At 73.1% G+C, this 56,607-nt stretch carries 50 protein-coding genes and 1 pseudogene (1 of these 51 only partly in view); 27 read left to right on the top strand and 24 right to left on the bottom strand.

Annotation, left to right across the window (positions count from 1 at the left end; all coding sequences use genetic code 11):
• A protein-coding gene (locus tag ACH4LD_RS30760; RefSeq protein WP_398057572.1) for an MFS transporter crosses the window boundary here: on the bottom strand, positions 1-748 show its 5' portion. The gene continues 386 nt to the left of window position 1, outside the view; only the first 748 of its 1,134 coding nucleotides appear in the window; its start codon is at positions 746-748; its stop codon lies off the left edge, out of view.
• 291 nt (positions 749-1,039) lie between these two features.
• Here ACH4LD_RS30760 and ACH4LD_RS30755 point away from each other — a divergent pair, with 291 nt between their 5' ends.
• Positions 1,040-1,702, top strand: a complete 663-nt coding sequence (locus ACH4LD_RS30755) for a ScbR family autoregulator-binding transcription factor (protein WP_398057516.1) — start codon at positions 1,040-1,042, stop codon at positions 1,700-1,702.
• 136 nt (positions 1,703-1,838) lie between these two features.
• Here ACH4LD_RS30755 and ACH4LD_RS30750 read toward each other — a convergent pair whose 3' ends face one another.
• Entirely contained in the window at positions 1,839-2,291 is a 453-nt protein-coding gene (locus ACH4LD_RS30750) for an SgcJ/EcaC family oxidoreductase (RefSeq protein ID WP_398057517.1), read from the bottom strand.
• A 90-nt stretch (positions 2,292-2,381) separates the two neighbouring features.
• Between ACH4LD_RS30750 and ACH4LD_RS30745 the strand changes: the two genes are divergently transcribed.
• From ACH4LD_RS30745 to ACH4LD_RS30735, 3 genes are all read left to right on the top strand, one after another.
• On the top strand, positions 2,382-2,870 hold the full coding sequence (locus ACH4LD_RS30745) for a MarR family winged helix-turn-helix transcriptional regulator (RefSeq protein ID WP_398057518.1): 489 nt from the start codon (positions 2,382-2,384) through the stop codon (positions 2,868-2,870).
• A 166-nt stretch (positions 2,871-3,036) separates the two neighbouring features.
• Positions 3,037-3,903 (top strand): class I SAM-dependent methyltransferase, encoded by an 867-nt coding sequence (locus ACH4LD_RS30740; RefSeq protein WP_398057519.1) that lies wholly within the window; start codon positions 3,037-3,039, stop codon positions 3,901-3,903.
• 247 nt (positions 3,904-4,150) lie between these two features.
• On the top strand, positions 4,151-6,331 hold the full coding sequence (locus ACH4LD_RS30735) for an MMPL family transporter (RefSeq protein ID WP_398057520.1): 2,181 nt from the start codon (positions 4,151-4,153) through the stop codon (positions 6,329-6,331).
• A 178-nt stretch (positions 6,332-6,509) separates the two neighbouring features.
• Here the strand turns inward: ACH4LD_RS30735 and ACH4LD_RS30730 are convergent, their stop codons facing one another.
• Positions 6,510-7,433 (bottom strand): SDR family oxidoreductase, encoded by a 924-nt coding sequence (locus tag ACH4LD_RS30730; RefSeq protein WP_398057521.1) that lies wholly within the window; start codon positions 7,431-7,433, stop codon positions 6,510-6,512.
• Between the two features lie 85 nt (positions 7,434-7,518).
• On the opposite strand from ACH4LD_RS30730, the gene ACH4LD_RS30725 reads away from it, so the two are divergent.
• Entirely contained in the window at positions 7,519-8,082 is a 564-nt protein-coding gene (locus ACH4LD_RS30725) for a TetR/AcrR family transcriptional regulator (RefSeq protein WP_398057522.1), read from the top strand.
• Between the two features lie 79 nt (positions 8,083-8,161).
• Here ACH4LD_RS30725 and ACH4LD_RS30720 read toward each other — a convergent pair whose 3' ends face one another.
• Positions 8,162-8,560: an ACT domain-containing protein gene (locus ACH4LD_RS30720; RefSeq protein ID WP_398057523.1), complete on the bottom strand. Its 399-nt coding sequence runs from the start codon at positions 8,558-8,560 to the stop codon at positions 8,162-8,164.
• 197 nt (positions 8,561-8,757) lie between these two features.
• Between ACH4LD_RS30720 and ACH4LD_RS30715 the strand changes: the two genes are divergently transcribed.
• From ACH4LD_RS30715 to ACH4LD_RS30690, 6 genes are all read left to right on the top strand, one after another.
• Positions 8,758-9,480 (top strand): FAD binding domain-containing protein, encoded by a 723-nt coding sequence (locus tag ACH4LD_RS30715; RefSeq protein WP_398057524.1) that lies wholly within the window; start codon positions 8,758-8,760, stop codon positions 9,478-9,480.
• A gap of 100 nt (positions 9,481-9,580) precedes the next feature.
• Complete coding sequence (locus ACH4LD_RS30710) at positions 9,581-10,042, top strand: AAA family ATPase (RefSeq protein WP_398057525.1); 462 nt, start codon at positions 9,581-9,583, stop codon at positions 10,040-10,042.
• A 34-nt stretch (positions 10,043-10,076) separates the two neighbouring features.
• Positions 10,077-10,946, top strand: coding sequence for a 4Fe-4S domain-containing protein (locus tag ACH4LD_RS30705; protein ID WP_398057526.1), 870 nt, complete (start codon positions 10,077-10,079; stop codon positions 10,944-10,946).
• A 113-nt stretch (positions 10,947-11,059) separates the two neighbouring features.
• On the top strand, positions 11,060-11,986 hold the full coding sequence (locus ACH4LD_RS30700; RefSeq protein WP_398057527.1) for a glyoxalase: 927 nt from the start codon (positions 11,060-11,062) through the stop codon (positions 11,984-11,986).
• 11 nt (positions 11,987-11,997) lie between these two features.
• Positions 11,998-12,447: a DUF5709 domain-containing protein gene (locus ACH4LD_RS30695; RefSeq protein ID WP_165951643.1), complete on the top strand. Its 450-nt coding sequence runs from the start codon at positions 11,998-12,000 to the stop codon at positions 12,445-12,447.
• Between the two features lie 33 nt (positions 12,448-12,480).
• Positions 12,481-12,711: a hypothetical protein gene (locus ACH4LD_RS30690; RefSeq protein WP_398057528.1), complete on the top strand. Its 231-nt coding sequence runs from the start codon at positions 12,481-12,483 to the stop codon at positions 12,709-12,711.
• A gap of 61 nt (positions 12,712-12,772) precedes the next feature.
• On the opposite strand, the gene ACH4LD_RS30685 is transcribed toward ACH4LD_RS30690, so the two are convergent.
• The 9 genes from ACH4LD_RS30685 to ACH4LD_RS30645 form a co-directional block, all read right to left on the bottom strand.
• Entirely contained in the window at positions 12,773-13,525 is a 753-nt protein-coding gene (locus ACH4LD_RS30685) for a carbohydrate ABC transporter permease (protein ID WP_398057574.1), read from the bottom strand.
• Positions 13,526-13,595: 70 nt separating this feature from the next.
• A complete protein-coding gene (locus tag ACH4LD_RS30680) occupies positions 13,596-14,540 on the bottom strand; it encodes a carbohydrate ABC transporter permease (protein ID WP_398057529.1) in 945 nt (314 codons plus the stop codon).
• On the bottom strand, positions 14,512-15,759 hold the full coding sequence (locus ACH4LD_RS30675; protein WP_398057530.1) for an extracellular solute-binding protein: 1,248 nt from the start codon (positions 15,757-15,759) through the stop codon (positions 14,512-14,514). The genes ACH4LD_RS30680 and ACH4LD_RS30675 overlap by 29 nt, the downstream gene beginning before the upstream one ends.
• Positions 15,760-15,892: 133 nt before the next feature.
• Positions 15,893-16,597, bottom strand: a complete 705-nt coding sequence (locus tag ACH4LD_RS30670) for an alpha/beta hydrolase (RefSeq protein ID WP_398057531.1) — start codon at positions 16,595-16,597, stop codon at positions 15,893-15,895.
• A gap of 121 nt (positions 16,598-16,718) precedes the next feature.
• Positions 16,719-19,466, bottom strand: a complete 2,748-nt coding sequence (locus ACH4LD_RS30665; RefSeq protein ID WP_398057533.1) for an ATP-binding protein — start codon at positions 19,464-19,466, stop codon at positions 16,719-16,721.
• Positions 19,467-19,572: 106 nt separating this feature from the next.
• On the bottom strand, positions 19,573-20,637 hold the full coding sequence (locus tag ACH4LD_RS30660; protein ID WP_398057534.1) for a helix-turn-helix domain-containing protein: 1,065 nt from the start codon (positions 20,635-20,637) through the stop codon (positions 19,573-19,575).
• 298 nt (positions 20,638-20,935) lie between these two features.
• Positions 20,936-21,787: an NmrA/HSCARG family protein gene (locus ACH4LD_RS30655; protein WP_398057535.1), complete on the bottom strand. Its 852-nt coding sequence runs from the start codon at positions 21,785-21,787 to the stop codon at positions 20,936-20,938.
• A gap of 408 nt (positions 21,788-22,195) precedes the next feature.
• Positions 22,196-22,771, bottom strand: coding sequence for a Dps family protein (locus ACH4LD_RS30650; protein WP_030640487.1), 576 nt, complete (start codon positions 22,769-22,771; stop codon positions 22,196-22,198).
• A 125-nt stretch (positions 22,772-22,896) separates the two neighbouring features.
• Positions 22,897-23,340 (bottom strand): SsgA family sporulation/cell division regulator, encoded by a 444-nt coding sequence (locus ACH4LD_RS30645; protein ID WP_132785875.1) that lies wholly within the window; start codon positions 23,338-23,340, stop codon positions 22,897-22,899.
• Between the two features lie 272 nt (positions 23,341-23,612).
• Between ACH4LD_RS30645 and ACH4LD_RS30640 the strand changes: the two genes are divergently transcribed.
• The 8 genes from ACH4LD_RS30640 to ACH4LD_RS30605 all read left to right on the top strand — a co-directional run bounded on the left by ACH4LD_RS30640 (position 23,613) and on the right by ACH4LD_RS30605 (position 33,074).
• Positions 23,613-24,602, top strand: a complete 990-nt coding sequence (locus tag ACH4LD_RS30640) for a pirin family protein (protein ID WP_398057537.1) — start codon at positions 23,613-23,615, stop codon at positions 24,600-24,602.
• Positions 24,603-24,622: 20 nt separating this feature from the next.
• Positions 24,623-24,961, top strand: a complete 339-nt coding sequence (locus ACH4LD_RS30635; RefSeq protein ID WP_365788296.1) for a GNAT family N-acetyltransferase — start codon at positions 24,623-24,625, stop codon at positions 24,959-24,961.
• Positions 24,962-25,326: 365 nt separating this feature from the next.
• Entirely contained in the window at positions 25,327-27,504 is a 2,178-nt protein-coding gene (locus ACH4LD_RS30630) for a xanthine dehydrogenase family protein molybdopterin-binding subunit (protein WP_398057539.1), read from the top strand.
• On the top strand, positions 27,501-28,433 hold the full coding sequence (locus tag ACH4LD_RS30625; RefSeq protein ID WP_398057540.1) for an FAD binding domain-containing protein: 933 nt from the start codon (positions 27,501-27,503) through the stop codon (positions 28,431-28,433). The genes ACH4LD_RS30630 and ACH4LD_RS30625 overlap by 4 nt, the downstream gene beginning before the upstream one ends.
• Complete coding sequence (locus tag ACH4LD_RS30620; protein ID WP_398057541.1) at positions 28,430-28,912, top strand: (2Fe-2S)-binding protein; 483 nt, start codon at positions 28,430-28,432, stop codon at positions 28,910-28,912. The genes ACH4LD_RS30625 and ACH4LD_RS30620 overlap by 4 nt, the downstream gene beginning before the upstream one ends.
• A 62-nt stretch (positions 28,913-28,974) precedes the next feature.
• Positions 28,975-29,964: an amidohydrolase family protein gene (locus tag ACH4LD_RS30615; RefSeq protein WP_398057543.1), complete on the top strand. Its 990-nt coding sequence runs from the start codon at positions 28,975-28,977 to the stop codon at positions 29,962-29,964.
• A 20-nt stretch (positions 29,965-29,984) separates the two neighbouring features.
• Positions 29,985-31,253: an XdhC family protein gene (locus tag ACH4LD_RS30610; protein ID WP_398057544.1), complete on the top strand. Its 1,269-nt coding sequence runs from the start codon at positions 29,985-29,987 to the stop codon at positions 31,251-31,253.
• A gap of 78 nt (positions 31,254-31,331) precedes the next feature.
• Entirely contained in the window at positions 31,332-33,074 is a 1,743-nt protein-coding gene (locus ACH4LD_RS30605) for a pyruvate dehydrogenase (RefSeq protein ID WP_398057546.1), read from the top strand.
• 12 nt (positions 33,075-33,086) lie between these two features.
• Here ACH4LD_RS30605 and ACH4LD_RS30600 read toward each other — a convergent pair whose 3' ends face one another.
• A complete protein-coding gene (locus ACH4LD_RS30600) occupies positions 33,087-34,739 on the bottom strand; it encodes an MFS transporter (RefSeq protein WP_398057547.1) in 1,653 nt (550 codons plus the stop codon).
• 202 nt (positions 34,740-34,941) lie between these two features.
• Here ACH4LD_RS30600 and ACH4LD_RS30595 point away from each other — a divergent pair, with 202 nt between their 5' ends.
• On the top strand, positions 34,942-35,907 hold the full coding sequence (locus ACH4LD_RS30595) for an AraC family transcriptional regulator (protein ID WP_398057549.1): 966 nt from the start codon (positions 34,942-34,944) through the stop codon (positions 35,905-35,907).
• A 138-nt stretch (positions 35,908-36,045) separates the two neighbouring features.
• Here ACH4LD_RS30595 and ACH4LD_RS30590 read toward each other — a convergent pair whose 3' ends face one another.
• The 4 genes from ACH4LD_RS30590 to ACH4LD_RS30575 form a co-directional block, all read right to left on the bottom strand.
• Positions 36,046-36,783 carry a YoaK family protein gene (locus ACH4LD_RS30590; RefSeq protein WP_132785886.1) on the bottom strand — a complete coding sequence of 246 codons (738 nt, stop codon included), beginning with the start codon at positions 36,781-36,783 and terminating at the stop codon, positions 36,046-36,048.
• Positions 36,764-37,285, bottom strand: coding sequence for a DoxX family protein (locus ACH4LD_RS30585; protein ID WP_398057550.1), 522 nt, complete (start codon positions 37,283-37,285; stop codon positions 36,764-36,766). Before ACH4LD_RS30585 ends, ACH4LD_RS30590 begins: the two co-directional genes overlap by 20 nt.
• 51 nt (positions 37,286-37,336) lie before the next feature.
• The gene (locus ACH4LD_RS30580) at positions 37,337-37,999 is read right to left on the bottom strand and encodes a hydrolase (protein ID WP_132785888.1); all 663 of its coding nucleotides are present in this window, start codon (positions 37,997-37,999) and stop codon (positions 37,337-37,339) included.
• A gap of 103 nt (positions 38,000-38,102) precedes the next feature.
• Complete coding sequence (locus ACH4LD_RS30575) at positions 38,103-39,971, bottom strand: amidohydrolase (RefSeq protein ID WP_398057575.1); 1,869 nt, start codon at positions 39,969-39,971, stop codon at positions 38,103-38,105.
• Between the two features lie 432 nt (positions 39,972-40,403).
• On the opposite strand from ACH4LD_RS30575, the gene ACH4LD_RS30570 reads away from it, so the two are divergent.
• Together ACH4LD_RS30570 and ACH4LD_RS30565 are read left to right on the top strand one after the other, a co-directional pair.
• Entirely contained in the window at positions 40,404-41,375 is a 972-nt protein-coding gene (locus tag ACH4LD_RS30570) for an alpha/beta hydrolase (RefSeq protein ID WP_398057551.1), read from the top strand.
• A gap of 18 nt (positions 41,376-41,393) precedes the next feature.
• Positions 41,394-42,110: an alpha/beta fold hydrolase gene (locus tag ACH4LD_RS30565; RefSeq protein WP_398057552.1), complete on the top strand. Its 717-nt coding sequence runs from the start codon at positions 41,394-41,396 to the stop codon at positions 42,108-42,110.
• Between the two features lie 90 nt (positions 42,111-42,200).
• Here ACH4LD_RS30565 and ACH4LD_RS30560 read toward each other — a convergent pair whose 3' ends face one another.
• The gene (locus ACH4LD_RS30560) at positions 42,201-42,425 is read right to left on the bottom strand and encodes a hypothetical protein (protein ID WP_398057554.1); all 225 of its coding nucleotides are present in this window, start codon (positions 42,423-42,425) and stop codon (positions 42,201-42,203) included.
• Between the two features lie 30 nt (positions 42,426-42,455).
• Here ACH4LD_RS30560 and ACH4LD_RS30555 point away from each other — a divergent pair.
• From ACH4LD_RS30555 to ACH4LD_RS30535, 5 genes and pseudogenes are all read left to right on the top strand, one after another.
• A pseudogene (locus ACH4LD_RS30555) lies at positions 42,456-43,586 on the top strand (MFS transporter); the annotation flags it as partial.
• A gap of 54 nt (positions 43,587-43,640) precedes the next feature.
• Positions 43,641-44,807: a MalY/PatB family protein gene (locus tag ACH4LD_RS30550; RefSeq protein ID WP_398057555.1), complete on the top strand. Its 1,167-nt coding sequence runs from the start codon at positions 43,641-43,643 to the stop codon at positions 44,805-44,807.
• A 396-nt stretch (positions 44,808-45,203) separates the two neighbouring features.
• Positions 45,204-46,319, top strand: a complete 1,116-nt coding sequence (locus ACH4LD_RS30545) for a Gfo/Idh/MocA family protein (RefSeq protein ID WP_398057556.1) — start codon at positions 45,204-45,206, stop codon at positions 46,317-46,319.
• On the top strand, positions 46,316-47,245 hold the full coding sequence (locus tag ACH4LD_RS30540) for a PmoA family protein (RefSeq protein WP_398057557.1): 930 nt from the start codon (positions 46,316-46,318) through the stop codon (positions 47,243-47,245). The genes ACH4LD_RS30545 and ACH4LD_RS30540 overlap by 4 nt, the downstream gene beginning before the upstream one ends.
• Positions 47,239-48,009, top strand: coding sequence for a cupin domain-containing protein (locus ACH4LD_RS30535; RefSeq protein WP_398057558.1), 771 nt, complete (start codon positions 47,239-47,241; stop codon positions 48,007-48,009). Before ACH4LD_RS30540 ends, ACH4LD_RS30535 begins: the two co-directional genes overlap by 7 nt.
• Positions 48,010-48,098: 89 nt before the next feature.
• Here the strand turns inward: ACH4LD_RS30535 and ACH4LD_RS30530 are convergent, their stop codons facing one another.
• The 5 genes from ACH4LD_RS30530 to ACH4LD_RS30510 form a co-directional block, all read right to left on the bottom strand.
• Entirely contained in the window at positions 48,099-50,024 is a 1,926-nt protein-coding gene (locus ACH4LD_RS30530) for a cellulase family glycosylhydrolase (RefSeq protein ID WP_398057559.1), read from the bottom strand.
• Between the two features lie 136 nt (positions 50,025-50,160).
• Complete coding sequence (locus ACH4LD_RS30525; protein ID WP_398057560.1) at positions 50,161-52,086, bottom strand: glycoside hydrolase family 97 catalytic domain-containing protein; 1,926 nt, start codon at positions 52,084-52,086, stop codon at positions 50,161-50,163.
• 250 nt (positions 52,087-52,336) lie between these two features.
• Positions 52,337-54,658 (bottom strand): glycosyl hydrolase family 95 catalytic domain-containing protein, encoded by a 2,322-nt coding sequence (locus tag ACH4LD_RS30520; protein WP_398057561.1) that lies wholly within the window; start codon positions 54,656-54,658, stop codon positions 52,337-52,339.
• A 271-nt stretch (positions 54,659-54,929) separates the two neighbouring features.
• Positions 54,930-56,018 (bottom strand): lectin, encoded by a 1,089-nt coding sequence (locus ACH4LD_RS30515; RefSeq protein ID WP_398057576.1) that lies wholly within the window; start codon positions 56,016-56,018, stop codon positions 54,930-54,932.
• 154 nt (positions 56,019-56,172) lie between these two features.
• A partial coding sequence (locus ACH4LD_RS30510) for an RlpA-like double-psi beta-barrel domain-containing protein (RefSeq protein ID WP_398057562.1) occupies positions 56,173-56,607 on the bottom strand: 435 nt, incomplete at its 5' end.

The following is a 56,607-nucleotide window of genomic DNA, read 5'->3' as shown; positions in this document are numbered from 1 at the left end:
CCAGCACCGCCGCGGTGACGCTCACCCCGGCCAGACACGCGGTACCGAAGGCAGCGAGCAGCACGCTGACCGTGCCGGGGGCGAAGGCGCCCACGCCGCTCAGGAACGCCACCAGGTAGGTGTATCCCGCGAACGCCCCGGTGGCGGAGAGGAATCCCGCCGCCAGTACGGTCCCGAACCGGCGGACGTCGGGGCTGCTGCCGTAGGCGGCGGGCTCGTCGTCCGGACGTGAGGTCGGCAGCAGCACGGCCACCGTCACCAGGCAGAGCAGTCCCGGAACGGCCAGGGAGGCGACCGGCACCGGCCAGCCGTGCTGCCGGCCCAGCCAGGTCCCCGCGGGGACGCCGAGCACCAGGGCGAGCGAACCGGCGACGGACAGCGCCCCCACCACACGCCCGCGCACCCCGGGGGCGAACAGGCCCACCGCGACCGGTCCCATCACCGCCCAGAACAGCGCCTGGGCGAGTGCGGTCAGCAGCCGTGCCCCGAGGAGCAGCCCGTACGAGCCGGCCCCGGCCCCGACCAGACTGGACACGACCAGTGCGGCCAGGAGCCCCGCGAGCACATGGCGCCGGGGCACCGCCCGCAGGGCGTGGGCGAGCGGCAGAGAGGCGACGGCCACCGTCACGCCGTAGCCGGTGACCAGCAGCCCGACCGCCGACAGCGACACCCCGAGGCTGTCGGACATGAGGTCCAGGAGGCCGATGGGCAGGCTCTCCGCGGTGTTGAAGGTGAACGCGGCCAGCATGAGGGCCGCGAGCACCGCCGGGCCGTGCCATGCGGCCGGTCGTGCCGAGAGCCCGCGGTCGCGTCCCGGCCCGGCCCGTCGATCTGGTTCCGTGACACCGCCCATGCGATCAGCTCACCGGCCGCGCCGGTGCCACCGCAACCGAATTCCCGGCTCGCTGCCACGGCCGGAGCGTCCTGTGTCAGCCGCATGTGCCAGGTCCGCGCGAACGCCCCTCGGCCACCCGTGCGTTCAGATGGCGTGCGGTAGGGTACGAGCTGTTCGGTTTGGTTTCGGCTCGGGGGAGGGTCCATGGCTCAGCAGGAGCGAGCTGTACGGACCCGACGTGCTGTTCTGGAAGCGGCCGCCGCCGTCTTCGCGGAACGCGGATACGCGGCCGCCACCATCGCCGAGATCCTGAACCGGGCCGGTGTCACCAAGGGCGCCCTCTACTTCCACTTCGACTCCAAGGCGGCCCTCGCCCGGGGCGTGCTCCAGGAGCAGCTGCGGACCGAGTACCACCTGCCCCGGGAACTGAAGTTGCAGGAGTGGGTGGACGCGGGCATGACCCTCGCCAAGCGGCTGCCGCAGGAGCCCGTGCTGCTCGCCGGCGTCCGGCTCTCGGCCGACCTCCAGGGCCGCGACGTCCTCGGCAGCGCCTGGCCCGCCTGGGCCCGGATGACCTCGTGCGTCCTGACGGAGGCGAAGGAACGCGGCGAGGTGCTGCCGCACGTGGACCCCGAGGAGACCGCCCAGGTCTTCCTCGGCGCCTGGATCGGCGTGCAGTTCGTCTCCCAGGCCGTGGCCGGCTGGGCCGACCTGGACGACCGTATGTCGGCGCTGTACGGGCACATCCTGCCCGCCATCGCGGCCCCGGCCGTCCTCGTCCGGCTGGACACCGCCCCGGACCGGGGTGCGCGCGTGATCGCCGAGGTCCAGCAGACGTCGCAGGCACTCGCCGGCGTCTCCGCCTGACACCGGCCGCCGCGGACTCCCGCTCGCGGCCGTCTCCCGGGCGGCGCGGGAGAGGCACACAGCGGTGCGTATCAAACCGTCGGGACGGTTTACGACAGACCTCGCCCGAGCCCCGCGGTCAGGACCCGGCGCCCGGTCACGCCCGGTCGGCCGCGGGCACGAGGCCGGGGGCGAACCGGAACGACACCGCCTCCATCAGCGGCTTGCGCTTGGTGTTGTGGAAGGCGGCGATCCGCCACGTGCCGTCCGCCTCCCGCACCAGCGTGTACGTCTGCACCTTGCCGAGCCGGCGGGGCCGCCTGCCCTTGTAGGTGTCGCCGCGCCCGCTGACGACCGCCGTGTCCGGGCCGAGGAAGCGGATGCCGACGACCTCGTCCGCGAGCCGGGTGTCCCTGAGGAACGTCGTGAACAGCACGCGGTGGCTCTCGGTGATGTCCCGGCGCCCCTGGTAGAGCGTGCCGACGTAGGTGGCGTAGGTGGCGTCCTCGGTGAACAGGTGGCCGTAGGCGTCGGCGTCGTGCTCGTTCCAGGCGTCGACCAGCGCGTCCAGGACGGCGGTGACGGCGGCGGTGTCGTGCGATGCGGGCATGACGGAGGTCTCCCCTCGTGGTTAGACTGGTGCAGCATCTTACTGGGAACAGTATCTGCATACGTGCAGAGATTTGGGAAGGGGGCCGCCGTGCCGAATCCCGGAAGCGGCAAGGACGAGGAACACGTGATCTTCCGTCAGTACCTGGACGCCGTGGGTCTCCAGGGCCTGGCCAGCGCCGAGGCCGCGGGTCTGCACACCTCCGAGTGGTACGCGCTCAGCCTGCTCACCCGGGAGGGCGGCCTGACCTCGGGCGAACTCGCCACCCGCACCGGGCTCACCACCGGGGCCACCACCCGGCTGATCGACCGCCTGGAGCGCGCCGGATACGCGCGCCGGACGCCCGACCCCACCGACCGCCGGCGCGTGCACGTCGAACCCGTCCCGGACGCGCTCGACCGCGTGGCGGAGGTCGTGGGCCCGGCCCGCCGCCGTCTCGCCGAGGTCCTGGCCCACTACACACCCGACCAACGCGCCCTGATCTTCGACTACTTCGCCCGCGCGACCCCCGCGTTCCGCGCCGCGACCGAGGAGATCCGGGCGGCGGCCCCGCCCAGGCGGCCCAGGAAGTCCGGCTGACCCGAGCGGACCGGCACCCGGGGCGGCCGGACGCACGCCGGGCGCTCGCGGGCGCTCCCGCTCTCCCGCACGCTCCCCGCCCTCCCAGGCGCTCGCCGGCGCTCCGGGCGTGACATCATCACCGTCGTCCGTACGACCGCTCCCGACCGGAAGGGTACGGGCCACGATGACCGACTGGGAGTGGGACGAGACCCTCTTCGCCGGCGCCGCCCCCCACTACCAGCGGGGCCGGCTGCCCTACGCTCCCGGGCTGGTCCCGCGGCTCGCCGAGGCGCTCGCGGCCGACGGCACCGGTCGCCTCCTCGACGTGGGCTGCGGGTCGGGCACCGTCACCCTCCCCCTGGCCCCCCTGTTCCGCGAGGCCGTCGGCGTGGACCCGGACACCGGGATGATCACCGAGGCCACGCGCCGCGCCGCCGCCGCGGGACTGGCCGCCAGAACCCGCTGGCTACGGCTGCGCGCCGAGCATCTCCCGGCCGGTATCGGCACGTTCGACGTGGCGGTCTTCGCCCAGTCCTTCCACTGGACCGACCGCGAGCGGGTGGCGCGGACCGTCCACGGCATGCTCCGGCCCGGCGGGGCACTGGTGCACCTGGCCGACCTGAAGACCGAGCGCCGTACGACCGCGGGCCTGCCGCACCCGGCCGTGCCCTACGCCGACGTCGCCGGCCTGGTCCAGCGCTACCTCGGCCCCGTCCGTCGCGCCGGCCGCGGCCTGTTGCCGCAGGGCACCCCGGGCGGTGAGGCGGCGGTGCTCTCCGCGGCCGGATTCTCGGGTCCCGAGCGGCACGTCGTACCGGGCGGACAGGCGCTGGTGCGCACCACGGACGACGTCGTCGCCTGGACGTTCTCGATGCCCTTCGCCGCTCCGCACCTGTTCGGCCCGGACCGCGCGGCCTTCGAGGCGGACCTGCGCCGTCTGCTCGGCGGCGCCTCCCCGGCGGGCCGGTTCGCCGAACGGGTCCCGAGCACCGAGGTGTTCGTCTGGCGCCGGCCGTGGCAGGCACCGTCACGAACCGGGGGAGCCGGGTGACGGCGGCTCAGGTCAGGCGCGCCCGGCGGGACGCGCTCGCCCGCCTCGAACGTCGCCTTCGCCGCCGGGCGGGTCCCGCCGTCCTGTCGACGCGTATGTCGATGAGAGGATGTATGTCCACGGTCACTAGGATGTGAGGCCAAGACAACCATGCGACCGGCCGTTCGTTGTGGGCCGGTCGGGGTCGCCGATGCCAGGGACCGCTCCCCGGGCTGCGGTGATCTTCCTTCCCAGGAGGACCCTCCGCATGTTCCGAAGAATAGGCAACGCCGTCGTCCGTCATCCCATTTGGACGATCGTGGCGTGGCTGATCGCCGCGGTGGCCATCGTCGCCACCGCTCCGAGCCTGCCCTCGAACAGTGACGAGAGCAGCTTTCTGCCCAAGAGTTACGAGTCCATCCAAGCGGCGCAGCTCCAGGAGAAGGCGTTCCCCAGCGCCTTCACGCCGTCAGCGATCGTGCTCTACCAGCGCACCGACGGCGGCAAGCTCACCGCCGCCGACCTGCGCGACGTCACCCGGATCAGCTCCGAGCTGGGTGAGAAGCACATCGACCAGGTACAGAAGGTCGTCCCCGGCCGGCCGTCCAAGGACGGCAGGTATGACCTGACCCTCGTCCAGATGGACAGCAAGACCGCCGGTCAGCCCGAACAGGCCGACGCGGCCAAGGAGTTGCGTGACGAGGCCAAGAAGCTGGCCAAGAGCACGGACCTCGAAGCCAAGCTCGGCGGTTCCGCCGCGCAGGCGCTCGACCAGCAGGACTCGTCCAAGCGGGGCGAGGCGCTGATCGGTCTCGGCACCTTCGGGATCATCCTGATCACCCTGCTGATCATCTTCCGGGCGCCGATCCTCGCCGTACTGCCCCTGGTGCTGATCGGTCTGGTGTCCGCCGTCGCCAACGGGCTGATCGCCTATGCCACCAAGCTGTTCGGGCTGGAGGCCAACAGCTCGATCTCGTCCATCCTGATCGTCGTGCTCTTCGGCGTGGGCACGGACTACTTCCTGTTCCTGATATTCCGTTACCGCGAGAGTCTGCGGGCCGGCGACGAGCCCAAGGAGGCCATGGTCAACGCGGTCGGCCGGGTCGGTGAGGCCATCGCCTCGGCGGCCGGAGCGGTCATCATCGCGTTCCTCGCCCTGGTCCTGTCCACGCTGGGCTTCCTCAAGCAGATGGGCCCGGCGCTCGCCATCGCGGTCGGTGCCACGCTGGTCGCGGGTCTGACACTGATCCCGGCCGTGGTCTCGCTCATCGGGCCGAAGGTCTTCTGGCCCTCCAAGTCCTGGAAGACGGAGCCCGAGAACGCCCGGTTCGCCGCCCTCGGCCGGGGCGTCCAGCGCCGCCCGGCACTGACCGCCGTCGTCTCCGGTCTCGTCCTGCTCGTCCTGTCGCTCGGCACCCTCGGCTACAAGGCCACCTTCGACCTGGCGTCGGGCTCCATGCCCAAGACCAAGGAGTCCATGGTCGTCCAGGACGAGATGCAGAAGGCGTACTCGGCGGGCGCCGCGGCACCGACCGACGTCTACCTGTCCAGCACCGACGGCAAGCCGCTCGACACGGCCGCCTTCGACGCGTACGCCAGGAAGCTCGGCGCCGTGGACGGCGTCGCGAGCGCCCGCATGACCCAGCTGAACAAGGCGGGAACCACCGCGGACTTCACCGTCACGCTCAAGTACGAGGCGTCGACGGACAAGGCGATCGACGCGGTGGGCCGGGTCCGTGACGTCGCGCACGACGAAGCGCCGGAGGGCACCAAGGCGCTCGTCGGCGGCATGTCCTCGATCTACAAGGACATCAACGCGGCGGTCAACCACGACTACCGGACGGTCTTCCCCGTCGCCGCCGCCCTGATCATGGTCATCCTGGGGCTGCTGCTGCGCAGTGTGGTCGCGCCCTGGTACCTCATCGCCTCCGTGGGCCTCGGCTTCGGCGCCACCCTCGGTGCCACCGTGTGGATCTTCCAGGACGCGCAGGGGCACTCGGGCCTGATGTTCATGCTGCCGGTGATCATGTATCTCTTCGTGGTCGCGATCGGTACCGACTACAACATCCTCATGATCGCCCGGTTGCGTGAGGAGGCCCGTGAGGGCCGGGAGCCGCGCGAGGCCGCCGGCATGGCGCTCCGGCATGCCGGGCCGACCGTGGCCGCGGCGGGCTTCATCCTGGCGGCGACCTTCGCGACGATGATGCTGGCCGGCAACTCGCTGCTGTCGGAGATGGGCTTCGCGGTCTCCTTCGGCATCGCGGTGGCCGCGTTCGTCATGGCGATGTTCTTCACCCCCAGCCTCACGGCCCTGATCGGCCACGCGGCCTGGTGGCCGGGCCACGCCGACCGGGCGGAGGTGCCGGCCGCCGGCACCGGCGCCGTGGCGGTCGGCTCCGGGCCGGTCCGGGGTGAGGAGGGCCGGGATCCGGCCGGGCGCCGCGGTTAGCGGCGGTCGGTGGGGCCGGTGAGTTCCGCCGGGGCCTCGTGACGGGCGGAGGCCGGTGACACCGGCCGGTTCCGCCGGGCGTCGCGGCGGGCGGCGGCCGGTCTGATCGATGGGTCCTGCCGGGCCAGGTGGCCCGGCAGGACTTTTTCGTGCCCGGAGCGAGGATCCGCCGGTCCGGTCAGCCGGTGGTGACGGGGCCGCGGAAGTAGTGGCCCTCGTCCAGATCCGCGAGGAGACCGGGCCGGACCGGTTCCCAGCCCAGCAGTTCGCGGGTCAGGGCGCTCGACGCGACGGCGTCGAAACCGAGCGGGCCGCTCAGCCAGCCGAAGTGCTCGGCGGCGTCCTCGGGCGCCACGGAGGTGACCGGCACGTTCAGATGACGGCCGATCACTTCCGCGATGTCCCGGAGCGCGACACCCTCCTCCGCCGAACCGTGCAGCACCGAGCCGGCCGGTGCCTTCTCGGCCGCCAGCCGGAACAGCCGTGCGGCGTCGAGGCGGTGCACGGCCGGCCAGCGGGTGGTGCCGTCGCCGGGGTGGCCGGAGACGCCCCTGGCGCGGGCGACGGCGACCAGGCTCGCGACGAAACCCTTGTCCCCCTCGCCGTGGCACGTGGGGGAGAGCCGCACCACGGACGAGCGGACACCGCGTTCGGCGAGGGCCAGCGCCGCCTCCCCGGTGGTCTGCCGGATCGCGAAGTGCGAGCCGTCGAGCGCGGGCCTGTCCCGTTCGGTGACGAGCCGCCCGGGCGCGACCCCGAGCAGCCCGGAGGCCAGGACGAAGGGCCGGCCGGTGCCGGCCAGGGCGTCGCCGAAGGCCTCCACGGCACGGCGGTCGGCCTCGGCCGCCTCCTGGAATCCGCCGCTGAAGGCCAGGTCGTGCTTGAAGGCGAGGTGGATCACCCCGTCCGAGGCGGCGGCCGCCTCCCGCAGCACGCCGAGGTCGTCGACGGTGCCGCGGACGACCTCGGCCCCGGCCGCGCCGAGCGCGCCGGCGGAGGCGTCGGAGCGGGCCAGCCCGACGACCTGGTGTCCCGCCTCGATGAGGTCGGGTACGAGGGCGGAGCCGATCCAGCCGGACGCCCCGGTCACGAAGAAACGCATGGGAGAACCCCAGACTCTTGATGTCAGTGACTGTCATGGACCATAACATCCGATGTCAGTGACTGCCATCGCGTAGGATCTGCGCATGGGCAGATGGGAGCCGAACGCGCGCGAGCGCCTGGCGGAAGCGGCGTTGGAGCTCTACGGCGAACGCGGGTACGAGCAGACCACCGTGGCGGAGATCGCCAAGCGCGCCGGGCTGACCGAGCGCACCTTCTTCCGCCACTACGCCGACAAGCGCGAGGTGCTGTTCGACGGCTCGGGGGAGCTGGAGGAGCTGTTCGTGCGGGCGGTCGCCGCCGCGCCGGCGACCGCCGCGCCGATCGAGGCGCTGGCCGCCGGACTCGACGCGGCGTCGGAGATCTTCATCGACCGCCGCGCGTTCGCGCGCGCCCGGCACGCCGTGATCACGGCGAACGCGGAACTCAAGGAGCGCGAGCTGATCAAACTCGCCTCCCTGTCGACCGCGCTCGCCGGAACCCTGCGCGGGCGCGGCGTCCCGGAGCCGGCCGCGAGCCTCGCCGCCGAGGCCGCGGTGGCCGTCTTCAAGGTCGGCTTCGAACGCTGGCTGGCGGTGTCGGAGGACCGCGAGCTGGTGCACCTGGTGCGGGAAGCGCTGACCGAGTTCAAGGCGGTGGCCGCCGGCTGAGCGGTGGTGGGGGACGGCCTGCAGCCGACCGACGCCCGGCTGTGTGCTGCTGGGCCGAGGGGGACCGGTGCCGTACGACTCAGGGAGTGGTGTCCGCCAGTCCCCGGAGGATCTCCACCGCCCGCTCGGCCTGCTCGTGGGGCACGAAGAGGTGGTCTTGGTGGAAGCCCGCCACGACATTGCAGCTCAGGCCCGCGTCGGCGAGCGCCCGGGCGACCGCGGCGGTCAGCCCGATAGCGTCCAGCGCGGAATGGACGCGCAAGGTGATCCACCCGGCCACGTAGTCGTACGCCATCCCGGCCGCGTCCGCGTCCGCCTGCGGCAGCACGAGCGTGAGGCCCTCCTGCTCGGCGACCGTGACCACCGGGGAGCAGCCGGAGGGTACGCCGCCCTCGGCCATGGTGAAGACATAGCGGCCCGGGTTCAGCTCCGGCCGCATCCCGCTGAGCAGGGTCCGCAGATCGGTCTCGCCTGTCACAGGTCCCACCCTACGGGCCGTGCGGACGGCGGGCCGTTCGGCCCGGTGACGTGGAGCCGGTGTGACCCGGCGCGCGGCGCGTGCTCGTGTGAGCCCTGTACGCGCCCCCGTTCACGCGACAAGACTGCGCTGTCGGCGGGCAGCGGCCGGGCGCCGCCCGCGCGTCGTCCGAGCCCGGGGAAGGCAGGTCGGCCGCTGTGCTGTTGCGTCTGCCCACGTCCGTGCGGGAAGCCCGGGAATGCCTGGCCGACGGGGCCGTGCCGATAGGCGGGGCGACTCTCGTGTGGGCGACCTGGCAACGGGACGGATTCCCCGGACTGGCCATGTCCCTCCGGGAGTTGCCGGAGGCCAACGTCCTGGGCCGGGAGACCGTGGGCGGCGCAGTGATCCTGCACCGGATCGACGAACGGGTGCCGGACGTCCTGCGGCTGGCAGCCGCCGGCATCGGCACCGGCGCGGTACGGCGCACGGCGACGGTCGGCGGCAACATCGTCGGCAGCACGCTGCGCTGCCTGCTGCCCGCCGCGCTCGTCCTGGACGCCCGCGCGACGGTCCTGGAGACCGACGGGGTCCGCGAGGCCGGCCTGGCCGAGGTGGTCGCCAAGCGGCCGGTGCTCATCGGCCTGCGCTGGCGCACGCCGACCGCCTCGGCGTACCGCAAGCTGCCCGGCGAGGCGGGCGGCGCGCCACCCCTCGTCGTCGCCTCGGCCCTGCACGCCGGACAGGAGGCGCCGCACCGCCTGCGGGTCGCCGTACGGGACGGTTACGAGGTGCTCAGCGGCGCCGCCCCCGGTGACGCCGGTGCCGACGAGACCCTCGACGCACTGCGCGGCACCGCCCTCGGCGCCCTGCCGGCCGCCGCCTGGGACGTCGTACGCCCTCAGGTCACCGGCCTCCTGGCGAGCCGCGGCACGGACTGAGCGGACGGCTGCTCCCCGTGGCCGTTCGCGGTCGTCGCGCGGGCGCCCCGGCCGCCGGCCGCGGAGTCATGAGGGTCGGTGGCGTGGCATCGTGGCGGGTATGGCGACGGAACCGGACGTGGCGGTACTGGTCGGGCTGCAGGCCGCAGGCAAGTCCACCTTCTACGCGCAGTGCCTGGCCGACCGGTACGCGCTGGTCAGCAAGGACCTGTTCCCGCGCGGCGCCCGGAACACGCAGGGCCGGCAGATGCGGCTGGTGGCGGAGCACCTGGCCGCCGGACGGGCGGTGGCCGTGGACAACACCAATCCGTCACCGCAGGAGTGGGGCCCGCTGGTGGAGGCGGCCCACGCCCACGGGGCGACCGCGACGGCCTACTGGTTCCCGCCGGACGTGACGGGGTCCCTGCGGCGCAACGCCACGCGCGAGGGCCGCGACCGGGTCCCCGACATCGGTGTCCTGGCCACGTCGAAGCGGCTGCGCAGACCGTCGCCGCGGGACGGCTTCGACACGGTGCGCGAGGTCCGGTTCGACGGGCGGGGCGGCTTCCGGGTACGGGACTGAACCCACCGACAGCACAAGGCCAAGGAGGCCTGCCGTGGACGGATGGTACGTGGACGACCGCTGCGTCAACTGTGACGTGGCCCGGCAGTTCGCACCCGGGCTGATCGGCGAGGCCGACGGGAAGTCGCGGATCCTGCGCCCGCCGGCCGACGAGGCGGAGAACCGGCGGTTGCACGCCGCCGTCTTCGCCTGTCCCACCCGCTCGATCCGGCCGGCGGCCGGCCGCGCGGACCCGGCGCTGGACCCCTTCCCGCTGCACCTGGACGACGGGGTGCTGATCTGCGGGCACAACTCGGCGCGCACCGCGGGCGCCAACGCGTACCTGCTGCCGCGTCCGTCCGGCACCAGCATGATGATCGACACGCCCCGCTGGAGCCGTGAACTGGCCGGACGCTACACGGCGTACGGCCCCGTCACGGACGTGCTGCTCACCCACCGCGACCACGCCGCGCACGGCCGCCGCTACGCCGACCACTTCGGCGCCCGGCTCTGGATCCACGAGGGCGATCTGGACGCCGCACCGGACGCCGACCAGGTGATCCGCGGACTCGAACCGCTGGAGATCGCCGCGGGCGTCACCGTCCACCCGTTCCCCGGCCACACCCGCGGCAGCGTCCTGTACCTCGCCGACGACCGGTACTGCTTCAGCGGCGACAGCTTCTACTGGTCGCGTACGACCGGAGATCTGGAGGTCGTCGAGAGCGTGACCTGGTACTCCATCGAGGCCCTGGCCGACTCCCTGGCCAGGTCGGCGGGGCGGCTGCGGTTCGAATGGGTCCTGCCGGGCCACGGGGACCGGCGCCGGCTGCCCGCCGAGGAGATGTCCCGGCGGCTGCACGGCCTGACGGAACGCGCGCGCCTGCTGCGCCCCCGCCCGATCGACTTCACGGGCGTCCGCTGGTGACGGCACGCCGCACTGTTCCCTGACAGGCAACACCCGGGGCGCTGTCAGGATCACCGCTCCCGCGCCGGGCTCCTACCTTGTCGGTGCACAGGGTCCGACCGAAGGGGACGGGAATGAAGCGCAAGGCGACGGCATGGGTGCTGCCCGCGTTACTGGTGGCGCTCAGCGTGGTGGGCTCCGGGGCTCCGTCCTCGGCGCAGAACGAGAACCGGGCCGCGGCCCCGCCGACCACGGCGGTCGGACCGCAGTACGACACCACGCACGTCTACGTCACCCCCGGTTCCACGGACGCCTTCGTCGCGAGCTGGGAGGCGACCTTCGGCGGGACCCACACGGCCAAGGTCGTCACGACCGTCACCCCGACGCCCAGCACCACCGAGTCCGAGCTGGTCCTCTCGCCGGTCGGCACCCTGTCCGTGTTCGACTTCAGGACGCCCGTGCCGTACCCGTTCGGCAGCGAACGGACGGGCTGGCTCATGAGTGACTTCGACAGGGGCGTCCGCCTGGCCCGCAAGAGCGGGGCCCAGGTCGTCGTCGCGCCCTTCGACGACCCCATCGGCCGCGACGCGGTCGTCCAGTTCCCGGGCGGCGTCAACGCCCAGCTGTACTGGCACACCAAGGTTCCGTCGTACGCGCCGCTGGAGACCGTGCCGGACAACCGCGTCTATCTGACGCCGGACTCGGTGGACGCGTTCCTCCGCTCCTACCTGCGCTTCACCGGCGGCCGGATCGTCGCCGACCAGCGGGCGGCGGACGGCGGTGTCCTCGGCCGGCCCGGGGAGACGTACCGCCGCATCGCCCTCCGCTCCCCGTTCGGCAACACGGTCGTCAGCGTCACCGACGGCCACCTTCCCTACCCGTTCGGCCGGGAGACCACCGGCTACGCGGTGAAGGACCTGCCCGGGACTCTGCGCAGGGCCGGGGCATCGGGCGCGAAGGTGCTGTGGGGGCCGTACGCTTCGGGGGACCGGTCCTCCGCGATGGTGGAGTTCCCCGGTGGCTACGTGGCCGAACTGCATGAAGGAGGGGAGCGCGGGTGACCGACGCGACGATGGGCGATGACGTGTACCAGCCGGACGGGTCGGAGGTGCAGGACGACGCCGGCTTGCTGGACGCGTCCGACACCCTGGACTACCGGAGCGGCGAAGAGGCCCTGGACGAGGGCTACTCACCCCCGGAGCGCCCCTGGGGCGTGGAGCACAACGGCGTCACGGCTGCGGAGCGGTGGCGGGGGGAGAGCCTGGACGAGCGCCTCGCCGAGGAGGTGCCGGACATCGGCGTCCCGGAGGGCGACGGCCTCGGCGACACCTGGGGCACGGACGGAGAACTCGTCGACGACGAGGTCGGCGACGAGCGCGCCGGACGTCTCGTCGCCCCGGACGAGGGCAGCCATGAGAACACCGAGTCCGACCTGTTCGCCTCCGACCGGGGCCTGGACGGCGCCGGGGCCTCGGCGGAAGAGGCCGCGATGCATGTGATCCCCGATGCCGACAGCTACTGACGCCCACCGCGGCCCGACAGGGAGGACCACCGGATGAGCACCGCCGAACCGGGGCCGGACACCGGCCACCACCACCTGCGGCACCTCAGGGAACGGATGGCCGAGCATCACCGCCGTGCCCGGGCCGAGCAGGAGGAGTCCGCGCTGGAGGACGCGATCGACGGGGCGGCCTTCGACCTGGCCGCCGACATAGCCCACCCCACCGCCGGTGGGCCGGAGCCCGGCTACGACGTCGACACGGACCTCGGCGTGGACCGGCGGTAGCGGCACCCCGCGTCGCGCACCCGGGCACCACCGGCCGGTCTCGCTCCGAGGCCGGCCGGTCTCACTTGAGGGCTCCGCCGGTGATCCCGGACGCCAGGTGGCGCTGGGCGGCGACGAGCAGCCCTGCCGCCGGGACGGAGGCCAGGACGGCGGTCGCCATGACGGCGTTCCACTGGTTGGTGTGGGCGCCGAGGTACTCGTAGACGCCGACGGTGACCGGCCGCACCGACTCCGTGGTGTTCAGGGTGAGCGCGAAGAGGAAGTCGCTCCAGGCGAACAGGAACGTGAAGAGTCCGGCGGTGATCAGCGCGTTCCGGCTCAGCGGGAGCACCACGGACCACAGGACGCGGAGCCGGCCGGCGCCGTCCACACGGGCGGCGTCGACGATCTCCCCGGGGATGCTTCGCATGAACGCGCGCAGGACGAGGATCGCGAAGGGCACGCCCGTGGTGGAGTCGGCGAGGATCAGCCCGCCGTAGGAGTTCAGGAGGCCCAGGTCGGTGTAGGCGCCGTACAGCGCGTTGGCCACGACGATGCCCGGCACCGTCTGGGTGACCAGGATGCCGAACAGCACGACCGTGGTGCCCCGCAGCCGGAGCCGGGCCAGCGCGTAGGCCGCCGGTACCGCGAGTCCCAGGCTCAGCGCCACACTGCCGAGGGCCACGACGAGGCTGGTGACCAGGTTGCGCCCCTGGTCGCGCAGGGCGGTGGCGTAGCCGCCGAAGTCCGGGTGGAGCGGGAACCAGCCTGCCCGCAGGACGTTGCCCGCCGGTTGCAGGGAGACGTTCACCATCCAGTACACCGGGAACAGCATCAGCGCGAGCAGGACGATGCCCACGACCGTGGACAGGGGACCGCGTGCGGGTCGCTTCACCGAGGGCCCCTCACGTGTTCCGGGCGCGCCGGTCGGCGCGCAGGTGGACGAGGGCGAAGGCCAGCGAGACGAGGACGAGCACGTTCCCCATGGCGGCGCCGCGCCCGAACTCGAACTGCTGGAAGGACAGTTCGTACGACCGGGTGGCCAGGGTCTGCGTCGCGCCGGCCGGTCCGCCGCCCGTCACCACGAGGATGATGTCGAGCACCTTCACCGTGTAGACGACGCCCAGCACCAGCACCACGCCGGCCACCGGCCGCAGCAACGGCCACGTGACATGGCGGAACGACGCCAGCCGGCCGGCGCCGTCGAGCTGCGCCGCCTCGTACAGATGGGCCGGGATGTCCTGGAGACCGCCGTACAGGATCGCGGTGTTGAAGGGGACGCCCACCCAGATGTTGACCAGGACCACCGACACGAGCGCCTCGGTGGTGCCGGTCAGCCAGGGGATGCCCGAGGACAGCAGGTGGAGGTCGCGCAGCGCCTGATTGACGACCCCGCTGTCCGTGTCGAGCATCCACCTCCACGTCGTCCCGGAGACGACCAGGGGCAGCAGCCACGGCAGCAGCAGGAGCGACCGCAGCAGGCCGCCGAGCGGGAACCTCCGCTGGAAGAACAGGGCGAGGGCCAGCCCGAGCACGAACTGTCCGACGATGGAACCGGCGGTGAACAGGACCGTGGTGAGCAGGGCCCGCCAGAACACGTCCGTCGACAGGACGGTCGCGTAGTTGCGCAGGCCCACGAAGGGCGCGGCACCGGTGTAGAACGTCGCCACCGAGTACTCCTGGAAGCTCATCACGACGTTCTTGACCAGCGGGTAGCCGAAGAACAGCGACAGGTAGGCCAGGGCGGGCAGCAGGAACAGCCACCGGGAGACCCGCGCCCACAGCCGGGTCCGGGACACCGTCCGCGCCCGCTCGGCCCCGTCAGGAACCGGTTGCGATCCGCTGGGCATGCCCGAGCGCTTCCCGCGGGGTCTGTTCACCCGTCAGCGCGGCCTGCACGGCGGTGTAGATCCCGGTCGCCGCACGCGGCCACTCGACGCCGAGCTTGCCGGTACGGGCCCGGGCCCTCTGCACGCTCTGGACGAAGGCGGCCATCGACGGTTCCTGCTCGGCGTACCGGGACGCCACCGAGGAGCGGGAGGGCACGGTGTGGTACTGCTCGGCCAGGGCGAGCATGTTCTCGGAGTCGTTCAGGCAGGCCAGGACCCGTGCGGCCTTCTGCTGCCGGGCCTGTGAGGAGCTCTGCGGGACCGTCCACACCTCACCGCCGAGCGGGGTGACCAGGGGCTGGCCCGGCCGGCGGACGGGGAGGGGAGCCACGCCCCAGTGCAGGCCCTTCGTCCGGTTCATCGCGGAGATCCGCCAGGGGCCGTTGACCATCATGGCCGTCTTGCCGGCGACGAACTGGTCGTGGACATCGGCCTGGGTCCAGTTCAGCACCGACTTCGACATGGACCCGCTCCTGACCAGGTCCACCCAGAGCTGGAGGGCCTGGGCGGCCTGGGGGGTGTCCAGCCGTGTCTCGTCGCCGCCGTTGGACCACAGGAAGGGCAGGAACTGCCAGGTGCCCTCGAAGGTGGCGTTGGCGTCCACGGCCATGCCGTAGCGGCCCGGCCGGGTGAGCTCGGCCGCGGCCGTCTTCAGCTCGTCCCAGGTCTTCGGTACGGCGACACCGGCCTCGGCGAGCATGTCCTTGTTGTAGAAGAGGGCGACCGTGCTGACCGTGGGCGCGAGCCCGTACACCTTCCCCTGGTACGTGCCCGCCGACCGGATGCCCTCGCTGTAACCGCCGGCGCCGATGCCGTACCGGTCCAGCGGGGTCAGCGCGCCGGTCCGCGCTATCTGCTCCAGGTCGGGGTTGTCGAGCATCAGCAGATCGGGCAGGGTCCGCGAGGACGCCTGCCGCAGTACCTGCGGGACCAGCGACGCCCCCGGCACGCTCCTGTGCTCGACGGTGACACCGGCGGCCTTGCCGCAGGCGGTGAGCCGCTCGCCCCACTGGGCGTGCTCGGTCGCGTCGGTGTAGTAGTCGAGGGCGGTGAGGGAAGTCACCTTGCCGCCGGCGGATCCGGAGCCGGTTCCGCCGCACCCGGCGGCGGCCAGTACCAGGGCCAAGGTTCCGAAGAGGGCGGTGATCCGCCGCACCGACGGTCTGGCCGCTGAGTTCATGGGGTGGTGCCTTCCGAGCGTCGCCGGTACCGGACTCTGCCGGGTCGGATGAGTGGTCCATACCGGCATGTTCCGGTCCGAGCAGGGATGGTACCGGAAACGAACGATCGGAATTTCAGCGGATTTCGAGATGTCAGTACCGGGCTCCGTGGTCACCGCCCTGGCCCGCGGCCTCCCGGATCATCGCCGCCACGGCGTCCGGCCGTGACAGGACCACGGCGTGCGAACCGTCCACGACGCGTTCGGTGGCCGCCATGCGCTGGGCCATGAAGCGCTGAGCGGTGGGGTTGAGCATCCGGTCGGCCGCGGCGATGGCGTACCAGGACCGTTTGCGGGACCACGCGGGCGGCCCCGACCTCGCGGTCAGCGCGCCCTGTGCGATCGGACGCTGCGTCACGGACAGCACGCTGCCGACGCGGGGCGCCAGATCGGCGGCGTACACGTCCAGGAAGCGTTCGCGTCGGATGTACAGCTCGCTGTCCGGGTCCGCCGGCGACCGCGCGGGAAGTTCGGCGGCGACGGTCGGATCCGGCCCCGGCATGGGGGAGAAGCGGTTCGTGACGTCCAGCAGGGACTCACCGGCGTCCAGCCCGAACCCCGCGACGTAGCACAGCGCCACGACGTTGTCGGCGTCGGCCTCGGTGATGACCGCGCCCCCGTAACCGTGGCCGGCCAGCACGACCGGTGCGCCGATCCGGTCCACCACGCTCCTGAGGTAGGCGGCGTCGTGCGCGAGGCCGCGCAGCGGATTCGCCGGCGCGTACACCGTCAGCCCGGTGGCGTGCAGGTGTCGGATGACCCCCGCCCACGACGAGGCGTCGGTGAACGCCCCGTGCACGAGCACGACGGTCGGCGGTAAGGGCGTGCGTCCGGGCACCTGGGTGACCTCCGGTGAGTGGGGTTCTCCAGCCAAGCCCATCCGGGTCGCGCCGGCATCGCGCGAACGTACCAGGAACCGCTCACTCGTCGGGCAGCGCCATGACCAGGTTGGCCAGCTGCACCCGGGAGTTGACCGACAGCTTGCGGAAGGCGGACATCAGGTGCGTGTTGACGGTGTGCGGCGAGACGACCAGCGCCTCCGCGGCAGTACGGTTGCTGTGCCCCTCGGCGATCAGCCGCGCGACCTTCTTCTCCGAAGCGGTCAGGGCCTCCCAGCCCTGGACCGGGCGCTGCCCGTCCGCCGTCCGCCGCCCGCCGGCCCCCGCACGCCGCAGATCGCGCTGGACGTGGGCCGCCACGGCGTGCGCGCCCGACGCCGCGAACGCGGCCTGGGCCTCGGTCAGGGCCGCCACCGCCTCGGCCCGCCGGCCCGCCGCCAGGAGCGCCCGTCCGAGGTCGGCAGAGGCCGCCGCCCGGACCAGTGGGCGCGGGCTCTGGCTGAGCAGCGCGACGGCGCGTTCGAGCTGGACCGGGTCGTCGCACACCAGCCCGCGGGCACGCGCCGCCAGACCCACGGCGGTGGGCACCGCAGGATTGCGCGCGGCGTGGGCCTCGGCCTGCGCGGCCAGATCCTCGGCGAGCGCGCGGTCCGCGCCGCGCAGGGCCACGCGGATCGCGGTGCCGACCCAGGTGCGCAGCAGCCGCCAGCGCAGGAAGGGCCCCTCCCGCTGCACCTGCCGGACCCTGTCGACGGCACGTGCGGCGTCCCCGTCGACCTCCGCGTGGACGGCTTCCAGGAAGCGCACCGCGGCCGTGTTGCCCGGGTTCGGCTTGGCCGCCAGCCGCTCCCGCGCCTCGGCCAGGTGCTGCCGCGCGGCCTCCCGGTCGCCGCGCAGCAGGGCGATCCGGGAGCGGATCACCCGGCCGTTCACCTGCTGGACGTGCGCCCGCACCTCCTCCTCCAGGCGCTCCATCGTCACGAAGTCGGCCTCCGCGTCGTCCAGCCGGCCCAGCTCCAGGTGCTGCTGTCCCTGTGCCCACAGCAGCATCGCCTCACGGACCCCGCCGGATTCGTCCGCCGCCTTCGCCAGCAGCCGCTCGCTGGTGACGAAGTCGTCCATGTGCTGGTACGCGACGATCTCCTCGGGGAAGAAGGCGGGGTCGACGGCGCTGAGCGCGGCGAAGCGCTCCAGCGCGAGGGCGTTCTCCCCCGCGTTGAGCGCGATCTCCCCGAGCGCGGACAGAGCCTGCACATGAGCCTCCCGGTCACCGGTCGCGACGGCGGCACGCAGCGCGTCCTCGCCGGCCTCCCGCGCCGGCGCCAGGTCGGGCGCCCGGGACAGCGCCAGCGCGTGCAGGCCGGCCAGCCGCGCCGCCACCTCCGGGGCCGCGCCGCCGACCGCGAGGGCCGCCTCGGTCCGGCGGCGCAGCTCGTCGCCGAGATCCAGGTTCCACAGCGTGCCGCCGAGGGCGGCATGGAGCCGGCCGAACGCCTCCAAGGGCGGCCGGCAGGCCAGCAGCCGGTCCCCGGTCGCGAGCGCCTCCCGGTTCCGGCCGGCCCGGGTCAGGGACACGATCGCCTCCTCACCCACGGCGAACCACAGCGGGCGCGCCACCGGCACCAGATCCAGCGCGCGCGTCACCAGGTCGGCCGCGAGACCCGGCGTGACCGGCAGCACGTCGGCGGCGGCGCGCCTGAGCAGCGCCACCGCCTCCTCGTCACCTGGCTGGGCGCCCCTCAGGATGTGCGAGACCACGTCGATCGGCTGGTGGCCCGCGGCGACGAGCCGGCCCGCGGCCTCCCGGTGCAGCACCTTCCGGGCCGAGGGCGGGATGTCCACGTACACCGCCTGGCGCAGCAGGTCGTGCCGGAAGACGAGCTGGTCGCCGTCGTCGTCCAGCAGCCCCGCGCGCACGGCCTCCTCCAGCGCCGGGAACAGCGTCACGGACGGCCGGCCGCACAGCGCGGCGGCGTCCTGGAAGCCGAAACGGCGGCCCAGTACCGATCCCATCTGAAGGAAGCGCAGTGTGTCGGGGTGCAGCGAGCCGAGCCTGCCGCGGACGCCCACCACCAGCTCCGGCGGCACGGGCTCACCGGAGGCGTCGCAGGCCCGCAGCCCCGCGAGCATCTCGACGGCCAGGAACGGGTTGCCGCCCGCTCCGGCGAGCAGCTCGCGTACCCGCTCGTCGACGGCCGCCCCCAGGGTGTCTCCGGCCAGCTCGCCGATGGCCGCGCCGGACAGCGGGCCCAGGGACAGGGTGCGCACCGGGAGCCCGTCCCCCACGGCCGCGACGATCTCCTCCGCCGGCCCGCCGACGCCCTGCCGCTCGGTCAGCAGCCACAACACGGGTGAGGTCCGCAGACGACCGGGCAACTGCTTCAGGGCGAACCGGCTCAGCGGGTCGGCCCACTGCACGTCGTCCAGGGCGATCAGCACCGGCACGCCGCCGGCCCGGTCCTCGATCGCCTCCGCGAGACGCTCCACCAGCCAGATCCGCTGGTCGTGCCGGCGGGCGAGATCCACCAGCGCGTCGCCGGAGAGCAGCGGCCGGTCGCCGTGCAGGACGCAGGTCGCCAACGACGACAGCGGCACGAGGTGGTGCAGCTCGTCGGCCTTGCCGAGACCGACGGAGAACCCCACCGCCTCCGCTCTGGTCACGACCTCGCCGAGGAGCGTGGTCTTGCCGATGCCCGGTTCCCCGCGGAGCACGGCGAGCGCGCCGCTGCCCGTACGGGCCACCGCGTCGACCAGCGTCCGCAGCACCTCCAGTTCGGCCTCCCGGCCGCGCAGACCACTGCGCGACAGCGGTCCGCCTGACCCCGCCAACCTGGGCCCCTCCTGTCCGCACGCGCCGGTCAGGCCGGCGCCCCGGGGGCCACTATGACAAAAACGGCAGCTCAGCGCATTGTCAGGAGGCGATGCGTGACCCGGCTCATGCCGAAGCGGCCCGTCCGGGCCAGAGCGAAGCGGGGCCCGCGGCCCTCCCGCCCCGCAGCGACGCGCACCGCTCAGGCAGGGCGGAGGCGCGCCACGCGGCGGGGGAGATCCCGTAGGCGGCCCGGAACACCCGGCTGAAGTGGGAGGCGCTGGTGAAGCCCCAGCGGTGCGCCACCGCGGCGACGGTCAGGTCCGCCGACTCCCGGCGGGCCAGGTCGCGGCGGCACTGCTCCAGCCGGCGTTGCTGGATCCACCGGCTGACGGTGATGTCCTCCAGCTCGAACAGCTTGTGCAGATAGCGCACGGAGATGTGGTGGGCCCGGGCGATGGAGTCCGGTGACAGATCCGGGTGCGCGAGGTGCCGGTCGATGTACGCCCGGATCCGCACCAGCGACATCCGGGCGCCGCTCGCCGAGTCCTCGGTCCCCCTGCCGAGCTGCTCCTCGGCCAGCGTCCGCACCAGGTCCACCACATTGCGGGCGATCAGCTCGCCCGTCCGCCGCGGATACGTGGCCGCGCTGTCCACGAGCCGGGACAGGAGCGGCGTCAGCAGGCCGCCGACCGCCGACTCGGAGCCGAGCGGAGCCGCCGTGATCTGCCGCAGGTCCGACTCTCCCACACCCAGCACCTCCCGGGGCAGCACGAGGGACTTCGTCCGGAAGCGCTCCGGGAACGTCAGCAGGACGGGCCGCGCCATGTCGTAGACGAAGAGCTGCCCCGGCCGTACGTAGGCCTCACGGTCGTCCTGTTCGATACGGGCGGTGCCCGCGCAGAGCAGTTTCACCACCACGTGGTCGTCGTTGTCGCTCCCCGCGATGAGCCGTCGGGTGCGCCGTACCGACTGCGGCTCGCCTTCCACGGTCACGGTCTGCATCGGGCCCAGCAGCGACGTACGGATCGTTCCGCGGTCGACCTCGTCGCGGACGCCCATGTCCACGGCGCCGAACGTCCGGGACAGGGCATCGCGCCAGTACGCCCGCCGTCGGTGGGCGGGGACCGTCTTCGTGCTGTAGAGGGTGCCTGGGGCCCCGGGGGCCGGTGTCGAGGGATCCGACGACATGATCTCCGCCCTTCGGCCGTTGCGCTTTCGAAAACGCAGCGTGCCAGGACGGGCGGGTGACCACATCGCGTGAACGCGTGAGACCAGGGGTACGGGACCGGACCGAGCGGTTCCGCCCCGGAGGGGCCTGGAGTGGTTACCCCCCGGACGGTCCCGGAGTGGTCTCGCCCCGGCGGGTCCCGGAGCGGTTCCGCCCCGGAGGGGCCCGGAGTGGTTACCCCCCGGACGGTCCTGGAGTGGTCTCGCCCCGGCCGGTCCCGGAGGGGTTACGTCGTGGGCCGTTCCCGGGGCTGCCGGTTCAGCGGGCGCCCGCCCACGTGCGCCGTGCCCAGTCCGCGAAGGAGGTCCAGCGGACCTCCGGGTGGGCGGCGTGCAGGGCGGGGATGTCGACGCGGTAGCCGGGTCCGTTCAGGAACGCCCACATCGCGTGCATGTCCGGATTGCCGATCGCCGCCAGCGGGACCTGCTCGTGCCGGACCTCCCGACCGATCGCCGCGCCGAGCGCGGCGGCCATCTGGGAGGGAGTGGGCGCGTCGCCGGCCAGCTCGATGCGCCGCCCGGTGTAGGGGGCGGGGTCGAGGAGCACCTCCGCCGCGAACGCGCCGAGGTCCGGTCGGGCGAGCTGCTGCAACGGCCGGTCGGGGGGCAGCGGCAGATCGAGGACGCCCTCCAGGATGCGGTCCGCACCACCCAGCGCGTTGTCGAAGAAGTAGGTCGGCCCCAGGATCGTGTACGGCACGTCTCCGGCCGTGAGCTCCGCCTCGATGCGCGCCTTGCTCTCGAAATGCGGCACCCCGCTGTCCTGGTCGGCCCCCGCCACGGAGCTGAACACGAGATGCGGAACGCGCTTTTCCGCCGCGGCGGCGAGGATGGCCCGCCCCTGGTCCACCTCCGCGTCGACTCCGGCCTCGAAGGGAGTGGTGAACGCGAAGACACCCGCCACCCCGCTCATCGCCGAGGCCAGCGACGCGCGGTCGCTCAGTGATCCCGCCACCACCTCGACGCCCCGCTCGGCCAGTTCCCGGGCGGACCCCCGGCCCGGGTCACGCACCAGCGCCCGGACCCGCGCCCGGCGTGCCAGCAGCGCGTCGGTCACCGCCCCGCCCTGCCCGCCGGTCGCCGCGAGCACCAGAACCGGTTGGTCGGTCATCGAAGATCTCCCTCTTTCCTGTGCGGTGTGGGCGCCGCCCGGAGCGCGCCGCCCCTGGCCACCTTCCACCCCGCCCCGCCGTACCCGGCGTCACGGCGCGCGGGTGGCCGAGACCGTCCCCGATGCGGACGACCTCGGCCGGCTGGAGGGGGGTGAGCCAGTGGAAGGCCTCGCCCATGAAGCGTGCGCCCTTCCGCCCGGGCCGGTGCGTCCGCCGTCGAGCACGCCCTGGCGGACGGCCGCCGCGGCCGGCGCCCCGCCGAACCGCGGTGCCCGGCCGGGCTGTGCCTCTCCGGGCCGAGTCCGCGCAGGATCACGGCGCGGGAGGCGGGGCGGGCGAGGGTGCGCCGTCAGCGGGATCGGTGACGGACGCGCCGCCCGTTGCGTCGTGGGCGGTCCCCGCCGGGCTCAGGAGCGGACGAGCGGGGTGTCCACGAGGTGTTCGGCCAGGAACCAGGCCTGCAGTTCGCCGGTGCGGATGATCTGCGACACCAGCAGGTCGTTGGTGCCGTCGTCACCCAGCTCGGCGGTGCGGGCGGCAGCGTCGTGGGCCTCGGTCAGGATGGTCTCGTGGGCCTCCAGCAGCCGCGAGAGCATCGCCGGGACCTCCTCCACGCCGTCCGGCGGGCGCGGGATCGACGTGATCTCGGCGACGTGCCGTGGGTCGCCCACCGCGACGCCGCCCAGGGTCTGGACGCGCTCGGCGAGGGTGTCGACCAGTTCCAGCTGCTCGCCGGCGTGCTTGTCCAGGAGGAGGTGCAACTGGTAGAAGGTCGCGCCCCGCATGATCCAGTGGTGCTTCTTGTAGAGGCCGTACAGGATCTGGGTGTCGGCCAGCACCTTGTTCAGGCGCTGGCAGGAGTACATGCGCGCCTCGTAGGACAGGGCGATGGGGAACTGCTTGACGGTTCCGAACTCCTGGATGACCGCGCCCTTCTGGTGCAGCCAGGGCTGGCTGCTCGGGGGCTGGGTTCCGGTGGTCATGACGTGCCTCCTGCGGATGGCGTGCTTGCGTACGAGGTCGACGCTAGGTGCCGAACCGGGAGGCGCGTTGCCCGGGAGCGCACGCGTTGGTGCTCGTCAGCGCACCGGGTGGTGCGTCGGGCGGGTCACTCGCTGCCCGCCGTGAGCTGTTCCACGACATGGTCGAGATCGATGTGGCGGTGCTCGGTGCCCGGCGGCACCAGCACCTCGGTGCGGTGCAGGAAGGCCGTGACGGAGGCGCTCGCCAGTTCCAGGAGTGCCGATCCGGCGCGCGTCCTGAGCAGGACGCGGATCGAGTCGGGCCGGCCCTGGCGCCGCGGGTAGACCACCACGTCCCCGGACCCGGTGGGCCGGCGCAGCCCCTGGGCGAGGAGCGACCGGGCGAAGACCCACTCGACGCAGAGCGCGGAGGGGGCGCCAAGGGACAGGCACACGGCGTAGGGATCGGCCGCGGAGTACCGGAGTTCGGCCGGGACCGGTATCGGCAGTTCGTCGGCCACGGTGACGCGGACGCTGGTCTTGCATACGATCGGGTCCTCGTCCGCGGCCCCGGCAGGATCGTTTCTCATGCCGTCCCCCTGTCTGCGACGGTTCGGTTCGGTGTGGCGGCCCGCGCTCTGACGGACCGAGGTGTGATGACGGTACGGCGGGTCCGGGGGAGTGGCTTGCCGACGAGCGCACGGGTTGTTGTCCGAAGAAGAAGCACCTTGGCGTGGGCCGTGCGTCCGGCACCCTGACGGGTTCGCGGGGACGCTCGGCGCCCTGTCCGTCTGGCGCGCGGGCCGGTCCGGCCGGATGATGGTTGAATGTAGAACAATTATGGGTGGAGAGGTGATTTCCGATGAGCAATGTCGAGACGGAGCCCGTCGAAGTGCGCTGCGGGACCGAGGCCGACGCCGGGCCGCCGGCCGGGACGCCACGGGTCGAGGTGCTGACCCCGCGTGACGTGCCCCTGGGCGGCCCGCGCGCGATGACCGTGCGGCGCACACTGCCGCAGCGCGCCCGGACCCTGATCGGTGCCTGGTGCTTCGCCGACCACTACGGCCCCGACGACGTCGCCGAGACCGGCGGCATGGACGTCGCCCCGCACCCGCACACCGGGCTGCAGACCGTGAGCTGGCTCTTCAGCGGGGAGATCGAGCACCGCGACAGCCTGGGCAGCCACGCCCTCGTACGGCCCGGCGAGCTCAACCTCATGACCAGCGGGTACGGCATCAGCCACTCCGAGGTCTCCACCCCGCGCACCACCGTCCTGCACGGCGTCCAGCTCTGGGTGGCGCTGCCGGAGGAGCACCGCGCCACCGCGCGGGACTTCCGGCACCACGTCCCCGAGCCCGTACGGACCGACGGCGCCGAGATCCGGGTCTTCCTCGGCTCCCTCGCCGGCAGCACCTCCCCGGTGCCTGCGTTCACACCCCTGCTCGGCGCCGAGATCGTCCTGGAACCACGCGCGGCCGTCACGCTCGCCGTGGACCCCGGCTACGAGCACGGTCTCCTGGTCGACCAGGGCGCCGTCCGCCTCGCCGACGTCCTGCTGAAGCCGGCCGAGCTGGGCTATGTCCACCCCGGGCCCGGCACGCTGACCCTGACCAACGAGTCGGACGACATCGCGCGGACGGTGCTCCTCGGCGGAACACCCTTCGACGAGGAGATCGTCATGTGGTGGAATTTCATCGGCCGGAGCCACGAGGACATCGTCAGGGCGCGCGAGGACTGGCAGAACTCCTCCGATCGCTTCGGCGCCGTCGAAGGATATCCGGGAGACCGTCTTCCCGCCCCCGTCCTGCCGAATGCCACCATCACTCCGCGCAGGAATCCGCCGCGTCACTGACGCCATCCGAAAGGCACCTGATGAGCCAGCCTTCCGCCACCCCGGTCGTCGAGCGTGTGGACGCCAGGAATCGCTACGAAATACTCGTCGACGGCAAGCGCGCCGGGCTGACCGCCTACCGCGACCGCGACGCGCAGCGCGTCTTCTACCACACCGAGATCGACGACGCCTTCGCGGGACAGGGCCTGGCCTCCCGGCTCGTCCAGGAGGCGCTCACCGACGTACGGGAATCCGGGAAGCGGATCGTGCCCGTCTGCCCGTACGTGGCCAAGTTCCTCAAGCGGCACGAGGAGTTCGCCGACCTCGTCGACCCCGTGACGCCCGACGTCCTGCGGTGGCTGGAGACCGAACTGGGCTGACCGCCACCCCCCGGCCGCCCGCCGTCCAGGGACGGCGGCCGGCTGTCCGGGCAGCGCACCACCTCTGATCCCACAGCGCACACCGCCCGTGTTCCCCTCGCCCCGCGGCCGCCTCCGCGGTTAGTGTCCAGGCAGTCGAATTCCATCGGCGTGGCGTTCCCCGCGAACGGCCACGCAGCGACGGGCCGGATATCCCGCACGCACTCGCTGCCGGATACGGCCGTCGCCCGGTCAATTCCCGCCCCCCACACGAACGAGGTGTTGTTGTGGAGCGATGGACAAGGCGCGAGGACGAACGGCTGCTCACCGGGAAAGGCCGGTATGTCGCCGATATTCACGTGCCGGGATGCCTGGACGCCGCATTCGTGAGAAGCAAGGTCGCCCACGGCTCGCTGCGGAGCGTGGACTGCGCCGCGGCGCGCGACGTGCCCGGTGTCGTGGGCGCCTGGTCGGCCGCGGACCTGCCGGACCTGCCACCGGTTCCGCACACCCTGCTCGCCCGGCTGTCGACGCAGGAAGCGGTCGCGGGCCGGGAGTGGCCGGCGCTCGTCAAGGACCGGGTGCGCTATCCGGGCGAGGCGCTGGCGGTCGTCCTCGGCGAGGACCGCTACCGGGCCGAGGACGGGGCCGCCGAGGTCACCACCGTGGTCGATCCGCTGCCCGCGGTGGTGACACCGTCCGCGGCACTGGACGACTCGGTCCGCCTGTTCGACGGCCTCAGCAACACCGCCCTGCGGGGCGAGGCCGGCGCCCCCGTCGACCCGGCCGTCTGGCAGGACGCCGCCGCCGTGGTCGAGGCCACCTACCGGCAGCAGTTGCTCATGCCCAGCCCCATGGAGTGCCGCACGATCCTCGCCGTGCCCGAGGGGGACCGGCTGACCGTGTGGTCGGGGCACCAGATGCCGCACCGGCTGCGCCGCGAACTCGCCACGCTGCTCGGCTGGTCCGCCGACCGGATCCGGGTCGTCGTCCCCGACACCGGAGGCGCCTTCGGCTCCAAGAGCGCCGCCTTCCCCGAGTTCGTGGTCGTCGCCTACCTGGCCGTCACGCTCGGCCGGCCGGTGCGCTGGATCGAGGACCGCCTGGAGTCCATGCTCGTCGCCACCCGCGGCCGGGGCCAGGACCAGACCGTCCGGCTCGCCGCCGACGCCGAAGGGCACCTGCTGGCCTACGAGTTGACGATCAACGCGGACGTCGGCGCCTATCCGCACCTCGGCGTGGGACTGCCCATGCAGACGGCCTGGATGGCGCCCGGCGCGTACACCACCCCACACGTCCACGCGACCCTGCGCTCGGTGCTCACCAACACCATGGTGACCTACCCCTACCGCGGCGCCGGACGCCCCGAGGCCGCCATCGCCATCGAGCGCACCATGGACCTGCTCGCCCGGCGGCTCGGCATCGACCCGGTCGAACTGCGGCGGCGCAACTTCATCCCGCCCGACGCCTTTCCGTACGACACACCCACCGGCCGCCGCTACGACAGCGGGAACTACGCCGCCGCGCTGGACCTCGCGCTCCAGACGGTCGGCTACGAGGAGTGGCGCGCGGAACAGGCCCGCCGCCGCAGCGACCCGGACGCGCTGCCGCTCGGCATCGGCGTCTCCTGCTACGTGGAACGCTCGGGCGGCGAACCCGGCGGACTGCACGAGTTCGGCAGCCTGGAGGTCCACGAGGACGGCACCGTCACCGCCCGCTGCGGCGCCGCCCCCAGCGGCCAGGGGCACGAGACGGTCTTCCCTGCGCTCGTGGCCAAGACCCTCGGCATCCCCGAGGCGCGGGTCCGTCTCGTCGAGGGCGACACGGACGAACAGCCCGAAGGGCTGGGCTCGTTCGCCAGCCGGTCGGCACAGGTCGACGGCGCGATGCTCCAGCAGGCGGCCGATCTCCTGATCGAGCAGGCCCGCCGGCGGGCGGCGCGGCTGTGGGACCTGCCGGACGAAGAGGTGGCGTGGGCCGACGGCACCGTCCACGCGGCCTCCGGCGGTTCGGCCGTCCTGGACCTGGGCGAACTGGTCAAGACGACCGGGCCGCTCCGTGTCGAGCACCGCTACGAGGCCGGCATGGCCTTCCCCTTCGGCGCGCACGTCGCCGTGACGGAGGTGGACCCCGACCTCGGCACCGTGAACGTGCTGCGGCTCGTGGCCGTGGACGACTGCGGAGTGGTCCTCAACCCCACCGTGGTGCACGGACAGGCGTACGGATCCGCCGTACAGGGCATCGGCCAGGCCCTCTACGAAGGCATGACGTTCGACGCGGACGGCGTGCCGCACCTGGCGAGCGGATTCCTGGACTACCTGCTGCCCACCTACACGGAGATCCCGCCCATCGAGATCAAGGACACCTGCACCCCCAGCCCCAGCACCCCGCTGGGCGCCAAGGGAGCGGGGGAGTCGGGCTGCATCGGCACCCCGGCCGCCATCGTCAACGCCGTGGCCGACGCCCTGCGGATCGCCGATCCCGACCTGCTCCAGATGCCGCTCACGCCGGACAGCGTCTGGCGGGCGGCCCGCGCCCCGAAGCACGAGGAAGGTGTCCGGTGAAACCCGCGTCCTTCGACTACGTCGTGCCCCGCACGGTCGCCGAGGCCGTCCAGGCACTCGGTGACACCGACCGCACGGCCCAGGTGCTCGCCGGCGGACAGAGCCTGATCCTGGAGATGCACCTGCAACGCATCCGGCCCCAGCTCGTCGTCGACATCAACCGCGTCCCGGAACTCGACGGCATGCGCGTCGACGGCGACGAACTGCGCGTCGGCGCCCTCGTCCGGCACGCGGCGTTCGAGTCGGCCGACGCCGTCCCCGGGCCGCTCGGCACCCTGCTGTCCCGGGCCGTCGTCAACATCGCCCACCCGCCCATCCGTTCCCGGGGCACCATGGCCGGCAGCTTCGGCTGGGCCCACCCGGCCTCGGAGTGGTGCGCCATCGGCGTCGCCCTCGACGCCACCGTCGAGGTCACCGGCCCCGACGGCGCCCGCTCCATCCCGGCGCGGGACTACTTCCTCGGCCCGTTCCGCACCGCACGCCGGCCGCAGGAGCTGATCACCGCCGTACGCCTGCCGCTGCTCGGCGGGAACACCGGCGTCGGCTTCATCGAACACCGCCGCACGCACTTCTGCTTCGCCCAGGTCGCGGTCGCGGCGGCCCTCACCGTGACGGACGGCGTGATCAGCGACGCACGCATCGGACTGGTCAACTCCGCCGACCGCCCCCTCCGCGCCCGCGCCGCCGAACAGGCGCTGATCGGCGCCGACTTCGCCTCGCTCCCCGAGGGTCCCCGGCTCCCCGACGGCCATCCGTTCGCCCGCGCGGGCCGGGCCGCCGCCCAGGAGGACGCCGCACCCCTCGCCGAACCGTACGCCGACGCGGAGTACAAGCGGCAGGCCATCGCCGTCCTGGTCGGCAGGACCCTCACCGAGGCGGCGACCGACCTGCGCTCGCGTCCCGCCCCACGACAGGGAGACTCCCGATGAAGATCACGCTCACCGTGAACGGCACCGCGCACGCCCTCGACGTCGAACCCCGCCGCCTGCTCGCCGACGTCCTCCGCGACGACCTGGGCCTCACCGGCACCCACCTGGGCTGCGAGCACGGCATCTGCGGGGCGTGCAGCGTGCTCATGGACGGCGAGGCGGTCCGCGCCTGCCTGGTGCTGGCCGTACAGTGCGACGGCCGCTCGATCCGCACGGTGGAGGGCCTCGCCGGGCCCGACGGCGAACCCCACCCGCTGCAACGGGCGTTCTCCGCCGAGCACGCGCTGCAGTGCGGATTCTGCACCCCCGGCTTCCTCATGGTGGCCGCCGGAGCGCTCGACGCCGACCCCGACCTCGCCGACAAGCCCGACGCCATCGAGGGCGTCGTCGGCTCCAACATCTGCCGGTGCACCGGCTACGAACCCATCCGGCGCGCCATCGCCCGCGCGGCCCGGGAACAGCGGGAGACCACGGCCTGACACGCCGGCCCCGCACGCGCCCCCCACGCGGGGCGGTCCAAGGACCGACCGAGGAGACACACATGAACGGTGACATCCGCGCCGGAGTGATCGACGTGCACGCCCACTGGCTGCCCCGCGACCTGCTCCCCCTGCCGCCCGGGAACCCGCTCGGCGGCATGAACGACCGCGACGGCGAACTCTTCCTGGGTGACGTCCCGCTGTCGTTCCCGACCAGCGCGATGACCGACATCGACACCATCGTCGCCGACACCCTGAAGGCCGGACTCGGCGCGCGCGTCATCTCCGCGCCCCCCTTCGCCTTCCCCGTGCACGCCCCCGCCGAGGCCGACGACTACGTCGCCGCGTACAACGAACAGCTCGCCGACGCCGTCTCCCGCACCGAGGGCAGGCTCGTCGGACTCGGACTGGTCCGGCTGGACGACGCCGACGCCGCCCGCAGGGAACTGACCCGGCTCGCCGCCGCCGACGGCATCGCGGGCATCGCGGTCCCGCCCGTGGTCGACGGCCGCTCCTACGACCGGGGCGTCCCCCGGCGGATCCTCGGCATCGCCGCCGAACTGGGCCTGTCCGTCCTGGTCCATCCGATGCAGCTGCCGCGCGCCGAATGGGACCACCACTACCTGGTCAACCTCATCGGCAACCCGGTGGAGAGCACGACCGCCGTGGCCGGGGTCCTGCTCGGCGGCGTCCTGGAGGAATTCCCCGGCCTGCGGATCTGCTTCGTCCACGGCGGCGGCTGCGCGCCCGCCCTGCTGGGCCGGTGGGGACACGGCTGGCGCACCCGCGACGACGTGCGCCGCGGCAGCGGCCGGCCCCCGGCGGAGTCCTTCGGCCTGCTCTACTTCGACACGATCACCCACGACCCCGAGGTCCTCGCGCTGCTGCGGGCCCACGCCTCACCCGACCGGATCGTGTGCGGCAGCGACTACCCCTTCGACATGGCACAGCCCGACCCGGTCGGCTTCCCGTTGGCACACGGCATCGACGCCGCGACGCTGGAAGCGAACGGCCGCCGGTTCCTCGGGCTGACCACGGCGAACCACGGCTGACGGCAGATCGGAGAGATCCCATGCGAGACCTGGCGCCCCGCCTGCTGGAGTGGCAGTCCGCCGGAGCCCGCTGCGCCCTCGCGAGCGTCGTCGCCGTCCGCGGCAGCGCACCCATGCGCGCCGGAGCGGCCCTCTGCGTCCACGAGGACGGCACGGCCCTCGGCAGTGTGTCGGGAGGCTGCGTCGAAGGCTCCGTCTACGACCTGGCCCGTGAGGTGCTGGAATCGGGGGAGGCGCGGTGCGTGTCCTTCGGGTACGCCGACGACGACGCGTTCGCGGTGGGGCTGATGTGCGGAGGCGAGATCGACGTCCTCGTCCAGGCCGTGGACGACGCCATGGCCCGGGTCCTCGCCGCCGCCCACCTGGCCGCGGCGGCGCGACGCCCGGTCGTCGTGGCGCGCGTGCTGCCGGGACCCGACGCGGGCGCGGGCGCCGGCTCCGTCGCCGTGTGGCAGGACGGCCACCTGGGCAGCACCGGCGACCCCGTCCTGGACCTGGCCGTCCTCGCCGACGCCCGCCGCATGCTCGACCGGGACGGCACCGCCGTACGGACGTACGAGGCCGGTGCGTCACGGTCGTACGAGGGCGGAACGGAGCGGCCGTACGACGCCGGCGTGTCCCGTTCCCACGACGCCGGCGTGCCGGGCGGGCCGCGGGCCCCGCGCGTGCTGTTCGAGGCATGGGCCCCGCCGCCCCGGCTGCTGGTCTTCGGCGCCAACGCCCACGCCGCCGCGGTGAGCCGGATCGGTGCCCTCCTCGGCTACCACGTCACGGTCTGCGACGCCCGGACCGCCTTCACCACACCCGAACGCTTCCCGGAAGCCGACGAGGTCGTGGTCGACTGGCCCCACCGGTACCTGGCGGCCACGGAGACCGACCACCGGACCGTGGTGTGCGTGATGACGCACGACCCGAAGTTCGACGTCCCCGTCCTCGCCGAAGCCCTGGACCGGCCCCTGGCCTACGTCGGAGCGCTCGGCTCGCGCCGTGTCCAGGCACGCAGACGGGAGGACCTCGCCGCGGCCGGCGTGTCGCCCGACGTCGTCGCGCGGTTGCGCGCGCCCCTCGGCCTCGACCTGGGCGCGTCGACACCCGAGGAGACCGCCGTGTCCTTCGCCGCGGAACTCATCGCCGTCCGCTCCGGCCGCACCGCCCACCCGCTCTCCCTGCTGGACGGGCCCATCCACCCGACCACGACAACGGACCGTCCCGGCACCGCCGGCGCCCGGTGCGCTGCCGGAACCGACCCCGTGCGCGGACGGACAACCGCGGCGCTCGGCGCTCACTAGCGTGGGCCGGGCGCGAGGCAGGCCCTCCGTGCCCCCGCCCGGAGGGTCGTGCCGCAAGGCCCGAACCCGAGGAGTGCCATGGCCAAGCAGACCATCGCCGAACAATACGTCGACCTCATGGCGCGCGCCGGTGTGCGCCGCATGTACGGCGTGGTCGGAGACAGCCTGAATCCCGTCGTCGACGCGGTCCGGCGGCACGCCGACGTCGAGTGGATACAGGTCCGCCACGAGGAGGTCGCGGCGTTCGCCGCCGGAGCGGAGGCCCAGCTCACCGGGAGGCTCGCCGCGTGCGCGGGATCCTGCGGGCCCGGCAACCTGCACCTGATCAACGGCCTGTACGACGCCCACCGCTCGATGGCGCCCGTGCTGGCGCTGGCCGCCCACATACCCAGCGGCGAGATCGGCACCGGCTACTTCCAGGAGACCCACCCCGACCGGCTGTTCGCCGAGTGCAGCCACTACTCCGAGCTGATCTCCTCCCCGCGTCAGATGCCCCGCGTGGTGCAGACGGCCATCCAGCACGCCGTCGGCCGGCGCGGGGTGTCGGTCGTCGCCCTCTCCGGTGACACCGCCGCCGAGGACTCCCCGGACGCGTCACCCGAACTCGCCATGCCCCTGGACCTGCCCGCCATCCGCCCCAGCGACCAGGAGATCGCCCGGCTCACCGAACTGGTGGACGGCGCCGAACGCGTCATGGTCTTCTGCGGCCGGGGCGTCGCCGGAGCCCACGCCGAGGTGATGGAGTTCGCCGGGAAGGTCAAGGCCCCGGTCGGCCACGCGCTGCGCGGCAAGGAACACATCCAGTACGAAAACCCGTACGACGTCGGCATGAGCGGACTGCTCGGCTACGGCGCCGCCTACGAGGCCATGCACGAGTGCGACCTGCTCATCCTCCTCGGCACCGACTTCCCGTACACCGAGTTCCTGCCGCGCCACGTGCGCACCGTCCAGGTCGACGTGCAGCCCGAGCGGCTCGGCCGGCGCACCCAACTCGACTTCGCCGTCTGGGGAGACGTGCGCGAGACCCTGCGCTGCCTGACGCCCGCGGTGCGGGAGAAGCAGTCGCGCCGGTTCCTCGACCGGATGCTGGAGCGGCACGCGCACGCCCTCGAAGGCGCCGTCAGCGCCTACACGCGCGACGTCGACCGGCACACCCCCATCCACCCCGAGTACGTGGCCTCGGTGCTCGACGAAGAGGCCGCCGACGACGCCGTGTTCACCGTCGACACCGGCATGTGCTGTGTGTGGGCGGCGCGTTACCTCACGCCCAACGGCCGCCGCCGCATCCTCGGCTCCTTCGTGCACGGCTCCATGGCCAACGCGCTGCCCCAGGCCATCGGCGCCCAGTTCCTCGACCGTGGCCGGCAGGTCGTCTCGCTCTCCGGCGACGGCGGGTTCTCCATGCTCATGGGCGACTTCCTCACGCTCGTCCAGTACGACCTTCCGGTCAAGGTGGTCGTCTTCAACAACTCCTCCCTCGGCATGGTCGACCTGGAGATGATGGTCGACGGCCTGCCCCCGCACGGCACGAGCTACCCGCGCGCCGACTACGCCGCCATCGCCACGGCCGCCGGAGCGCGCGGCATCCGGGTGGAGAAGCCCGGCCAGGTCCGGGACGCGTTGCGCGAGGCGTTCGCCCACGACGGGCCCGCGCTGGTGGACGTCGTGACCGACCCGGCCGCGCTGGCCGTGCCGCCGAAGATCACCACCGAACAGCTCACCGGCTTCGCCCTGTCCGCGAGCCGGACCGTCCTGAGCGGAGGCGTCGGCCGCATGGTCCACCTGGCCCGGGCCAACCTCCGCAACATCCCCCGCCCCTGACCCGGCACGCCCCTACCCGGCGGGCGCGGGGCCGGACCCGGCCGGTACGGCCGGCCCCGCCACGGTGTCGAAGGCATGGGTCACCTCGGGCACCGTCCCCGGCGCGAGCAGCTCACGGGCCTGCTCCTCGCGCCGGCGGTCGGTGTCCGTCCACCGGACGTGGTGCTGGGCCCGGTGTTCCGCCCAGGAGCCGACCAGGTAGTTCTCGACGAAGCGCGCCGGGTCGTTGCCGTCCTGGTAGAGACCCCAGGACAGGGCTCCCGTACGGCGCCGGGAACGGGCGACCTGGCGCATGCGGACCGTGAACGCGGCCCGGTTCCCGGCGGGGACGCGGTAGACGACGGAGACCAGGACCGGGCCGTCGGCCTCCCCGGGCTCGAACACCAGGGGAGGGGCCGGCCAGTGGTCGGACGGCGTGGGGTCGATGCCCGCCGCGTCGTACAGCGGCCACCGGCGCACACTGGCCGCGCTGAGCACCATCACCGCACCGGCGATCAGCAGGCACTCGCTGAGCCCCACCCAGTCCGCGACCGCGCCCCACAGCGGTGCCGCGAGCGCCTGACCGCCCTGGAAGACCAGCAGGTACACCGCGAGGCCACGCGCCCTGACCCAGCCGGGCAGCCGCGTCTGCACGGCCGCGTTGAGCGTGGACAGCACCCCGATCCAGGCGAGTCCCGCCGGCAGCAGGGCGATGGTGACCAGCCAGGGTGTGCGGACCGTCGCCAGCACGGCCAGCACGCCGGCGAAGACCAGGGCGCCGGCGGCGAGCGTGCCGTTGGCACCCAGCAGGGCACGGACGCGCGGCAGCGCGAACGCCCCCGCCACGGCCCCCACGCCCACCGCCGCCAGCAGGAGCCCGTAACCGCCCGAGCCGAGGCCGAGGGAACTGCTCGCGGTCAGCGGCAGCAGCGCCCACAGCGCGGCACCGCCGGGGATGAACAGGAGCGTGCGCAGCAGCACCCGGCGGACGCCGGGCGCGTTCCACACATAGCGGCGGCCGGCGTACAGGGCCGCCAGCAGCCCGTCGTTCCCGGGGAGGTCGGCGGTTGCCGGCTCCGGGCGCCGCCACGCCACGAGGACAGCCGCGATGCCCAGGTAGGAAGCCGCGTTGAAGGCGAAGACCCAGCCCGCGCCCGCCGCCGCGACCACCGCCCCGCCGAGCGCCGGACCGACGGCACGGGCCAGGTTCACGTTCACCGCGCCCAGCGCCGCGGCCTGACCGAGGCGCCGGCGTTCCACCAGTTCCGGTTGGATCGCCTGCCACGCCGGGCCCATCAGCGCGGTGCCGCACCCGAGCAGGAACGTGAGCACGAGCAGCACCGCAGGCGTCAGGGCGTCCAGGAACGCCAGCACGGCCAGCACACCGGACACGGCGAGCATCGCGAACTGCGCGGCCAGCAGCACCGAGCGCCGGTCGAAGCGGTCGGCGACCACACCGGCGGGCAGGGCCAACAGGACCACGGGAAGGCCGGCGGCGGTCTGCACGAGCGTCACCAGCGCGGCGCCGTGCCCGACCAGCAGCCACTGCGCGCCCACGGTCTGCATCCAGCTGCCGATGTTCGAGACCAGCTGGGCGATCCACAGGGCCCGGAAGACGCGCGCCGCGAGCGGGGCCCAGGGGGAGTCGGTCGCGGTGGGCGGGGAGGCTGAAGACGTGGTGCTCATGCCCGGACAGTAGGGGCCGCCGTCCCCGGGCTATTGACCGTGAGCGCATGGGGTGTGACCCGGCAGCGCAGCCCCCGGTCACTGTCTTGTCACTCTTTTCGCACATCCACCCGCCTACGCTCCGGGCGAAGCGGAGCCCGGTCCGGATTCCCCGGAAACGGCCGCTTCACACACGGCAACGGTTCGGAGGCAAGGGCGGTTCATGTCCCGCACAGCAACGTCCCTGATCGACAGGCGCACGGTCGGTACGTCCACGGCCGGCACGTCACCGGGCAGCAGGGTATGGCGGATGCCCATGGGGCTGGACATCGTGATCCGGGACGCGGTACCCGCACGCCTGCCCCGGGAGGGGGCGCCGGGCGTGCCGCCGGGCCCCGCGGCACGTACCCGGCGGCTGACCGCCCGGGAGAGCGGCGAGTACCTCTTCGTGGGGCTGCGCGGCACCGTCGGCGCCCTGCTCGCGCGGCAGCCCGCCACGGACACGGTCCTCGGCCCCGGCGACATCTGCTTCTACGACGTGCACCAGCCCCCGGTGCTGGACTTCCCGCGGCATGTCCGCCTGAAGGTGTTCCTGCTCCCGGGGCAACTGCTCGGGCTGGCCCGGTCGGACGTGCCCCGCCTCGCACACGCGCCGGTGCCCCTGACGTCCCGGCTGGGCGCCCTGGTCTCACCGTTCCTGTCCGACTTCGCCGACACGACGGCGGTGGCCCGGTCCGCGGTCGGCGACATGCTCGCCTGGAACGCCGTGAGCCTGCTGTCCACCCTGGCCGGCGAGCATCTGGCCGACCAGGCGCGGGGACCGGGGCAGGACACCCGGGCGCCGCTGATGTCGGACGTCCTGGACTTCATCGACCTGCGGCTCGGTGACACGGACCTGTCTCCGGAGACGATCGCCCGCGCCCACCACATCTCCGTCCGCTACCTGCACAAGCTGTTCCGGGAGGAGGGCACGACGGTCGGCCGGCTGATCCAGCGCCGGCGGCTGGCCGAGTGCCGGCGTGTCCTCACCCTGCGTTCCGCGGAGCACCTGACCATCGCGGCTGTCGCGCACCGCTGGGGCTTCGCCAGCCCCACCCACTTCAGCCGCGTGTTCCGTGCCACCTACGGGATGTCGCCCAGCGAATGGCGGCAGTTCGCCGGGCGGGGCGACCGGGAGGCCGGAGGGTGAACCCGTCCGGACGGACGGCTTCGGTCCCAGTGGAGGGCGTCCGTCCGGACCGAGGGCTTCGGTCCCAGTGGAGGGCGTCCGTCCGGACCGAGGGCTTCCGTTCCGGTGAACGGCTTCCGTCCGGACCCTGGCTCGTCGTCAGGACGGCGGCCGGGTCCAGGCAGCACCATCCGCGGACAGGCGGTGGGTCACCACGGAGGTGACCGCCAGGAGCAGCAGGGACAGTCCCAGGGTGAGCACCAGGTGCCCGTGCAGGACGAGTTCCGCGCCGACGAGGGCGCCGAGCAGCATGGCCAGCACGGACAGGATCCGGCGGCCGGGCCTCGGTGCCGCACCGCCCGCCGGCGGCGAGTCCGCGGCCAGACCGGTGAGGGTGAGTGTCAGTACGGTCGTGGTGAGGTCCGGCACGCCGAGGCGCCGGGCGACCGCGTTCTGCAGGCCCATGGCGAGCCCGAGGCACACGATGAGCGTGTACTCGACGCCGGTGGTGACCCGGCCGTCGGTCACCGCCGTGACGACGAGGGCGACGGCGACCAGCACCGTCTGTGCGGCGGTGGCCGTCTTCAGCAGGTTCCCGCGGTGCCCCGCGAACCGGGTCCCCAGCCGGCCACCGGTCAGCGCGCCGGCGAGGAAGGCCGCCAGCGCGACGACGGAGGCGAGCACGGACAGGGTCTGGGCACCTGCCAGGGCGAAGCCCAGGAACACCACGTTGCCCGTCATGTTGGCGACGAAGACGTGGCCGAGCGCCAGATAGCTCACCGCGTCGACCAGACCGGTGACCACGGTCAGCGTCAGCATCAGGGGAGGCAGGGGGCCGTGCCGGTCGCCCTTCGGCGGGACCAGCGTGTGGGCCGCGTCAGTCAGCAGGCTGCGCATGGGTCTTTCCTTCCGGTACCAGCGGCGGGCGGTGCAGCACCAGCCGGGTCAGCAGCCCGCTCGCCGGGCCGATCACTATCGTGGCGACCGCGACCCACACCGGCCACGTGACGCCGAGGGCGTGGTCGAGGGACCACGCGCCGGGCCCCGTGAGGGCCAGCGCCGCGGAGACGATCACGAGGACCAGCGGGTACTCGTAGCCGTCGTTCTGCACCCAGAGGCCCTTGGGCCACTTGACGGTGCCCGCGACCGTCATCACGCCCATGGCGGCCATCGCCGCCAGGGGCGTGAGCAGACCGGCGGTCAGGAACAGGCCGGCCCCGATCTGGCTGGTGCCCGCGACGACCGCGGTCAGCCGGCCCCCACGGAACCCGTCGTGCCGGAACTCCTCGGTTCCGCCCGCCAACCCGTGGCCCCCGAGCCGGAAGCTCACCTTCTGCACTCCGTGGCCGGTGATGAGGAGTCCCGCCACCACCCGGAGGACCAGCAGTCCCGCGTCCATCTCTTCCTGCCTGTCCTGACTCGGTCCTTGATCGCTGTGCTGGGGGAGGGATCAGCCGGCCGCGTGGCCGCCGATGAAGGTCTGGGCGTACACCAGGCCGAGACCGTAGGTGCCGCCGTGCTCCTTCACGACCTCCGTCACCGGCACGTACGTCTCGCCGCGGGCCCAGTCACGCTGGAGCTCCAGCAGCACCTGCACCCAGGTGACCGGCACGGCGCCGCCCTGGATCATGCGCTGGACGGCGTGCTCGTGGGCCTGCGGGCTGACACCGCCGGACGCGTCCGTGACGACGTACACCTCGTAGCCCTGGGCGATGGCGGAGAGCACCGGCAGGACGACGCAGACCTCGGTCCACAGACCGGCGATGACGAGCTTCTTGCGGCCGGTCGCCTTGACGGCCTCGACGAACGCGGTGTCCTCCCAGGCGTTCATCGTGGTGCGGTCGACGATCTTCTGGTCCGGGAACACGTCCGCGAGCTGCGGCAGGATCGGACCCGAGAAGGACTCGGCGGCCACGGTGCTCAGCACGACCGGCACGTCGAACACCTTGGCGGCCTTGGCCAGGCCCAGGGTGGAGTTGATGATCGCGGTCCGGTCGCCGCTGCCGGTGCCGAAGAACATCTGCGGCTGGTGGTCCACGAACAGGACCGCGCAGTTGTCGGGGGTCAGCAGGTCGGGGCTGGGGGACGCGGTGACCTGGGCGATGTCGACCATGAGAGTGCCTTTCCATTCATCGGTAGCGGCGCGGACGGGCGCCCGCGCCGGACAACGACCGTCCTGGGGACGGGGTCTGTGGGTGCCGACCGGCGGGGACCGCTCAGAGGGCGAAGCAGGGATCGAACGGCATGTCGGCGGCGCCGGGGGCCAGGCCGCGCCGCGCGCGCCAGGCGCGGTGCTGCCCCGACTCCGCGACGGCCTCACCGAGGGCCTCGGCCTGGCGCACACCGGCCGGCCGGGACGCCTGGTAGCCGCCGAAGTGCGCCACCGGGCTCCACGCGGGGGTGACGGGCGGCAGTTCCTCGTCCAGCCCCTCGTACTCCCGGGCGGCGTAGACGATCCGGCCGCCGGTGACCGTGAGCAGCGACTCGATGTGCGCGATCTCCGGCTCCGGCACGGTGAAGTAGTCGTCGGACAGCACCGCGAGGTCCGCGTAACACCCCGGTCGCAGCACGCCCTTGACCTGCTGCTCGCCGGTGAGTTCGGCGCCGGCGACGGTGAACATCCGCAGTGCGGTCTCCCGGTCGACACGGTTGCCGGGGGAGCGGAGCACCAGGTCGCCGATGTCCCGCCCGCTCACCAGCCAGTGCAGGGCGACCCACGGGTTGTAGGAGGACACCCGGGTGGCGTCCGTGCCGGCCGCCACGGTCAGTCCGCGGTCCAGCATGGCCCGGATGGGCGGCGCGTCCGCGGCGGCACCGGGGCCGTAGCGGCGCAGGAACGCCTCACCCTGGAAGTACAGCCGGTTCTGGACGGACATGGCGCCGCCGAGCGCGGCGACACGGTCGAGGCTCTGTGCCGAGACCGTCTCCGCGTGGTCGAACAACCACCGGTTCCCCGCGGGGAAGAGCCCCTCGGCGGCCAGCTTCTCGAAGACCGCCAGATCCCGGCGGATGGTCTCGTCGTACGTGGCGTGCAGCCTGAACCCCCAGCCGTTCTCCATGAGGAGACGTACGGCCTTCTCGAACTCGCCCTCGTAGTCGCCGAGTTCCGGGCGTGGCTGGCTGAAGTTCTCGAAGTCCGCCGCCGCCCAGGTGAGGTTCTCACCCGCGCCGTTGAGACGCAGCCACGCGTCCCCGTCCTCCGGGCGGGCCATCTCGATCCAGCGGGTGAGGTCGGCTATCTCCTGGCCCGCGGTCTGCGGGAAGAGGTGATAGGCGATGCGCAGCGACAGCTGACCGGCCTTCGCCAGCTCGACGACGGTGCTGTAGTTCTCGGGGAAGTTCTGGAAACCGCCGGCGGCGTCGATCGCCGAGGTCAGGCCGAACCGGTTGAGCTCGCGCAGGAAGTGACGGGTCGACACCTTCCTGTCCTCGCCCTCCAGAACCGGCGCCTTGGCCAGCGTGGAGTAGAGGACGAGGGCGCTCGGCGCGGCCAGCAGCATGCCGGTCGGTTCCCCGTCCCGGCCGCGGACGATCTGTCCGCCCCTCGGCTCGGGCGTGTCCTTGGCGAACCCGGCGGCCCGCAGCGCCGCCCGGTTGAGGACGGCCGACTGGTACAGGTGCAGTACGAACACCGGGGTGTCGGGGGCGGCGGCGTTCAGCTCGGCCACGGTCGGCAGCCGCCGCTCGGCGAACTGGTCGGCCGACCAGCCTCCGACCACCCGCACCCACTGGCCCTTCGGCGTCCGCGCGGCCTGTTCCCGCAGCATCGCCAGGGCCTGACGCAGCGTCCGGACCCCGTCCCAGCGAAGCTCCAGGACGTAGTTGAGGCCGCCCCGGATCACGTGCAGATGGGCGTCGTTGAGTCCCGGGATCATCCGCCGGCCGAGCGCGTCCACCACCTTCGTGGCGGGACCGACGTGCGGGGCGACGTCCTTGTCGTCACCGACGACCGTGATGACACCGCCTCGCACCGCGAGCGCCTCGGCACGCGGGCGGCGCGGGTCCCCCGTATGGATGCTGGCGTTGCGGACGACCAGCTCCGCGGCATCGTCGATGGCCTGGGGAACCAGCCCGCCGACCGGCATGACAGACACGTGTGCGAGACCTCCTCCGTGGTGGGCGCCCTGGATGTCCGCTGCGCCCGCGCTCGGCGGCCGGGAAGGGCGACGAGCGGTGCGACGGGAAGAGCGATCAAAGACGCGGGCGAGAAAGAGCGGTGATGGCGCGAGAGTCCGCCGTCGTACCGATGGGCGAACCGCGACCGCTGTGCCCTCAAACTAGGGCCGGGCGACACCGCCGTGTGTCCCGTCCGCGCACTCTCCCGTTCCCCACAGCGCACTCGGCGTGCGGCGGCCGGCGTGCGTGCACTTTGAGGACGCGAGACGTGCACGGACGGGCAATCGTCGTGCGGACAGCGGTTCTACGGTTGCGCTCAGCGGCGCCGGAGTGCCCAGCACGACGATCCGGCTCGTATGCCGGAACGACCGGCGCCCCCTACGCACGTCCAGGAGATCCCCATGTCTGATGCCCAGGCGCCGGTGACGCCGGTACTGGAGCCCGCCGCGGCCGAGTTCGTGGCGGCGACCGCCAACCCGCCCTACCTCTTCGACCTGGCCCCCGCCGAGGGCCGCAAGGCCGTCGACGAGGTCCAGTCCGGCGAGATCGACAAGCCCGCCGTCGACGAGGAGTGGATCACCGTCCAGGGCGGCCCCACCGGCAGCGTCCGGGCACGGATCGTCAAGCCCGCCGGCACCACCGGCACCCTCCCCGTCATCTTCTACATCCACGGCGCCGGCTGGGTCTTCGGCAACGCCCACACCCACGACCGCCTCGTGCGCGAACTCGCCGTCGGTGCCGAGGCCGCCGTCGTCTTCCCCGAGTACGACCTCTCGCCCGAGGTCCGCTACCCGGTCGCCATCGAGCAGAACTTCACCGTCGCCAAGTGGGTCGTGGAGGAGGGCGCCTCGAAGGGCCTGGACGGCTCCCGCCTGGCCGTGGCGGGTGACTCCGTCGGCGGCAACATGACCGCCGCGCTGACCCTGATGGCCAAGGAACGCGGCGGCATCCCGCTCGTGCAGCAGGTGCTGTTCTACCCGGTCACCGACGCGAGCTTCGACACGCCGTCCTACCACCAGTTCGCCACCGGCTACTTCCTGCGCCGCGACGGCATGCAGTGGTTCTGGGACCAGTACACCACCGACGAGACCGAGCGCGCCCAGATCACCGCCTCCCCGCTGCGCGCCACCACCGAGCAGCTCACCGGTCTGCCCCCGGCCCTGGTCATCACCGGCGAGGCCGACGTGCTGCGCGACGAGGGCGAGGCCTACGCCAACAAGCTCCGCGAGGCCGGTGTGCCGGTCACCGCCGTCCGCTTCCAGGGCATCATCCACGACTTCGTGATGCTCAACGCCCTGCGCGGCACGCACGCCGCCGAGGCCGCCATCACCATGGCGGTCCGCACGCTGCACGCGGCCCTGCACACCGCCTGACGCCGGGGAGACACACACATGAGCGCCACTCCCACCGTCGTCCTGGTACACGGCGCCTTCGCCGACGCGGCGAGCTGGTCCGGGGTCATCGAGGAACTGCAGAGCCACGGCATTCCCGTGATCGCGCCGCCGAACCCGCTGCGCGGCCTCGCGTCCGACGCCGCGTACGTCGCCTCCGTCGCCTCCCAGATCGACGGTCCGGTCGTGCTGGTCGGCCACTCGTACGGCGGTGCGCTGATCACCGTGGCCGGCACCACCGAGAACGTCGTCGGCCTCGTCTACGTCGCCGCCTACGCCCTCGAAGAGGGCGAGAGCCTCGGCGAACTCCAGGGCCGCTTCCCGCTCTCGCCGCTGGTGAGCAACCTCAAGCAGTGGACGTACCCCGTCCCGGGCGGCGAGCCCGCCGTCGAGGTCACCATCGCCGAGGACGCCTTCCCGTCGGTCTTCGCCGCCGACGTGCCCGCGGAGGTCACCAGGATCCTCGCGGCCGCGCAGCGCCCGCTGGCCGCCGCGGCCTTCGAGGAGAAGGCCTCCTCCGCCGCCTGGAAGACCAAGCCGTCCTGGGCCCTGGTGGCCGGCGCGGACAACGCCATCAACCCGGAGGTGGAGCGCTTCGGCGCGAAGCGGGCCGGGGCGACGATCGTCGAGATCGAGGGCGCCTCGCACGCCGTGGCCGTCTCCCAGCCGAAGGCCGTCGCCGAGCTGATCCGCGACGCGGTCCGCGCGACCGGCTGACCCGGCTCCAGGAACGACCGCGCGGACGCCTCCCCCGTATCGCGTCCGCGCGGTCTCGCGCGCCCGCCTCGCACCCGGACGATGGGGGGCTCAGCTCACCCGGTCGTACCGGCCGAGGAACCGGAAGGAGCCGTCCTTCACCTGGTACAGGAAGTACACGGCGTCCGGTTGGAGCGCGAGGGCGTGGGTGTCGTCGAAGCGGAGCGTCTTGGCGAGGCCCTGGTAGGTGAGGCTGAAGAGGCGCTGGGCCACGGCACCCGGTGCGCTGTCGGCCGAGCCGCCCGGTGACTCCAGGGCCCGCGCGACCAGCCCCACCGCGTCGTACGCCTCCGGTGCCCAGCGGCCGGGTGCGGTGCCGTAGGCCGCGCGGTGGGCGGACCCGAACGCCGCCTGGTGCTGGGGGTGCGCAACCTCTCCCAGCAGGGCATGTTCCTCGTCGGCGGCACCCTCGCCGACCGCTACGGCTGCAAGCCGATGATCCTGACCGGATGCGCCCTGCGCGCGGTCGCCTTCGGGCTGCTGGCGGTCGTCGCCTCGCTCCCCGCCCTGGTGGCGGCCTCGGCGCTGACCGGCCTGGCGGGTGCGCTGTTCAACCCGGCCGTCCGCGCGTATCTCGCGGCGGACGCCGGCGAGGAGCGCAGGGTGGCGGCGTTCGCCGCGTTCAACGTCTTCTACCAGGCGGGCATCCTCGTCGGCCCGCTCGCCGGACTGGCCCTGCTGACCTGGAACTTCAGCGCGGTGTGCACGGTCGCGGCCGTCATCTTCGGCGCCCTCGCCGTGCTGCAGTCCCGCGCCCTGCCCGCCCGGCCCCCCGCCGGTCGAGGTGCCGGACCTGCCTGGCGGGCGGTCGCCGCCGACTGGCGCACCGTCGCCGCCAACCGCCCCTTCCTGCTCTTCGCGGCCGCCATGAGCGGCTCCTACGTCCTGGCCTTCCAGGTCTACCTCGCCCTCCCGCTGCACGCCCGCGCGCTCTTCGGCGAGCGGACCGGATGCGTCACCGGCGTGGTCTTCGCCGCGTCGGCGCTGGCCGCGCTGGCGGGCCAGCTCAAGCTGACCGCGTGGGCGCAACGCACCCTGTCCGGACCGCAGGCCGTCGTGTGGGGGCTCGTGGTCATGGGCGTGGCCTTCCTGCCACTGCTGCCCCGCTCCTGCGGCGCTCCGGCCGGGCTCTGCGCCCTGACGGTGTGCGCGGTCCTGCTGGCCTGGGGCGGGGCGCTGCTCTACCCCTTCGAGATGGACACCGTGGTACGGCTCTCCGGCGACCGGCTCGTAGCGACGTACTACGGCGCGTACAACACCGCCTCCGGCATCGCGATCTCGCTGGGCAACCTCGCCGTCGGCGCGCTGTTCGACACCGGTGTGCGATGGCTGCCGTGGGCGGCCCTGGCCGCGACCGGCCTGGGCTGCGCCGGCCTGGTCGCCCGGCTGCACCTGGGCGGACACCTGGGGGTACGGCCGGCGCCGGTGGCCGGATGACGTGTCGCCGGACACGGGGGTGCCTCCACGTCCTGTCGGCGGCAGGATGGACGGATGGCGGCAGAGAGGCACCCCATGTTCGACGACCTGGACGTCCGCGCGCTGTCCCGGCGGCCCGGAGCCAAGTGGAGCCGCGTCGAGCCGGACGTCCTCCCGGCGTGGATCGCGGAGATGGACTTCCCGCCGGCCCCCGCCGTGCGTGAGGCCCTGGCGCGGTGCGTGGACGACGACCTCGGTTACCCCTCCTGGGACGGCCGGTCCGTCCCCAACCCCCTACGGGCCGCCTTCGCCGAGCGGATGCGCGAACGCCACGGCTGGGTGCTCGACCCCGCCCACGTCAGGGAGTTCACCGACATCAACCAGGGCCTCCAGGCCGTACTGAACGTCGCCACGCGGCCCGGCGACGGTGTCGTCGTGCACACGCCGACCTATCCGCCGTTCCTGGAGACGATCGCGAGCATGGGGCGGCGCCTCCACCCGCTGCCGTACGCACCGGACGGCGAGAGCTGGACGTTCGACGCCGACCGGCTCGACCGGGAACTGCGGGAGCGGCCCGCCCGGGTGCTGCTGGTGGTCAACCCGCACAACCCGACAGGACGCGTGCTGCGCCGCGAGGAACTGGAGACACTGGCACACCTGGCCCTCCGTCACGGTCTGCTGGTCGTCGCGGACGAGATCCACTCCGACCTCGTCCACGCCCCGCACCGGCACCTCCCGTTCGCCGCCCTCTCGGCCGAGGTGGCCGCGCGCACGGTGACCCTGACCTCGGCCACGAAGGCGTTCAACGTGCCCGGACTGCGCTGCGCCGTCGCCCACGCCGGCGCGGCCGGGGTCCGCGAGGCGCTGGCGCACCCCACCCATCTGTACGGCGAACCCAACACCTTCGGTGTCGCGGCCACCCTGGCCGCCTGGCGGGGCGGGGACGCCTGGCTGGCGGAACTGATGCCGGTCCTCGCCCGCAACGCCCGCTCGGTGCGCGAGGACCTTCCCCCCGGCGTGCACTACCGGGTCCCGGAGGCGACGTTCCTCGCCTGGCTCGACTGCCGCGCTCTGGAGCTGGACACCGATCCGCAGACCTTCTTCCTGAAGAAGGCGCGCGTCCTGCTCAACGACGGCCGCACGTTCGGAGCGGAGGGCGAGGGCTTCGTACGGCTCAACTTCGGGACCTCGCGAAGCATCCTGCGGGAGATCCTGCACCGGCTCCGGAACGCCCTCGCCTGAGGCCGCCGGGTTTCCGCCGGCCGGGTTTCCGCCGGCCGGGCAGCCGCCGGCCGGGCAGCCGCCGGCCGGGCAGCCGCCGGCCGGGCAGCCGCCGGCCGGGCAGCCGTCAGCCGCGGGTGCCCAGGGCGGGGGCCCGTCCACCCGCCGTCCGGGCGGTCGTATCGGCCGACGGCCCCTGTCAGGGGGGTGTCCGCCCGCCGTCCGGGCGGTCGCGTCAGCCGACGCCCCTGACAAGGGGGTTGCCCGCCCGCCGACGCCAAGCGGTCGTGGAGTCGGCCGGCCCCCTGACACGGGGTTGTTCCGACCGTCCCCCACCCCTAGGGTCGTCACGTACGGCAGCAAGCGCTTTCCATGGCCTTTGCCGCCTCCGTGCCGCCGATCTCCGAGGAGCGCCGCATGTCCCTGCCCGCACCCTGCCGCCGGGTCGCCGTGATCGGCACCGGCGCCATCGTCACCGGCAGCCATCTGCCGGCGCTCAGAGCCCATGCCGAGCGGGTCGAGCTGGTCGCCGCCGTCGACGTGGACCAAGGCCGGCTGGACGCCTTCCGCCGGCTCGCGGGTGCGGGGGTCGACGGCTTCACCTCGACCGAGGCCATGCTGGACGCCGTACGCCCGGACCTCGTGCTCATCGGCACCCCGCCGGCGCTGCACCGCGAGCAGACCGTGGCCGCGCTCACGGCGGGCGCATGGGTGCTGTGCGAGAAGCCGCTGTGCCTGTCGCCGGCCGAACTGGACGACATCACGGCTGCCGAGGAGGCGTCCGGCGCGTATGCCGCGGTCGTCTTCCAGCACCGCTACGGCTCCGGCGCCGCACACGCCCGTGACCTCATCACCCGTGGCGAACTGGGCGCCCCGCTGGTGGCGCACTGCCAGACCACCTGGCACCGGGACGCCGCGTACTACGCCCTGCCGTGGCGCGGCCGCTGGGCCACGGAGGGCGGCGGGCCCACGATGGGACACGGCATCCACCAGTACGACCTGCTGCTGCACCTCCTCGGCGAGTGGGAGGAGATACGGGCCATGGCGGCCCGGCTGGTCCACGACATCGAGAGCGAGGACGTCTCCACGGCCCTGGTCCGCTTCCGCGGCGGCGCGCTCGCCACCGTCGTCAACAGTGTGCTCTCCCCGGCCGAGGTGAGCCGCATCCGCATCGACTGCGCGGACGCGACCGTGGAGTTGACCCATCTGTACGGGCACGGCAACGACGACTGGGTCTACACTCCGGCCCCGCACGTCGACCCCGAGCGCGCCGCCGCCTGGCGCACCCCCGCGAGCGACGTGCCCAGCTCGCACACCGCCCAGCTCGGCGCGCTCCTCGACGCCTACGACCGGGGCGTTCGCCCCCCGGGCAGCGGTGAGGACGCCCGCGCCGCCCTGGACTTCGCCGCCGCCCTGTACAAGGCCGCGTTCACCGGGCGGCCGGTGCGGGCGGGCGAGATCGGCCCCGGCGACCCCTATTACACGGCCCTGCACGGCGGCCACCCCGACTGGGCCCCGAAGGAGCGCGCATGAGCATCCGCGTCAGCCACGTCCACGGTGAGCATGTCGCCGTGGAGGCGGCGAACGGTGTCGAGATCTTCCGTTACGTCTACCGCCCCGATCCGGATCCCTTCGAGTCCCGCAAGCCCTACGCTCATCCGGTGCGCACCCTGGCCGGCCGCACCGTGACCGGGTACCGGCCGAGTGACCACCGCTGGCACAAGGGCCTCCAGATGACGGCCAGTCACCTGTCCGGGCAGAACTTCTGGGGCGGCAACAGCTATGTCCACGGCCAGGGTTACCTGGCGCTGCCCGACCGCGTCGGCTCCATGCGCCACGACGGCTTCTCGGCCCTCACGGCCGACGGCGAACGGCTCGCGCTCACCGAGGAGCTGACCTGGATCGAGAACGGCGGACAGGAGTGGGCCCAGGAGGTACGGCGGATCGAGGTGCACTCGGCGGACGAGGCGGCCGGCGCCTGGGCGCTCGACTGGTCGATCCGGCTCACCAACACCCGCACCGAACCACTCGTGTTCGGCTCCCCGACCACGGCCGGCCGCGAGATGGCCGGATACACGGGCCTCCAGTGGCGCGGGCCACGCGACTTCACCGGCGGCCGTGTCCTCACCCCCGGCACGAGGGACACCGACGCGGCGAAGCTCATGGGAACTCAGGGACCTTGGCTGGCCTTCACCGCCGAGCACGACGAGATCGACGGGCATTCCACGCTGGTCTTCGCGCACGCCCCGGAGAACCTGGACGGAACGTCCGCGATCCACGAGTCCCACTGGTTCGTGCGCGCCGAGCCCGTCCCGACGGTCGCCTTCTCCTGGGCGTTCTTCGAGCAGTTCACGCTGGAGCCGGGGGAGTCCTTCGACTACCGCTACCGGGTGCTGATCGCCGACGGGGCCTGGGACCGCGACCGGATCGCCGCCCGTCTGGAGGACCTGCCGTGGTGAACGACCCCTCGCCCGCACGGCCCGCGCCGCCGCACCCGCTGCCGGGTGCCGTCGGCCTGTCCCACCTCAGCCCCTACCCCTGGGAGTCCGCCGACGGCGTGTGCGGCGGCAGCCCGCACCTGCACCTGGTGTGCACCGAGGCGTACGTCGTCACCGCCGGCCGTGGCGCGGTGCAGACCCTCACCCCCGACGGTCACCGGGACATCCCGCTGCGGCCGGGCTCGGTCGCCTGGTTCACGCCGGGCACCGTGCACCGCATGGTGGAGGGCGCCGGCCTGCGCGTCACCGTGCTGATGCAGAACAGCGGCCTGCCCGAGGCCGGGGACGCCGTCTTCACCTTCCCGCCCGCACTCCTCGCCGACCCCGACCGATACGCCGCGGCGGCCACGCTGCCGCCGGGCACCGGCCCGCGGACGGAGGCGGCGGCCCGGCGCCGCAGGGACCTCGCCGTCGAGGGCTACCTCCTGCTGCGCCAGGCCCTCGTCGCCGGGGACGACGTCCCCTACCGGGACTTCCAGCGCGCCGCCGCCCGCCTGGTCCGCGCCAAGGTACCCGCCTGGCGCGCACTGTGGCGCGCGGGCGCCCTCGCCGCCGCCGAACGCACCGGCGCCCACCTCGACGCGCTGGAGTCCGGGAACCCCGCCCATCTCGGGGAGGCCGCCGCGTACGAGACCGGACCCACCCGGCTCGCGGCCTTCGGGATGTGCGGCCGCCGCGACGAGTACGCGCTGCCGGGGACGACACCGCCGTACGACACCGACTGACCGACCGGTTCCGACGCACCCGATCCGTCGGCGAGGTGCCGCCCGGGACTGGGCATGGTGGCCACCGGCGCACAGCAGGCTCGTCGCGGTCAGGACGACGTCCGGCACAGCAGGGCCGCGGGGCCGGGGCCGCTGCCCACGCGGGTGGTGAAGGCGATCCCGGCGGCGTACTCGGTCGCCGCGCACTGGCCCTTGAAGGCGCCGTACGCGAAGTCCCCGCCGGCGCCGTCGGCGGGCCGGTTGTCGGACCGGTCGAACCACACCGTGCGCCCGGCGCCCGCCAGTACGGTCCGTGCCGGGACGCACAGCGCCGCTGACACACGCTCTCCCCGCAGGCTGTAGCCGATGAGGAACTCCCCTGCGGGACACTGGTACTTGGTGTACCCGGACGCCCAGTCCCCGCCGGCCGGTACGTGCCGCTCGTCGGTGACGACCGTCTGGCGGGCGTCGGCGGCGCGCAGGTCTCCCGCCCCGGCGTCGGTGCACAGACCACGCCCGCCGGTGTGGCTCAGCCCGGCCAGCCTCGTACCGTCGGGGCAGGCCGCCTTGTACGCTCCCGGATCCCAGTCTCCCGTGGTGCGCACCCGCGGTGACATCACCGCGTCTCCGTGGTCGGTGCTGAGCATGCGCCAGAGCGGGACGGACGCCACGGGGCCGGTCGTGCCCGGCGCGGACATCAGACGCTGCCACGCCGTGGCGCGCCAGTCTCCGGGGTCGAGGACGCCGGAGCGGTGCCCCGCGGTGTCGTAGCGCAGCAGTGCCCAGTCGTCGTGGCCCTCGAAGCCGACCAGCGGCCAGAACGCGAAGTCGGCGTCATGGTCCGCGAAGTAGCCGGTGACGTTGTCGAACCAGGTGCGGGCCGCCGCGCCCGTCTCACCCGACCCGATGCCGAACTCGCTCACCCAGACGGGCGCGGTGTAGTGCCGTCCGGTCTCCTCCACGAAGAACGCCTCGTCGTCCAGGGCCGCGGCCAACTCGGCGCGGGACAGGTCCTGGTAGCGGGCGTCGTGGGTCTCACCGAGGCCCGTGGCCCCGCTGTGACGGGGGCCCGTGTAGCCGTAGAAGTGGGCGGAGTAGACCAGTTTGCGGGCGTCCAGAAGGGTGTGCGAGAGGGTGCGCGCGGGGGCGAGGACCGGCCGGCCGTGGGGGAGTCCGTCCACCGGTACGCCGGTCCAGTTGATGCCCTCGATCACGATGAGGAGACGCGGGTTCGCCTCGGTGAGGATGCGGTCGGCGGCCAGCTGGGCCGCGCCGTACCAGTCGTGGTCGTCTCCCAGCCCCCAGTTGGGGTCGTCCAGCACGTCACGCCGCACCTCGTTGTACAGATCGGCGCCGACCACGCGCGGCACGGAGGCGTAGCGACGGGCCATGAACACCCAGTCGTCCGCCCACCGCGCGGTGGACTGCCCGCTGTTCCACCGCTCGTTGCCGTCGATGCCGCAGCACCACCGGGAGGTGTTGGTGTGGTTGTTGAGCACGACGGCGAAACCGCTGTCGCTGAGCGCCTCCACCACGGCGTCGTAGACCTCCAGCGGTGTCCTGCCGCGCAGTCCGGGGTTGGCCGCGACCGCGCCGTCGGGCACGGGCGCGGTGCTGTGGATCATCTCGTTGGAGAACGGCAGCCGGACGGTGTTGATCCCCGACTGATGGAAGTCCGCCATCAGCCGGGGCAGGGGTACGCGGTCGAGGCCGAGCGGAATGCCGTGCGAGTCCTGTCCGGCGTGGTGGTTGGCCGGGTCCGCGGCGCTGCCGCTGCCGGTCCAGGAGCCCTGGGCGCCGTCCCAGTTGGCGCCTTTGAGCCGGAAGCGGTCGCCGCGCGCGTCGACGATGTACCGGCCCCGGGTCGACAACGGCGCGGACCAGGCGGCCTGGTCCGGCTCGTCGACGGCGACCCGGGCGGGCGCGGTGCGCGGCGGCACGGCGGCGGAGGCCGTGGCGGTGGCGCCGGTGGTGGCCGTGAGGAGGAGTCCCACGGCGGTGACGGCGAGCCGCAGCGCGGCTGATGGCATCGGCATGAGGGCAGCCCTTGGGGGTCGGAGGCGGGGGAGCCGGGCGGTGGCCGGTCGACTTCACCGCCCGGCCGCGGTGCCCACCACCGTGCCGGGAAGGACCGCCGAGGTCCATACTTACGACGGCCGACCCGCGGCGGCCTCAGCGGTGGCAGGTGGCGACCCCCGGGTGCCAGCGGCAGGCGATCCCGGCGAAACCGCCGCCCGCGACGACATCGACGCCGAGCGTGTCGCCGCCGCGCACCACCTGCCGGTCCTGGACCAGCCCGTCGGCGCCGTCCCGGATCGTCTCGACCAGCCACCGTCCGGCCCCGAGGGACAGCGGCACCTCGGCCCTGCGCGCGGGACCGGCGTACACCCCGCCGAGGAACCAGCGGTCGCCGCCGCGCCGGGCGAGGACCGCCTCCTGCCCGGGTGCGCCCGCGAGCAGTCGCGTGTCGTCCCAGGCGGCCGGCAGTTGTGCGAGGAAGTCCCGGGCGAGCGGCCGGGCGTCGTACGACTCGGGGCTGCCCGCGAGCATCTGCAGCCCCGACTCGTAGGCGACGGCGAGGCCGGCCTCGGCCGCGTCGGAGTTGGGGCGCTGGCCGACGCGCTGGAAGCCGCCGGGCGTGAAGTCCATGGAGCCGAGGACGTTGCGGGTGAACGGCAGGGTCGTCAGGTGGACGGACGTGTTGGTGCGCTTCTCCTCACCGCCGACCCCCTCCATGGTCATCACCTGCGGCCAGGTGCGCTGGATGCCCTTCGGGATCGTGGAACCGTGGAAGTCGACCATGAGGTGGTGTTCGGCCGTCTCCTTGAGGATGGCGTCGTACCACTGGAGCGTGGACTGCGACTCCGCGTTCATGAAGTCGATCTTGACGCCCTTGACGCCCCACCGCTCCAGCGTGGGCAGCCACTGGGCGCGTTCCTCAGGCGTGTCCAGGTCGCGCTGGTGGATCCAGACGACGATCCCGACGCCCTTGGCCCGCGCGTACTCGGTGAGTTGCGGCAGCCAGCTGTTCGTCTGCCAGTCGGGGTCGGTGGTGTCCCACTCGTCGGTCTTGAAGTACCAGCCCGCGTCGACGGCCTCGTACGGCCAGTGCCGTGCGGCGGCGTAGTCGACGTACGCCTTCTGCGCCGTGAGGCTCTGGCCGGCCGCGCGTCCTCCGGCGAGCCAGGTCCACAGCACGGTGCCGGGCCGGATCCATGAGGGGTCGGCGACCCGGGAGGCGGGGGCGAGGTCGTCGGTGAACGTGGACCGCGTGACGGTGGCGAGGCTGCCGGTGACCATCGCCCGCCACGGTGTGGCGAGCGGGCCCCCGGTGCCGTGGATCCGCTCGTCGGCGAGCGCTACCCGGTACGTGCCGCTGCCCCGGTCGTGCGCGAGCCGGGCACCGGAGTAGGCACCGGTCAGGCCCGACTCGGCGAGCAGTGTGTAGCCGCCGTCGGTCGCGAACAGCGCCTGGTCCGAGTACGAGCCGGTGGGGGCGGTCCCGGCGGAGTACTCGGCGAACTGGCCCTCGTTGTCCACCCGGTAGGGGCTGAGCCACGCGCGTGCGTCCGCCGGCAGGGTGAACGCGGAGGTCTCGCCCAGTACGTCGCCGTGTCCCCCGGGCAGCACGTACCGGTAGGCGACGCCGTCGGCGGCGGCACGGACGACCAGGTCGAACCGGGCGCCCGCGGCGGTGCCGAACGACAGCCGCGTCTCGTTCATCAGGGACCGCCGGTCGAGCCGCTTGCCGGACTTCGTCCGGTACCGCTCGTCGACCAGCCGGTCCGTGCGGTGCAGGAACCGCAGGCCCTGCGAGAGATCGGCCCGTTCGGTGCGGATGCCGACGGGGGACGGCTCGATGACCGTCCGCCCGCCGCGGGACACCGACAGGTCCAGGGTGCCGGTGGTGTCGTCCAGGGACACGCGGGCACGCGGTGCCTGTGCCGCCGCGCCGGGTCCGGGCGCGGACACGGTCCAGACGTGCGCGGCGGAGCCGGTGTCCTGGCCGGCGCCGGCCCGTGCGGGCCCGCCGCTGAGAAGTGAGGCCGCCAGCCCGGCGCACAGCGCGGCGACCGCGGTCCTGATCGGAACGGCCATGGGTACCCTCCCGGGTGAAGGAGTCGGGGTGGGAGACGGGTACGGACGGCCGCGCGGTGCCCTGCGGGGAGGAGCGGGGCCTGGGAGGGGCGCGCGCGGCGTCCGGTGGGCCGGATCGGCGGTGGGCGGCGATCGCACGGTGTCCTTCGAGGCGGACGGGGGCGGGCGCGCGATGCCCAACGGGCCGAACCGGTGGTGAGGTGCGGCCACTCGGCCACTGTGGGGGCCGGGCCGCGATCGGGGACGGCCGTTACGGCAGTCCCCAGGCAGGACCGGGTTCGCTGACGGCCACCGGGGCGATCACCAGGTCGGGGCGGGACCCGGAGTGGACCAGGACCTCGCGGCCCTTGGGCAGGTCGATGGCGAGGGTGCCGTCGCCGAGGTCCCGGGTGTGCGCCGGGGAACCGTCGTCCAGCAGCACGGTGAGGGTTCCGCTCAGGCCGTGCCGGAGCCTCAGCGGCTCGCCCGCCAGGCTCTTGACCCGGATGAACCGGGTGGCGCCCGCCTCGCGGACGGCGCTCACCAGGAATGCGCCCTGCGTGCGGAAGTCGTGCAGGGTGACATCCGCCCAGGCCGAGGGGACGGCCGGGAAGACGCGGACCACTCCGCCCCAGCTCTGGCAGAACATGTCGTGCAGCGACTGCGAGGCGGACAGCGGTGTCTCGATCACCGGGCCGGCCTCGGTGTAGTGCGTGTTGGCCCGGCACGGGTAGCGGGTCGTGGGATCGAAGAACTTCCGCAGGTAGCCGAGCGCGGTGTCGCCGTCACCGGTCATGGCGTGGATCGAGGCGGCACCGGTGTAGCTGTAGCCCCGGTGCGCGCCGGTCAGTGCGTGCCAGTGGGTCACCGACTTCTTGATCAGCTCGCGGTTCTCGGGCTGGTCCCAGTTGACCAGGTACAGCGGGTACACCATCAGCATGTGCGAGTAGTGCCGGTGGGACTGCGCGTACGGGGTGTCGGCGCCGATCATGAACCCGTTGTCGTCGACCGGGTACGGCGTGAGCCGGGCCAGCACGTCCCGCCAGCGGGGCGCCGACTCGTCCTGGACGCCGAGCAGTTCGGCCGACTCCAGCAGCGTGCGGCAGCCCCAGCGGATCAGCGCGAGGTCGTAGTTGGTGTCCTGCGGCGGCACGACGGGGTACTCCGGCGAGAGGGTGCTCGGCAGGTGGAGCTTGCCGTCGCCGCCCGGGGTGAGGAAGTGCAGGTAGTAGTTGACCGCCCGGCGCAGCACCGGGTAGATCGTGTCCCGCAGCAGGGCCTTGTCCATGGTGTGCCGGTAGGACAGCCACACGTTGTGCAGCGCCCAGGTGAGGTCGCCGGTCTCGGCGCCGGTGCCCGGCTCTCCCACGGAGCGGTTGGCGAACATGTCGGAGCTGCGGCCGATCCCGGAGCTGTCCTTGCGGTAGGCGGTGGGCACGTTGGCGATGAGCTGTTCCTGGTTCTGCCGCAGCGTGCTGGAGAGCGCGTCGAGTTCCAGGTGGTTGGAGCCGTGGATGAGCCAGTACTCCAGCTGGACGTTGAGGTTCCACCAGACCGCCGGCCAGGGGGTCGGCTCCAGCCAGGGTCCGCTGGTGGCCATGACGGGCCCGCCCGCGCGGCTGGCGGAGGCGACCTTGTAGAGCTGGATCCAGTGGAAGCTCTGCAACCGCTGGTCGGGGAAGGACACGAAGCTCTTCCGGTAGAAGGCGTGCCACCAGCGGACGTGCCGCCGTCTGAGGGCCGCGTACGACGTCCCGCGCCGCAGGTTGCGCAGCGAGTCGGCCTCGGCGGCGGTCCCGGAGGGGAAGCTGTGGCCGACGCTGAGCAGCAGTTCATCGCCGGCGCGGCGGTAGGCGGTGGCGGTCTGCCCGCCCCCGGTGAGCGGCTGGAGCACCTGCTCGGTGCCGTCGGCGGCGGTCCGGGTGGTCCAGGGCGGGTTGCCGGTGTAGCCGGCGGGCGGGGCCTCCTGGATCTTGCGGGGGCTGATGGCCTCCTCGGGGTGGAAGGTCCAGGTGGCCCGCTCGCCGCCGCGCGCCGTCACGCGCACGGCCAGGACCTCGTCGTGGATGAGGGCGGCCAGGGTGAGCGTGCCCGCGGTGGTGGTCACGGTGCCGGTCAGCTCGGCGTTCCACAGGCTCAACCGCCAGTCCACGGCGGTGATGGTGCCGACCGGTTCGAGGGTGAGGTGTCCGACCGGCAGCCGGCACGTGCCCCAGCCGCTGCCGAACTCGGGCCGGTGGTCCTGGACCCGGCCGTGCTGGACGGTGAACCGGATCTGGTTGGCGTCCGGCTCCCGGTAGATCATGCTGCCGAGCAGCCCGTCGCCCAGGAACGGGCCCTCGTACCAGAGCGCGGGCAGCCGGCTCCACAACAGGTCCTGTCCGCGCAGGAACGTCTCCCAGGCGCTGTCGTCGGCCATGGCGGAACGAAGCCGCCACGGCCGTCTGCCGCCCGCCGGGCCGGCGTCCCCGCCCGACCCCGCCTGCTCCGCGTGCGCCGCCCCCGGCAGTGCCGCCACCGCGGCTCCGCCCAGCGCGGTACCGAGCACGGATCTGCGGGCCACCGGTGAGCGCTTGTCCGACTGTGAGGCCATCGTCGTCCTCCAGACCTGACGGATCGTCGATACATCGGGTGTATCGGCGAACCTAGGTATCCATCGTGTACCTGTCAATCGTCTGGACGGTGAACGAACCGCCTGTTTGTGAGTGACACATCGGATGTCTGTGCAGTCATTGGTAGGATGTCGCAGGTGAAAGGGGTTGCGTCCGAAAGGTTTTCCGGAACCCGGCGACACCACGAAGAAGCCCCTGGCGCGTGGGCCGCGGTTCATGCCGGCCCTACGCCAGGGGCGCGCTGGAGGTCGGTCAGCAGTACAGGTTGCCACCCGGGCTGACGCCGAGGATCTGGGTGAACCTCTGGTAGGCGTCGACGCGGCTCTGGACCTGGGCGGGGTTCTTGCCGTCGCACTCCAGGGAGCCGTTGATGCTGCGGATGGTCTGCCCGAAGCCGGCGCCGTTGACCATGGCGTCGTGCGGGGTCATCGTGCCGGGCCCGGACTGGGTGTTCCAATACCACAGGCCGGTCTTCCAGGCGACGGCGGAGTCGTTCTGCACCAGCCAGGGGTTGTTGAGCAGGTCGATGTGGAGCGCGTCCCCGGCGGCCTTGTAGTTGAAGTTCCAGGAGAGCTGGATGGGGCCGCGCCCGTAGTAGGCGGCCTGGCCCGCCGGGCAGCCGTACGGCTGGTTCGGGTCGCAGTAGTGGGGGTAGTTGGCGGTGTCCTGCTCGACGACGTACACCAGGCCGCCGGTCTCGTGGCTGACGTTGGCGAGAAAGGCGGCGGCCTCCTGCTTCTTCACCGTGTCGCTGCCGGAGTTCGCGAATGCGGGGTAGGCACCGAGGGCGGCGGTCAGGCCGCTGTACGTGTAGAAGGAGTTCCGGTTCGGGAACATCTGGTTGAACTGGGCCTCGGAGACGACGAACCCGGACGGCGTGGTGCCGCCCCCGCCGCTCGCCGGCGCGTTCCACTTCTGGTTCGCCCCGCCGGTGCAGCTCCAGATCTGCAGGCGGGTGCCGTTGGCGGAGTTGTTGTCCCGCACGTCCAGGCACTTGTTCGCGGCCGGGTTGACGATGTCGTGCGCGGCGGTGACCACCCACTGCTGGTTGGCTCCGCCGGAGCAGTCCCACAGCTGTACGGCGGCTCCGTCGGCCGTGCTGCGGTCGACGACGTCCAGGCACTTGCCGAGCGCCCGCAGGGTGCCGTCGCCGGGGTTGGACCACCGCTGGGCGTTCGTGCCGTTGCAGTCGTAGAGCTGGACGGCGGTGCCGTTGGCGCTGTTCGCGCCCGCCACGTCGACGCACTTGCCGGCGAGGCCGGTGATCTGTCCGTCGGCGGCCCGGGCCGGGGTGACGGCGAACAGCACGGCGAGGCAGGCGGCGACGGAGGCGGCCAGCATCCGTCCGAGGTGCACGCGTCTCACGGGTATCCGTCTGAGGTACGGGACATTCATGGGGGATGCGCTCCAGTTCACGGGGCGTACTGCGAGGGGGGACATGCGGGCGTGCGGAGCCCAGGCAGGAAGTGGGCCGACAACTCGGTGACCCGCCGGGTCAGTTGAGGACGGTCTGGGTGACGACTATGTGTCCGGCGTCCGGGTTCAGGCTTCCGCCGAGCCGGCTGAACGCGCCGTCGGTGAGGTCGAGGCACTTGGGCTCCTGTGGAGTCTGTACGAAGGTGCCCCTGTCGTTGATGCGGACCACCAGCGAACGGCCGTTGGCGACGTTGGTCACCTGGACGCGGGTGCCGAACGGCAGTTGCGGCTGACGGCTGAGGGAGGTCGCCGCCGTGTCGGCGGTGTTGTCGAAGACCTCGCCGCTGGCCGTCAGGGCGCCGGGCGGCTGAGGCCCGTAGTGCGTCGCCCAGCACTGCTCGGCCGGCTGCTGCGTGGCCGGCGCGTTCCACTTCTGGTTGGCGGCGCCGGTGCAGCTCCAGATCTGTGTCCGGGTGCCGTTGGCGGAGTTGTTGTCGGTGACGTCCAGGCACTT

The sequence above is a fragment of the Streptomyces sp. NPDC017676 genome, from assembly GCF_044329325.1.
GTDB lineage: Bacteria > Actinomycetota > Actinomycetes > Streptomycetales > Streptomycetaceae > Streptomyces.
Note: the sequence above shows the minus strand (reverse complement) of the source record. Positions and strands in the feature narration are given on the sequence as shown.

Bases quoted from the DNA above. Each gene is read 5' to 3' on its own strand.
- ACH4LD_RS30755 (WP_398057516.1), top strand. From the start codon at position 1,040: ATGGCTCAGCAGGAGCGAGCTGTACGGACCCGACGTGCTGTTCTGGAA.
- ACH4LD_RS30750 (WP_398057517.1), bottom strand. From the start codon at position 2,291: ATGCCCGCATCGCACGACACCGCCGCCGTCACCGCCGTCCTGGACGCG.
- ACH4LD_RS30740 (WP_398057519.1), top strand. From the start codon at position 3,037: ATGACCGACTGGGAGTGGGACGAGACCCTCTTCGCCGGCGCCGCCCCC.
- ACH4LD_RS30735 (WP_398057520.1), top strand. From the start codon at position 4,151: ATGTTCCGAAGAATAGGCAACGCCGTCGTCCGTCATCCCATTTGGACG.
- ACH4LD_RS30730 (WP_398057521.1), bottom strand. From the start codon at position 7,433: ATGCGTTTCTTCGTGACCGGGGCGTCCGGCTGGATCGGCTCCGCCCTC.
- ACH4LD_RS30725 (WP_398057522.1), top strand. From the start codon at position 7,519: ATGGGCAGATGGGAGCCGAACGCGCGCGAGCGCCTGGCGGAAGCGGCG.
- ACH4LD_RS30710 (WP_398057525.1), top strand. From the start codon at position 9,581: ATGGCGACGGAACCGGACGTGGCGGTACTGGTCGGGCTGCAGGCCGCA.
- ACH4LD_RS30700 (WP_398057527.1), top strand. From the start codon at position 11,060: ATGAAGCGCAAGGCGACGGCATGGGTGCTGCCCGCGTTACTGGTGGCG.
- ACH4LD_RS30695 (WP_165951643.1), top strand. From the start codon at position 11,998: ATGGGCGATGACGTGTACCAGCCGGACGGGTCGGAGGTGCAGGACGAC.
- ACH4LD_RS30690 (WP_398057528.1), top strand. From the start codon at position 12,481: ATGAGCACCGCCGAACCGGGGCCGGACACCGGCCACCACCACCTGCGG.
- ACH4LD_RS30685 (WP_398057574.1), bottom strand. From the start codon at position 13,525: ATGCTGTTCCCGGTGTACTGGATGGTGAACGTCTCCCTGCAACCGGCG.
- ACH4LD_RS30680 (WP_398057529.1), bottom strand. From the start codon at position 14,540: ATGCCCAGCGGATCGCAACCGGTTCCTGACGGGGCCGAGCGGGCGCGG.
- ACH4LD_RS30675 (WP_398057530.1), bottom strand. From the start codon at position 15,759: ATGAACTCAGCGGCCAGACCGTCGGTGCGGCGGATCACCGCCCTCTTC.
- ACH4LD_RS30660 (WP_398057534.1), bottom strand. From the start codon at position 20,637: ATGTCGTCGGATCCCTCGACACCGGCCCCCGGGGCCCCAGGCACCCTC.
- ACH4LD_RS30655 (WP_398057535.1), bottom strand. From the start codon at position 21,787: ATGACCGACCAACCGGTTCTGGTGCTCGCGGCGACCGGCGGGCAGGGC.
- ACH4LD_RS30650 (WP_030640487.1), bottom strand. From the start codon at position 22,771: ATGACCACCGGAACCCAGCCCCCGAGCAGCCAGCCCTGGCTGCACCAG.
- ACH4LD_RS30645 (WP_132785875.1), bottom strand. From the start codon at position 23,340: ATGAGAAACGATCCTGCCGGGGCCGCGGACGAGGACCCGATCGTATGC.
- ACH4LD_RS30640 (WP_398057537.1), top strand. From the start codon at position 23,613: ATGAGCAATGTCGAGACGGAGCCCGTCGAAGTGCGCTGCGGGACCGAG.
- ACH4LD_RS30635 (WP_365788296.1), top strand. From the start codon at position 24,623: ATGAGCCAGCCTTCCGCCACCCCGGTCGTCGAGCGTGTGGACGCCAGG.
- ACH4LD_RS30620 (WP_398057541.1), top strand. From the start codon at position 28,430: ATGAAGATCACGCTCACCGTGAACGGCACCGCGCACGCCCTCGACGTC.
- ACH4LD_RS30615 (WP_398057543.1), top strand. From the start codon at position 28,975: ATGAACGGTGACATCCGCGCCGGAGTGATCGACGTGCACGCCCACTGG.
- ACH4LD_RS30610 (WP_398057544.1), top strand. From the start codon at position 29,985: ATGCGAGACCTGGCGCCCCGCCTGCTGGAGTGGCAGTCCGCCGGAGCC.
- ACH4LD_RS30605 (WP_398057546.1), top strand. From the start codon at position 31,332: ATGGCCAAGCAGACCATCGCCGAACAATACGTCGACCTCATGGCGCGC.
- ACH4LD_RS30600 (WP_398057547.1), bottom strand. From the start codon at position 34,739: ATGAGCACCACGTCTTCAGCCTCCCCGCCCACCGCGACCGACTCCCCC.
- ACH4LD_RS30595 (WP_398057549.1), top strand. From the start codon at position 34,942: ATGTCCCGCACAGCAACGTCCCTGATCGACAGGCGCACGGTCGGTACG.
- ACH4LD_RS30590 (WP_132785886.1), bottom strand. From the start codon at position 36,783: ATGCGCAGCCTGCTGACTGACGCGGCCCACACGCTGGTCCCGCCGAAG.
- ACH4LD_RS30585 (WP_398057550.1), bottom strand. From the start codon at position 37,285: ATGGACGCGGGACTGCTGGTCCTCCGGGTGGTGGCGGGACTCCTCATC.
- ACH4LD_RS30580 (WP_132785888.1), bottom strand. From the start codon at position 37,999: ATGGTCGACATCGCCCAGGTCACCGCGTCCCCCAGCCCCGACCTGCTG.
- ACH4LD_RS30575 (WP_398057575.1), bottom strand. From the start codon at position 39,971: ATGCCGGTCGGCGGGCTGGTTCCCCAGGCCATCGACGATGCCGCGGAG.
- ACH4LD_RS30570 (WP_398057551.1), top strand. From the start codon at position 40,404: ATGTCTGATGCCCAGGCGCCGGTGACGCCGGTACTGGAGCCCGCCGCG.
- ACH4LD_RS30565 (WP_398057552.1), top strand. From the start codon at position 41,394: ATGAGCGCCACTCCCACCGTCGTCCTGGTACACGGCGCCTTCGCCGAC.
- ACH4LD_RS30550 (WP_398057555.1), top strand. From the start codon at position 43,641: ATGGCGGCAGAGAGGCACCCCATGTTCGACGACCTGGACGTCCGCGCG.
- ACH4LD_RS30545 (WP_398057556.1), top strand. From the start codon at position 45,204: ATGTCCCTGCCCGCACCCTGCCGCCGGGTCGCCGTGATCGGCACCGGC.
- ACH4LD_RS30540 (WP_398057557.1), top strand. From the start codon at position 46,316: ATGAGCATCCGCGTCAGCCACGTCCACGGTGAGCATGTCGCCGTGGAG.
- ACH4LD_RS30530 (WP_398057559.1), bottom strand. From the start codon at position 50,024: ATGCCGATGCCATCAGCCGCGCTGCGGCTCGCCGTCACCGCCGTGGGA.
- ACH4LD_RS30525 (WP_398057560.1), bottom strand. From the start codon at position 52,086: ATGGCCGTTCCGATCAGGACCGCGGTCGCCGCGCTGTGCGCCGGGCTG.
- ACH4LD_RS30520 (WP_398057561.1), bottom strand. From the start codon at position 54,658: ATGGCCTCACAGTCGGACAAGCGCTCACCGGTGGCCCGCAGATCCGTG.
- ACH4LD_RS30515 (WP_398057576.1), bottom strand. From the start codon at position 56,018: ATGCTGGCCGCCTCCGTCGCCGCCTGCCTCGCCGTGCTGTTCGCCGTC.